The organism is Massilia horti (assembly GCF_004614195.1).
Classification (GTDB): domain Bacteria; phylum Pseudomonadota; class Gammaproteobacteria; order Burkholderiales; family Burkholderiaceae_D; genus Telluria; species Telluria horti.
This window is the reverse complement of sequence record NZ_SPUM01000114.1, coordinates 1-45,867: the sequence shown is the minus strand read 5'-3', so window position 1 is coordinate 45,867 and position 45,867 is coordinate 1. Positions and strand designations below refer to the sequence as shown.

39 protein-coding genes, 3 tRNA genes and 1 riboswitch are annotated in these 45,867 nt (G+C 65.0%); of the genes, 17 read left to right on the top strand and 25 right to left on the bottom strand.

Annotated elements, in window-relative coordinates:
- The 4 genes from E4O92_RS17545 to E4O92_RS17530 all read right to left on the bottom strand — a co-directional run.
- A partial coding sequence (locus E4O92_RS17545; protein WP_229483465.1) for a GTP-binding protein occupies positions 1-346 on the bottom strand: 346 nt, incomplete at its 3' end.
- A gap of 87 nt (positions 347-433) precedes the next feature.
- Positions 434-508 (bottom strand) — tRNA-Thr (locus E4O92_RS17540).
- 37 nt (positions 509-545) lie between these two features.
- Positions 546-619 (bottom strand) — tRNA-Gly (locus E4O92_RS17535).
- 37 nt (positions 620-656) lie between these two features.
- Positions 657-741 (bottom strand) — tRNA-Tyr (locus E4O92_RS17530).
- Positions 742-996: 255 nt separating this feature from the next.
- Between E4O92_RS17530 and E4O92_RS17525 the strand changes: the two genes are divergently transcribed.
- Positions 997-4,203, top strand: coding sequence for an EAL domain-containing protein (locus E4O92_RS17525; RefSeq protein WP_229483467.1), 3,207 nt, complete (start codon positions 997-999; stop codon positions 4,201-4,203).
- A gap of 110 nt (positions 4,204-4,313) precedes the next feature.
- Here the strand turns inward: E4O92_RS17525 and E4O92_RS17520 are convergent, their stop codons facing one another.
- The 4 genes from E4O92_RS17520 to E4O92_RS17505 form a co-directional block, all read right to left on the bottom strand.
- Positions 4,314-5,852, bottom strand: a complete 1,539-nt coding sequence (locus tag E4O92_RS17520) for an HDOD domain-containing protein (protein WP_135190947.1) — start codon at positions 5,850-5,852, stop codon at positions 4,314-4,316.
- 3 nt (positions 5,853-5,855) lie between these two features.
- Entirely contained in the window at positions 5,856-7,490 is a 1,635-nt protein-coding gene (locus E4O92_RS17515; RefSeq protein ID WP_135190946.1) for a tetratricopeptide repeat-containing response regulator, read from the bottom strand.
- 191 nt (positions 7,491-7,681) lie between these two features.
- Complete coding sequence (locus E4O92_RS17510; RefSeq protein WP_135190945.1) at positions 7,682-8,644, bottom strand: J domain-containing protein; 963 nt, start codon at positions 8,642-8,644, stop codon at positions 7,682-7,684.
- Positions 8,645-8,783: 139 nt separating this feature from the next.
- Positions 8,784-9,932 (bottom strand): class I SAM-dependent methyltransferase, encoded by a 1,149-nt coding sequence (locus E4O92_RS17505; protein WP_135190944.1) that lies wholly within the window; start codon positions 9,930-9,932, stop codon positions 8,784-8,786.
- A 35-nt stretch (positions 9,933-9,967) separates the two neighbouring features.
- On the opposite strand from E4O92_RS17505, the gene E4O92_RS17500 reads away from it, so the two are divergent.
- The 7 genes from E4O92_RS17500 to E4O92_RS17470 all read left to right on the top strand — a co-directional run bounded on the left by E4O92_RS17500 (position 9,968) and on the right by E4O92_RS17470 (position 15,347).
- Positions 9,968-10,747: an SDR family oxidoreductase gene (locus E4O92_RS17500; RefSeq protein WP_135190943.1), complete on the top strand. Its 780-nt coding sequence runs from the start codon at positions 9,968-9,970 to the stop codon at positions 10,745-10,747.
- A 31-nt stretch (positions 10,748-10,778) separates the two neighbouring features.
- Complete coding sequence (locus E4O92_RS17495; protein WP_135190942.1) at positions 10,779-11,177, top strand: dihydroneopterin aldolase; 399 nt, start codon at positions 10,779-10,781, stop codon at positions 11,175-11,177.
- Positions 11,174-12,106: a tRNA 2-thiocytidine(32) synthetase TtcA gene (gene ttcA / locus E4O92_RS17490; RefSeq protein ID WP_135190941.1), complete on the top strand. Its 933-nt coding sequence runs from the start codon at positions 11,174-11,176 to the stop codon at positions 12,104-12,106. The genes E4O92_RS17495 and ttcA overlap by 4 nt, the downstream gene beginning before the upstream one ends.
- 178 nt (positions 12,107-12,284) lie before the next feature.
- The gene (locus tag E4O92_RS17485) at positions 12,285-12,854 is read left to right on the top strand and encodes a PAAR domain-containing protein (RefSeq protein WP_135190940.1); all 570 of its coding nucleotides are present in this window, start codon (positions 12,285-12,287) and stop codon (positions 12,852-12,854) included.
- A gap of 68 nt (positions 12,855-12,922) precedes the next feature.
- Complete coding sequence (locus E4O92_RS25055) at positions 12,923-13,993, top strand: DUF2515 family protein (RefSeq protein WP_206076898.1); 1,071 nt, start codon at positions 12,923-12,925, stop codon at positions 13,991-13,993.
- Positions 13,990-14,658, top strand: a complete 669-nt coding sequence (locus E4O92_RS17475; RefSeq protein WP_135190939.1) for a hypothetical protein — start codon at positions 13,990-13,992, stop codon at positions 14,656-14,658. Before E4O92_RS25055 ends, E4O92_RS17475 begins: the two co-directional genes overlap by 4 nt.
- Positions 14,659-14,780: 122 nt before the next feature.
- Positions 14,781-15,347 carry a hypothetical protein gene (locus tag E4O92_RS17470; protein ID WP_167759819.1) on the top strand — a complete coding sequence of 189 codons (567 nt, stop codon included), beginning with the start codon at positions 14,781-14,783 and terminating at the stop codon, positions 15,345-15,347.
- A 94-nt stretch (positions 15,348-15,441) separates the two neighbouring features.
- Here E4O92_RS17470 and E4O92_RS17465 read toward each other — a convergent pair whose 3' ends face one another.
- Entirely contained in the window at positions 15,442-16,038 is a 597-nt protein-coding gene (locus E4O92_RS17465; RefSeq protein ID WP_135190937.1) for a PEP-CTERM sorting domain-containing protein, read from the bottom strand.
- Between the two features lie 230 nt (positions 16,039-16,268).
- Between E4O92_RS17465 and E4O92_RS17460 the strand changes: the two genes are divergently transcribed.
- Both E4O92_RS17460 and E4O92_RS17455 read left to right on the top strand, forming a co-directional pair.
- Positions 16,269-16,784 (top strand): phosphoglycerate mutase family protein, encoded by a 516-nt coding sequence (locus E4O92_RS17460; RefSeq protein ID WP_135190949.1) that lies wholly within the window; start codon positions 16,269-16,271, stop codon positions 16,782-16,784.
- A 116-nt stretch (positions 16,785-16,900) separates the two neighbouring features.
- Positions 16,901-17,650: a carbonic anhydrase gene (locus E4O92_RS17455; protein WP_135190936.1), complete on the top strand. Its 750-nt coding sequence runs from the start codon at positions 16,901-16,903 to the stop codon at positions 17,648-17,650.
- 19 nt (positions 17,651-17,669) lie between these two features.
- Here the strand turns inward: E4O92_RS17455 and E4O92_RS17450 are convergent, their stop codons facing one another.
- Complete coding sequence (locus E4O92_RS17450) at positions 17,670-18,374, bottom strand: YoaK family protein (protein WP_206076897.1); 705 nt, start codon at positions 18,372-18,374, stop codon at positions 17,670-17,672.
- A 242-nt stretch (positions 18,375-18,616) separates the two neighbouring features.
- On the opposite strand from E4O92_RS17450, the gene E4O92_RS17445 reads away from it, so the two are divergent.
- Complete coding sequence (locus tag E4O92_RS17445) at positions 18,617-19,045, top strand: TOBE domain-containing protein (protein ID WP_135190934.1); 429 nt, start codon at positions 18,617-18,619, stop codon at positions 19,043-19,045.
- Between the two features lie 12 nt (positions 19,046-19,057).
- Here the strand turns inward: E4O92_RS17445 and E4O92_RS17440 are convergent, their stop codons facing one another.
- Positions 19,058-20,818 carry a M14 family metallopeptidase gene (locus E4O92_RS17440; RefSeq protein ID WP_135190933.1) on the bottom strand — a complete coding sequence of 587 codons (1,761 nt, stop codon included), beginning with the start codon at positions 20,816-20,818 and terminating at the stop codon, positions 19,058-19,060.
- A gap of 247 nt (positions 20,819-21,065) precedes the next feature.
- Positions 21,066-22,640 carry a S41 family peptidase gene (locus E4O92_RS17435; protein WP_135190932.1) on the bottom strand — a complete coding sequence of 525 codons (1,575 nt, stop codon included), beginning with the start codon at positions 22,638-22,640 and terminating at the stop codon, positions 21,066-21,068.
- Between the two features lie 160 nt (positions 22,641-22,800).
- Between E4O92_RS17435 and E4O92_RS17430 the strand changes: the two genes are divergently transcribed.
- Positions 22,801-23,556, top strand: coding sequence for a tetratricopeptide repeat protein (locus tag E4O92_RS17430; protein WP_135190931.1), 756 nt, complete (start codon positions 22,801-22,803; stop codon positions 23,554-23,556).
- Positions 23,557-23,899: 343 nt separating this feature from the next.
- Here the strand turns inward: E4O92_RS17430 and E4O92_RS17425 are convergent, their stop codons facing one another.
- A complete protein-coding gene (locus tag E4O92_RS17425; protein ID WP_135190930.1) occupies positions 23,900-27,451 on the bottom strand; it encodes an indolepyruvate ferredoxin oxidoreductase family protein in 3,552 nt (1,183 codons plus the stop codon).
- A 181-nt stretch (positions 27,452-27,632) separates the two neighbouring features.
- Positions 27,633-28,739 (bottom strand): 4-hydroxyphenylpyruvate dioxygenase, encoded by a 1,107-nt coding sequence (hppD, locus tag E4O92_RS17420; protein ID WP_135190929.1) that lies wholly within the window; start codon positions 28,737-28,739, stop codon positions 27,633-27,635.
- Between the two features lie 128 nt (positions 28,740-28,867).
- Here hppD and E4O92_RS17415 point away from each other — a divergent pair, with 128 nt between their 5' ends.
- Positions 28,868-29,368 carry an Lrp/AsnC family transcriptional regulator gene (locus tag E4O92_RS17415; protein ID WP_135190928.1) on the top strand — a complete coding sequence of 167 codons (501 nt, stop codon included), beginning with the start codon at positions 28,868-28,870 and terminating at the stop codon, positions 29,366-29,368.
- A 124-nt stretch (positions 29,369-29,492) separates the two neighbouring features.
- On the opposite strand, the gene E4O92_RS17410 is transcribed toward E4O92_RS17415, so the two are convergent.
- The 6 genes from E4O92_RS17410 to E4O92_RS17385 form a co-directional block, all read right to left on the bottom strand.
- A complete protein-coding gene (locus E4O92_RS17410; protein WP_135190927.1) occupies positions 29,493-30,152 on the bottom strand; it encodes a GNAT family N-acetyltransferase in 660 nt (219 codons plus the stop codon).
- A gap of 48 nt (positions 30,153-30,200) precedes the next feature.
- The gene (locus tag E4O92_RS17405; protein WP_135190926.1) at positions 30,201-31,739 is read right to left on the bottom strand and encodes a diguanylate cyclase domain-containing protein; all 1,539 of its coding nucleotides are present in this window, start codon (positions 31,737-31,739) and stop codon (positions 30,201-30,203) included.
- A gap of 101 nt (positions 31,740-31,840) precedes the next feature.
- The gene (locus E4O92_RS17400) at positions 31,841-33,079 is read right to left on the bottom strand and encodes a multifunctional CCA addition/repair protein (RefSeq protein WP_135190925.1); all 1,239 of its coding nucleotides are present in this window, start codon (positions 33,077-33,079) and stop codon (positions 31,841-31,843) included.
- 1 nt (position 33,080) lies between these two features.
- Positions 33,081-33,797 carry a glutathione S-transferase family protein gene (locus E4O92_RS17395; protein ID WP_135190924.1) on the bottom strand — a complete coding sequence of 239 codons (717 nt, stop codon included), beginning with the start codon at positions 33,795-33,797 and terminating at the stop codon, positions 33,081-33,083.
- 20 nt (positions 33,798-33,817) lie between these two features.
- On the bottom strand, positions 33,818-34,780 hold the full coding sequence (locus E4O92_RS17390) for a complex I NDUFA9 subunit family protein (protein ID WP_135190923.1): 963 nt from the start codon (positions 34,778-34,780) through the stop codon (positions 33,818-33,820).
- 15 nt (positions 34,781-34,795) lie between these two features.
- Positions 34,796-36,799: a lytic transglycosylase domain-containing protein gene (locus tag E4O92_RS17385; protein ID WP_135190922.1), complete on the bottom strand. Its 2,004-nt coding sequence runs from the start codon at positions 36,797-36,799 to the stop codon at positions 34,796-34,798.
- A gap of 34 nt (positions 36,800-36,833) precedes the next feature.
- On the opposite strand from E4O92_RS17385, the gene E4O92_RS17380 reads away from it, so the two are divergent.
- Positions 36,834-37,472, top strand: coding sequence for a 5-formyltetrahydrofolate cyclo-ligase (locus tag E4O92_RS17380; RefSeq protein ID WP_135190921.1), 639 nt, complete (start codon positions 36,834-36,836; stop codon positions 37,470-37,472).
- Positions 37,473-37,490: 18 nt separating this feature from the next.
- Here the strand turns inward: E4O92_RS17380 and metF are convergent, their stop codons facing one another.
- The 4 genes from metF to metK form a co-directional block, all read right to left on the bottom strand.
- Complete coding sequence (gene metF / locus E4O92_RS17375; RefSeq protein ID WP_135190920.1) at positions 37,491-38,324, bottom strand: methylenetetrahydrofolate reductase [NAD(P)H]; 834 nt, start codon at positions 38,322-38,324, stop codon at positions 37,491-37,493.
- Positions 38,311-38,664, bottom strand: a complete 354-nt coding sequence (locus E4O92_RS17370; RefSeq protein ID WP_135190919.1) for a phage holin family protein — start codon at positions 38,662-38,664, stop codon at positions 38,311-38,313. The genes metF and E4O92_RS17370 overlap by 14 nt, the downstream gene beginning before the upstream one ends.
- Before the next feature lie 190 nt (positions 38,665-38,854).
- Positions 38,855-40,270 (bottom strand): adenosylhomocysteinase, encoded by a 1,416-nt coding sequence (gene ahcY / locus E4O92_RS17365; RefSeq protein ID WP_135190918.1) that lies wholly within the window; start codon positions 40,268-40,270, stop codon positions 38,855-38,857.
- A 26-nt stretch (positions 40,271-40,296) separates the two neighbouring features.
- Positions 40,297-40,371, bottom strand: a riboswitch (S-adenosyl-L-homocysteine riboswitch).
- 144 nt (positions 40,372-40,515) lie between these two features.
- Positions 40,516-41,682 carry a methionine adenosyltransferase gene (metK, locus tag E4O92_RS17360; protein WP_135190917.1) on the bottom strand — a complete coding sequence of 389 codons (1,167 nt, stop codon included), beginning with the start codon at positions 41,680-41,682 and terminating at the stop codon, positions 40,516-40,518.
- Between the two features lie 187 nt (positions 41,683-41,869).
- Between metK and E4O92_RS17355 the strand changes: the two genes are divergently transcribed.
- From E4O92_RS17355 to dapF, 3 genes are read left to right on the top strand one after another with little or no spacing between them, the layout of a single operon-like run.
- Complete coding sequence (locus tag E4O92_RS17355) at positions 41,870-42,721, top strand: lysophospholipid acyltransferase family protein (protein ID WP_135190916.1); 852 nt, start codon at positions 41,870-41,872, stop codon at positions 42,719-42,721.
- Positions 42,718-43,587 carry an LpxL/LpxP family acyltransferase gene (locus E4O92_RS17350; RefSeq protein WP_135190915.1) on the top strand — a complete coding sequence of 290 codons (870 nt, stop codon included), beginning with the start codon at positions 42,718-42,720 and terminating at the stop codon, positions 43,585-43,587. The genes E4O92_RS17355 and E4O92_RS17350 overlap by 4 nt, the downstream gene beginning before the upstream one ends.
- Before the next feature lies 1 nt (position 43,588).
- The gene (gene dapF, locus E4O92_RS17345; protein ID WP_135190914.1) at positions 43,589-44,440 is read left to right on the top strand and encodes a diaminopimelate epimerase; all 852 of its coding nucleotides are present in this window, start codon (positions 43,589-43,591) and stop codon (positions 44,438-44,440) included.
- Between the two features lie 285 nt (positions 44,441-44,725).
- Here the strand turns inward: dapF and E4O92_RS17340 are convergent.
- Positions 44,726-45,867 (bottom strand): tetratricopeptide repeat protein (locus tag E4O92_RS17340; RefSeq protein ID WP_135190913.1); only part of this gene is annotated, 1,142 nt, incomplete at its 5' end.

Below are 45,867 nucleotides of genomic sequence, written 5' to 3'. Positions count from 1 at the left end.
TCTGCGGCATCGGGCCGTCAGCTGCCGAGCAAACCAGGATCGCGCCGTCCATCTGCGCTGCGCCGGTGATCATGTTCTTGATGTAGTCGGCGTGGCCCGGGCAGTCAACGTGCGCGTAGTGGCGGTTTTCGGTTTCGTACTCGACGTGCGCGGTGTTGATGGTGATGCCGCGCGCCTTCTCTTCCGGAGCCGCGTCGATCTGGTCGTAGGCTTTTGCTTCGCCGCCGAACTTCTTCGACAGAACGGTTGCGATTGCAGCCGTCAGGGTGGTTTTGCCGTGGTCAACGTGACCGATGGTGCCGACGTTCACGTGCGGCTTGGTCCGTTCGAATTTTTCCTTTGCCATTTTAGACTCCTAACGATCCTAACGATTTTTGAAAATTACCAGGCACACCTGACAGCCGGCTCAGTTGCTGCCGACGACAATAAATTCTGGTGCCCTTGACGTGGATTGAACACGTGGCCTCTCCCTTACCAAGGGAGTGCTCTACCACTGAGCTACAAGGGCTTTTTGTTGCGATGCACTTCTATGCACTGCAGTTCACTGGAGCGGGTGAAGGGAATCGAACCCTCGTCGTAAGCTTGGAAGGCTTCAGCTCTACCATTGAGCTACACCCGCGAGGTACATCTTCACCGCTACAACAATCTGCAATTATTGGTGGAGGGGGCTGGATTCGAACCAGCGTACTCATAGAGAACAGATTTACAGTCTGTCGCCTTTAACCACTCGGCCACCCCTCCGCGAGGAACCGCAGAGTATGAAGCACGCTCTAGTTGATGTCAACTATTTTCGCTGCTTCTGATCCAACTCAAAACAGCTGCGTCGCTTCGGGGCGTGATTGTAACCGCACGAACTGCAAGAGTGCAAGGGCTGTTTGCAAGCGGATCGCGTGACACGATCTGCGCGGCGTCAAACCGGTTTCCGGTGTCTAATGCGATGTCTGCACAAGGCACAGAATGACTCCTGAGTATCCGCGATGGCGGTGGCCGCAGCTGGTGTTGGCCAACCTCGCCATCATCGCTGTCTATGTGGGCACGGTCCAAATGAGCCGCGCGCTGGACCTGCCCCCCGGCTATGCCTCGCCGCTGTTTCCGGCGGCCGGCGTCGGACTGGCGCTGGCGGTAGTGGCGGGCTCGGCCGTGATGCCGGGCATTGCGCTGGGAGGGCTCCTGCTGTACCTGTACATGGGCTCGCTCGATCCGTCGGTACCGCGGCAGGCCACGCTCCTGTTTAGCATCATCGCCATGATCGGGGAGACGCTGCAGGCCTGGCTGGGCGCGGCACTGTTCCGCCGGTTCGTCCGTCCGGCACTCGATTCCCCCCGCGACGTCGGCCGCTTCCTGCTGCTGGCACCTATCATCTGCCTGATCAGCGCCGTCGTGGCGGTGCCGCCCCTGTATTGGCTGGGGATGATCGAGCCTGAGATGCGGACCTCCACATGGCTGAGCTGGTGGGCCGGCGACACCCTCGGGGTGCTGCTGGCCGCGCCCCTGACCTGGATTGTCTGCGCGCCGCCACGGCCGCTGTGGCGGTACCGCGCGCGCATCGTGGCGGCGCCGCTGCTGCTGGCCGCGGCCGCGGTGGTGCTCACCTACCAGCAGGCGGTGCACTGGGAAACCGACCAGCAGCTGGGCAAGTTCCGCCTGCAGGCGCAGCAGGCGGCCGACCTGATGCAGGCCGAATTTTCCGAACACCAGCGCTTCGTCGACACGGTCGCCCGCACCCTGGGCGACACCGGGCAGACGCTCACCGAACAAAAGCTGCAGCGCATCGCCAGCGACTACATCGACGACCGCACCGACATCCAGGGAATCGACTGGGCGGTACGGGTGGAAGACGACGACCGCGCCGCGTTCGAGGCGTGGGCACGGACCCATGTCGACCCCGGCTACGAAATCCGGGATGTGACCCCTGACGGGAAAATCGTGCGCGCGGCGGCCCGCGCGCGCTACCTGCCCCTGCTGTACACCACGTCCGTCAACAATCCGCTGTTGCACGGGCTCGATTTCTATGGCGAGTCCGGGCGCAGGAACGCGATTACCAAGATGGTGCGCACCGGCCGGCCGGCGGCGACGCGGCCGCTGCGCCTGGTCACGACCGGGCAACCCGGCATGGTGCTGTTTCGCGGTGTCGGCCCGCTCGGCGAGCTGCCCGCCGGCGCGATCATCGTCGCGATCGACGCCGACCACCTGGTGCGGCGGGCAGCCGCACGCGCCGGCCTGACCGAATTCGACTATTCGCTGGACGACGTCACCGAACCGGCCCGGGTGCTGCCGGTCACGAGCACCGCCTGGAGCGCGGAGCCGAGGGGCCAGCACGACGTCCGGCTGGCGTTCGCCGACCGCCGCTACCTGCTGCGCATGGCGCCGTCCGCGGCTTTCCTCGCGAACCCGCACGGCTGGGCCAGCTGGAGCGTGCTCACCGGCGGCCTGCTGCTCACCGGCCTGTTGGGCGCGCTGCTGCTGCTCATGAGCGGCGAACGCGCCCGCATCGAAGCGCTGGTCGGCGAGCGCACCGCGCGCCTGCGCGACCGCGAGGCACGCCTGCAGGCGATCCTGAACAACGCCGCCGATGCGATCTTCACCGTCGATGCCACCGGCGTCGTCATCTCGGCCAACGCCGCCACCGAAGCGTTGTTCGGCTACCCGGCCACGCACCTGCCGGGCCTGCCCTTCGTGGCGCTGGTGCCGGCGCCGGGCGCCGAGGAGGCGCCGCGGCTGCTGTCACGGCTGGCACACGCGCAGCCCGAAGAACGCGAGCTCAAAGGCATCAACGCGCGCGGCGACGTGTTCCCGCTGTCGATCGCGGTCTCGCGCGTGCAGCTGGGCCCCGAACACATCTTCGTCTGCATCCTGCGCGACCTGACCGAGCAGCGACGCTCGCAGGAGCGCATCTACAAGCTGGCGCACCACGACACGCTGACCGGCCTGGAAAACCGGTTCGCGCTCAACGAGCGGCTCGAGCTGCAGCTGGCGCACGCGCGCCGCACCGGCGAACCGGTGGCGGTGCTGTTCATCGACCTGGACCACTTCAAGAAGATCAACGACTCGTACGGGCACGCGGCCGGCGACCGGCTCCTGGTCAGCGCGGCGCACCGGATGCAGGACCTGCTGCGCGACGTCGACACCCTCGGCCGGCTCGGCGGCGACGAGTTCGTGATCGTGCTGGGCGGCCCGCTCACGCCCGACAGCGTGACCGCGATCGCGGTGCGCGTGGTGCAGGCGCTGACCGAGCCCTACCAGTTCGACGACATGACGGTCCACAGCGGCGCCTCGGTCGGAGTGGCGCTGTTCCCGGCCGACGGCCAGGACGCCGCCACCCTGCTGCGCCACGCCGACACCGCGATGTACTCGGCCAAGCGCGAGGGACGCGGCAACTTCCAGTTCTTCTCGCCGGCGATGAACGCCGCCACCCACGAGCACCTGCTGCTCGAAAACCGCATGTGGACCGCGCTCGAAAACAACGGCTTCGACCTGCACCTGCAGGCCCAGGTGCAGCTGGCCACCGGGCGCGTGATCGGCGCCGAGGTGCTGCTGCGCTGGTACGACGAGGAACTGGGCAGCGTCGAGCCGCAGCGGTTCATTCCGGTGGCCGAGGAATCCGGGCTGATCCTACCGCTGGGCGACTGGGTGCTGGCGCGCACGATGCAGCTGCTGGCCGAGTGGCAGGACGAAGGGCTGGGCGCGCTGCGGCTGGCGGTGAACCTGTCGGCGCGCCAGTTCTCGGGCGGCGCACTGCTGGGGCGCCTGGACCAGCTGCTGCAGCAGCACCGGATCGACCCGTCGCGGCTGGAACTGGAGATCACCGAAACGGCGGCGATGCGCGATCCGGAAAGCACGCGCCTGCTGCTGCGCCAGTTGCGGGCACGCGGGTTCCGGCTCGCGATCGACGACTTCGGCACCGGCTACTCGTCGCTCGCCTATCTCAAGCTGTTCGCGATCGACCGGATCAAGATCGACCGCGGTTTTGTGAAGGACATCGAGACCAATCCGAACGACGCCAACATCGTCGCCGCCACCATCAGCCTGGCCCACTCGCTCGGGCTGGCGGTGGTGGCCGAAGGGGTGGAGACCCATGCCCAATGGGGCTTCTTGCGCGAGAAGCGCGGCGACGAAGCGCAGGGCTTTTTGTTCGCGCGGCCGATGCCGGAGGCGCAATTCCGCGACTTTATCCGGGAGCGGGCGCAGGTGCCGGGAATGTAGGGTGCGCACCTGTGCGCACGCGGTCACCGTATGCCGGCTTGCGGCTGCTGCTTCACTACGCTGCTCTCGCGAACCGCGTGCGCACAGGTGCGCACCCTACGACGTCACGTTCACGTCGGCGCCAGCGCCGCCAGCACCTGTCCCTTGAGCGCCTTGATCAGCGAGGTTTCGTCCGGCGGCACGCCTTCCGGCGCAGGGCAGGCGCGGTCGGCATAGAACAGGCCGAGCTGCGCCTTGCCGACCACCAGCGGCAGCACGATGAAGCTCTTCGCGTCCGGCAGCAACTGCTTGTGCCACGCCGGCAGCAGGTCGCGGATCTTGGTGCTGGTCGCGTCCTCGATCATCAGGTCGGCGTCGTTCTCCATCGCCAGGTGGAAGATGTTGCGGCTGGTCGCGGCGGGGAAGGCGAAGCCGGCCTGGATGCGCGCCTCGTCCGCGCCTAACGAACTGCGCGCGCGGTACTGGCCGAGGCGCGCGTCCTTCAGGCACACCGTCGCGAAGCGAAATCCCATGCTGCGGTAGAGCGTTTCGAGCACGGCCAGGATTATTTCGTTGACCTTGCCCTGCCCCGATGCGCGCATTTGGGTGACATCCTGCACCCCGGCCAGCAGCAGCTCGCGCGCGTTCTTCGGCTTGCCGCTCGGATGAAGCCCGCGTTCCGCGTCGCCGGCGTGCAGCGTCGCCTGCAGCAGCACGTTGGGCAGGCCGTCACCTTCCGGCTCGGCCGGCCGCGCGACCGGCTCCATGTTCATGCTCTCCAACAGGCTGTGCATGCCCTGCTGGACGCTGTCGAACAGTTCGTCCAGCTGCCGCGCGTCGAGGTTGAGGGCGGCGCCGTAGCGCGCCAGCATGGCGGCGGCCTCGGGCTCGCCGGCCGGGCTGGCGGTCTTGCCGAGCAGGCGCGCCACGTCGAGGCTGAACGATGCCACCTGGCGCATCCATTCACCGCGGTTGGCAGCGGCCTTCAGCTGGCCGGGCGGCAGCGGCGCCTGGGCACGCACGATCACGTCCGGGATCTTCCATTCGGCGAGCACCGTCCCCGACAGCGCGTCGTAGCTGCAGCCGATGATCAGGTGCGAGGCCTGGGCCACGGTGTGCTTGCCGCTCGCCGCGAGCGCGGCGATTTCGCGGTAGCGTTCGTACTCGTGCGAGGCCACCAGCAGCGGCGCCAAGTTCTTGAACAGGGCCGCGATCGAGGCTTCTTCCGCGCCCTGATAAAAGCTGTGGCGCGCCATCTCGCGCCCGACCAGGCTGGCGCACAGCGCCGCTTCGAGCTCGACCCGAACGCTGGCGGCGTGCACATTGTTGGAGAGCGCGTCGACCAGCAGCATCGCCAGCGCCGTGGTCTTGACGTTGTCAAAGCCCAGCAGCGAAATGGCACGCGAGATGGTGGTGACCGCGGTGCCGGCGGCCGCGCGGTACTGGACGGTGTTGGCCAGGCGCAGGATGCGCTGGGTCAGCGCGACGTCCGACAGCACGTAATACGCCAGATCGTCGGTGCCGTGGTCGTCCGAGGAGGCCATCTGCACCACGCGCGCCACCGAGCTGCCGAGCGCGAACATGTCCTCGTCGCCGCATACCTTTTGCATCAGCGCCGCGCGCACCTGGCGCGCGCCGGCCTCGAGCGACGAGGAGGAGATGTCAATCATGGCTTACCCGGCTCTCCTGGCCCGCGGGCCTTTATCGTATTTTTTCAGTATCTGCTGGTGCAGCCCGGCCAGCGCCGGCAGCTTGGCATTGACCGGATCGAGCTGGCGTACGCTGCCGATCAGGATCTGCGCCTGCTGCCCGAGCCGGTCGTCCCAGCCGACGTTGTCCAGGCTCTTGAGCACCGCCAGTGCGGCGTTGAACGCGACCTGCGGATTTTCCGGCAGCTTGTCCACCGCTTCAAGCATCATTGCCACCGCGCCGGCGTAGTCGCCCTCCTTGGCCTTGGCGGCGCCGTTCGCCACCAGGTCGATCACCTGCTGGCGGCTTTCCTGCGCCAGCTGGCGCGCCAGTTCCGGGCGGCCAGCCTGCTCCAGCACCGCCATCGCCCTGGCCACGGCGGCGTTGTTGGTGGCGTTGCGCATCACGTCGCGCACCACCTCGGAGGCGCCCTCCTCCATGTTGTTGGAGAGGCAGGCCCGCGCCAGTTCGAGCTTGAGCGGCGCGGCCAGGTCGGGCGCATCGCGGCAGCCGGCCAACGCGGCCTGCAGCGCCTCGTTCAGGCGGGTCTCGTCGCCGGTGTACTCATGCACCAGGCTGGACGCGATTGCGCTGCACACCGGGGTGTTCTTCTGCCCGCCCATCGAGCGGTCGAGGTCGCGGATCACGGCTGCGGCCTGCACCGGATCGCCTTGCCTGACCAGGGTCTGGACCAGCCGCACATGGTCCTCCGGATCGCGAAATTCCGAATGCCTGGCCTTGGTGACGACCTGCTTGAACATCTTCTCGGCCATGTCGGTGTCGCCCGCCTCGAGCGCGGTTTCGCCCAGCTTGCGCAGGCGCCGCACCGCGTGCGGCGACACCGTGACCCCATCCATGAGCGAGCGCTGCGCCCGATCCAGATCGCCAAGCGCGGCGTGGGTGCGCGCCAGCCAGTCGTAGGCGTCGACGAAGTTGCGGTTGGTCTCGACCAGGTTTTCGAGGATCTCGCGCGCCTCTTCATATTGCGCGCGCACCACCAGGGTCTTGGCCAGCCCCAGGCGCGCCCACGCGATCGCCCTGGCGTCGAGCAGGCGGCGGTAGATGGGTTCGGCCTGTTCCGGCTCGCCGAGGAACATGTGCAGTTCGGCGCGCAGGCGCATGAAGTCGATTGCGAAGCGCGGGTGCTCGCGCTCGCCGTCCAGGCAGGCCTCGATCGCTTCGCGCTGGTTGCCCTCCTCCATCAGCTGGTACACCGGCAGGAACACGTTGCGGCGGTACAGGGCACGGGCCACGCGCTCGAGCAGGCGGTCGGCCGTGAACGGCTTGAGGATGTAGTCGGAAGGCGCCAGTTCGGCGGCGCTGACCACCTTGCTGTACTCGCCCTCGCCGGTGACCATGAAGAACATGGTCGACAGCGAGATCAGCTTGTGGTGGCGCAGGTCTTCGAGCAGTTGCTGGCCGTCCTGGCCGCCTTCGAGGTCGTACTCGCACAGCACGATGTCGAACTGCTTCATGCTCAGCTGCTTGACGGCCTGGTTGGCGCTGGGCGCGTCCTGGATCTTGGTCAGGCCGCACAGGCTGAGCATGTTGTGCAGGCTCGCCCGCATCCCGGCATGCGGCTCGATGATGAGGGCGCTCAGGCCGTCCAGTTCGTTCATTTCCAGGTCTTTCCGTTGGCCTTCATGAGGCGTGTTCCTGCGGCTGCATAGGCGCGCGATATTTGAGCAGTATATTACGGCAGAGAAATGAATTAATTAAATCGGCGTAGGTATTGCGCAGAAACAAGCGAGGAAACGACAGGAAAGGCCGGATTCGCGTTTGGGCAGGCAGCGCCGGGGCGCCGCCCCCGTCAGGCGCCGGATTGGCCAGATGCGGCCGGGCGCAAGCTCGCGCGATGGCCGTTGACGCATTCGCCGCGACCGGCAGCGACAATGATGTTTTGATAACGCACTTCGTACTTGCCGGCGGCAAGCTTGTCGATGGTCAGCGTGCCACGCGCCTCGACAAAGGCGTGGCGCACGTTCGCGCGGCGGTCCAGGTCGTAGATCTTGACGAAGATCGGGGAACTGTTGGCGCCGTTATCGACCGTAACCTGCATTTCGTCGCCGAGGTTGCCGACCGGGTAGCCGGCCAGGTAGCCGGACTGCACCGGCCACGGCTCCCCGTTTGGCGAAGCGAGCGCGGTCAGGTCGGTTTCGCAGTCGGGCGCGCGCGCCGGCACGATGAGCTGGGTCACCGCCAGCGCCTTGATCTCGGGCGCGGGGGGCTTGTCCTGCCCGGCCGGACGGGCCCAGCCGTCGGCCGCCGTGTCCGCCCCCAGTTCGTCCGGGCGGGCCGCAGCGGCCGGCTGCGGGCTGCGGCTCAAGGCCAGGGCTTGCGGCAGCACCTTGGGCGGCTCGACCAGAAAAAACACCGCCGCGGCGGCTCCGCCGACGAAGCAGCCGGTCATGCCAAGCCACCATTTGGGGTCGCGCAAGGGCCGGTAGCGGGGACGCGGCGGGGGCGGCGGCGCTTCCCAGCCCGCGTCGCCGCGCGTGCGCTCGCGGCCATCCTCGGCCTTGGTGCTCTCGAGCCACTCGACTTCCCATTCCTCGGCCGCGATCCACTCGTCGTGCTCCTTGCGGCGCACCGGGTCGGACAGGGTGTTGTAGGCGGTGTTGACGATGGCCATGATGCGCGCGGCCTTCTCGTCGCCGGGGTTCTTGTCGGGATGGTATTTCTGGCTGAGGGCCTTATACGCCGCACGAATGACCTCCTGCGGCGCCCCGCGGGCGACCTTCAGGTTGTCATAGTGGGTGTGGATCTTGGCCATGGTCTGTTGTCGTGCGCACACGCCCGGTTCGTGCGCCCCTCATCCATCAGTTTATGATAGCCGATCCGGTTTGCCGCGCTAGCGTTGCGCCGGTACAGCATAGCCGGGTTTGTATCCTGCGCGCAAGATATTGTTAATTCTACAATCGATAACTGCGATCGGCCCGCACGATTGCCGGATCGAGCTCCACGCCCTTGCCAACCACCAACACCTTGAACAGCTCGCCCATCTCGGCCGGCGACAGCAGCTTTTGCACGGCCCGGGCCTGCGGCAGGTAGCGCAGCGCGTCGGCGGGGTCGGTCCGGGTCAGGAGCTCGCCGATGCCGCAGGCGAGCAGGAACGCCGCTTGCGGCATGTAGGCCAGCACGTCCAGGCCCGCGTCCTGCGCCGCCAGCGCCATCGCGGTGAAATCGACGTGGGCGGTGACGTCCTGCAGCCCGGGCAGGAAGAACGGCTCCGGGTGGGCGTGGTGGCGGTAGTGGCACATCAGGGTGCCACCGATGCGCTGTTCAAAATAATACTCGTGCGCGGGAAAACCGTAATCGATGAGGATCGCCGCGCCCTTGCCATCCTTGTACATCGCAGCGAGCGAGGCCATGAAGCCGGCGGCGACCGGATGGATTTCGGTCACATATCCTTCCTGCAACTGGTCGGCACCCGGAATCTGGCGTTGCACCTGCGCCGCCAGCACCGGATCGAGCGCTTCCTGGGTGAAGGCGAACTCCCCGTTGTCGATGGTGACCATCTGGCGCTGCCAGCCGGAAGCAGTCTTGACGACCAGCTCGACCGGCATCGCGTCGAGCACCTCGTTGGCCAGCACCACGCCGCTGAAGGTCGCGGGCAGCGACTCGGCCCAGGCGACCATCGGGAAGTCCTTCAGCATTTCCTGCTGGCGCGCGCGCAGCTCGCCGGACAGGTCGATGATCGTGTAGCTGTCCACCTTGATGCCCATCTCAGCCAGGCTGGAGAGCACGTCGCGCGCCAGTTTGCCGGTGCCGGCGCCAAATTCGATGATGTTGGGCGAGCTTTGGGCGATAATATCGGCTGCCGCGCGCGCCAGCGCCGCGCCGAACAGCGGGCTGATTTCGGGCGCGGTGGTGAAATCGCCCTCGGCGCCCAGCTTGGCCGCGCCGCCGCTGTAGTAACCGAGGCGCGGCGTGTACAGCGCCAGCTCCATGAAACGCGAAAAGGCAATGGCGCCGCCATGCTGTGCGATGTCGGCGGCAATGTGCTGCTGCAGGGCGTGGGACGCGGCCAGCGCGTCGCTATCTGGTGCGGGTAGGGACATTCCGGCATTGTAGCCAATCAGCCTTGAACAACAAAATGACGACGACTTCAACGACACCCAGGCAACAGGTCGCGCTCGTGACGGGCGCGGGACGGCGCATTGGCCGCGCGATCGCGCTCGGCCTGGCCAGGGCCGGGTGGGACGTGGCCGTGCATTACCGCAGCTCGGAGCTCGATGCCTGCGCGCTGGCCGACGAAGTCAAAGCGCTGGGCCGGCGCGCCGCGCTGCTGCAGGCCGACCTGGCGGACGAAGCCGCGGTACGCGCCCTGCCCGCGCGCGCGGCCGGGGAACTGGGCGCGGTCAGCTGCGTGGTCAACAATGCCTCGCTGTTCGAATACGACAGCGCGACCGCATTCGAACCCAAGCTGCTGGAATCGCACATGCAGGCCAACGTGGCCGCGCCGATCCTGCTGGCGCAGGCGCTGCACGCGGCAACGCCGGCCGGCAGCCAATCTGTTGTCATCAACCTGCTGGACCAGAAACTGTACAATCTCAACCCGGATTTTCTGTCGTACACGCTCTCGAAAGCCGCGCTGCACACGGCCACGACGATGCTGGCGCAGGCGCTGGCGCCGACCGTGCGCGTGGTCGGGGTCGCCCCCGGCATCACGATGGTGTCGGGCGACCAGAGCGAGGAAGGCTTCGTAGAGGCGCACCGCAAGACGCCGCTGGGCCGCTCCTCGACACCGCAGGATATCGCGGACGCGGTGGTCTATGCCGCCGCGGCGCGCGCGCTGACCGGCACCACGCTGGTGGTCGATGGCGGCCAGCACCTGATGCCGCTGTCGCGCGACGTGATGTTCCTCACCCAATAACCCAATAACACCGGAAGCTATAAAGGTAACTATGTTGTCCGCCCTGACCCACCCGAGCCTGCGCGACTGCCGCCGTCTCTTTTTGCGCAATTACGAAGTCATGATCAACATCGGCGTGCACGACTTCGAAAAGAAGGGCGAACAGCGAGTGCTGATCAACGTCGACCTGTACATCCCGCTGGGACAATCGACGCCCAAGGCCGACCAGCTGTCCGAAGTGGTCGACTACGACTTCATGCGCGATACCATCGCCCGCCGCATGGCGCTGGGCCACGTGCAGCTGCAGGAGACGCTGTGCGACGACGTCGCGCGCCAGATGCTGCTGCACCCGCGCGTGCGCGCCGTGCGCGTGTCGACCATGAAGCCGGACGTGTATCCCGACTGCGAAGGCGTCGGCGTTGAGGTATTCCACATCAAGGATGAAGAATGAGTGAAGCTGTGACGGCCATCGTGGCCGAAAGCGCGCAAGCTGGGTCCGCGCAGAGGCTGGAAAAGATCGAGCGCGAAAACAACAAGCTGCACAAGCGCTTGTGCCGCCTGGTGGGCCAGGCGATCGGCGACTTCAACATGATCGAAGACGGCGACAAGGTGATGGTCTGCCTGTCGGGCGGCAAGGACAGCTACGCCCTGCTCGACATTTTGCTGACGCTGCGCGAGCGCGCGCCGATCCACTTCGACATCGTCGCCGTCAACCTCGACCAGAAGCAGCCGAACTTCCCGGAACATGTGCTGCCGGCCTACCTGACCGAACTGGGCGTACCGTTCCACATCGAAAACCAGGACACCTACAGCATCGTCAAGCGCCTGATCCCGGAAGGCAAGACCACCTGCTCGCTGTGCTCGCGCCTGCGCCGCGGCATCCTGTACCGCGTCGCCGACGAACTTGGCTGCAACAAGATCGCGCTGGGCCACCACCGCGACGATATCCTCGAGACCTTCTTCCTCAACATGTTCTTCGGCGGCAAGCTCAAGGGCATGCCGGCCAAGCTGGTGTCGGACGACGGCAAGCACATGGTGATCCGCCCGCTGGCGTACGTGAAGGAAGAGGACACCGAGCGCTACGCCGAGGTCAAGCAGTTCCCGATCATTCCGTGCGATCTGTGCGGCTCCCAGGAAAACCTGCAGCGCAAGCAGATCAAGGCCATGATCCGCGAGTGGGAAAAGAAATTCCCTGGGCGTGTCGAGAATATCTTTTCGTCGCTGACCACCGTGGTGCCGTCGCACCTGATGGACCGCGAGCTGTTCGGGTTTGCCGATCTCAAGGTAGATGGCGTGGCCAATCCCAACGGCGACATCGCGTTCGACGAGGAGCCGTGCTCGACGCCAGTGACCAACACGGTTTCGCTGCAGCGGCTGTAGTCAAGTGTGGCGCAGGCGCCGCAGCACTGCGGCGCCGACCAGTCCGATCTATCCTGCGGACTGTCTCTTCTAACGTGCCAACGGCGCGTACTCGTTCTTAATTTTCCTCAAGACTACCGGCCTCATCCCTAGTTAGATTGAAGTTCCAAGCGGCAAATCTAACAACGACAGGGACGCCATGATAGAGAGATTCCACATCACGGTCGGCGCGAAGACCTCGGCTGGCGGCGAGGTCATTTCTGCTGCCGACTCCTGCAGGTACATCAATGACGCATTAGTCGCTTATGCGGGTGACAAGGTGCGGTGCCCGCAGTGCAACTCGATCGGCGTCATCGAACTGGACGGGCCGCGCCTCTCCGATACCTTTAACGGCAGAGAGGTGGCGCTAAGTGATGACCTGTGCATCTGCCAGTGCCACCCGCCACCCCGCCTGATCGCCAATCAGGGCTTCTCATGTCAGACCATCGACGTTGACTGGCACGCCGAACAAGCGAGTGCTACTGCCGAGACAGCGGCGAAGCTAAACACGTCCGAGAGTGGCGGGACACACCACCCGGATGGCGTCCCGCTCATACTGCTAGACCCCGACACACAGGAACCCCTCAAGCATCGCCAATACCAGCTTCAACTCAGGGGCACGGTTATCGAGGGAACGACCGACCAGAATGGCGCGACCCGGCCGCTTACGGTCGCAGAGCGCGCGTCTTTCATCAAGTGGCACGTCATTGGCGCGAACGCCTCCGCCTGATCCGACCTAAGCGCTAGCCGCATTCCTGAGCCGGGCTGCGGCTGTCCTAAGTCTACGAGGAACGTGCCATGTCCAATACCTACGTCCCCGGCAAGCCCAATCCGTATTTCCCCAAACACAAGTACCAGGGCATCGCGGTTGGTCAGAACCTCAAGCCAATCGCGGAGTGCCGTCTGCACCACTACGTCGGACCGGCTGCGACATTGGAAAGGGGCATCGCCAGTTACCAACTGACCGCCGAACATCTGTGGCTGACCTTTCAGAAGGAGGCCGAGGACATAATCAAGGTGAACGGCGAGTTTATCAAGGACGACAAAGAGCGGAATAAGCGCATAAACGCCGCCTACGCGAAGCTGTGGCTCGCCGACAACCGTTTCCAGTGGGCCGGATTGGCGGCGTTCGCATCCAAACAGGTCGGGTGTGGTCTGCTCCATGCGAACCAGTTAGCAGAGAAGAACAAGGACGAACTCAAGTTTGTCCTGAACTGGGCGGGCAGCAACACGGAAGCAGCTACCATTAGCGCGCTCCCGACGACGATCAGAAATGGCGCGGACTACATGTACGAGCGCCTGGGGTTCGGGAACATGCACCTCTTTCTTGACATCTACCCGCTTCACCGCTTCTACATGGAGCGTGGCCCGAAGGAGTTTGATACCTACCTAGCCAAGAGGCAAGCCATCGCCGAGAAGGTCGAATGGAGGGCCAAGAAATACCTGAAGTTTGGGTTCCCCTTCAGGGAAGTCCGCGCAGGCTTCGAGTGGATCGAACAAGGAAATTTGCCGAAGAGCGTTGAGACCCTCGCTTGGCATGAGCAGGTCAACGTCCTGCAAACGATCATGTACAACGACCCGCACATGCAAGAGGCGCTCGCCAAGAATCAGTTCGCGTGGGCGATAGGTTTCCCATCCGGGGTCTTCCTAGAGATTCAGCTCACCCTCTCGGCGCAGTGCAAAGCGAAAGACAACTGGACCTCTTTTTTCCCCAGCCTGTGGAACGCGAAGCTCTGGGTGGTCGACGAGCGGATGAAGTTCGTCAAACGGGCAGCCGCAAGGTTCGATGAGTTGTTACGCAGCAGCAGGGAGCGCCCCTACGTCGAAGAATCGCTGCGCAAGATTTCCACAGGAGGGGGTGTAGAGTGAAGCGCCGCGGTCTCGTGCCTGCGCTTGCGGTCGCTGTGACCGTTCTCGGGTTGGCCGCTTGGCTAAATTCGCGCCCGCCTGCCCCAGCGGCCACGACCGTCCTGTCGTTCAGGATTGGACAGACCTTCCAAGAGGTAGTCAAGGACTCCACCTACCCGGTCATGGCTCGGTCAAACGCTCCCGCCCATGACGACCCCATCCAGTCGGGGGAAACATTCGTCACGGAACCGGCGGTTATTCTCCATTTTAATGATCCACAACACGGGTTCACACTGCCGCCCACGAAGTTCGCGATGTTAGGCTACATGGACAACAAGGTCGAGACTGTTGCCACCTCGCCGATGCTGGATAAGCTGCCCTTCGACCAGGCAGTGGCCATTCTGGAAGACCTTCAGAACCAGTTCAAGGCTGGCGGTTGGGAGCCGTGGGCTAAGGACGGCAGCGAGTGGTTCGACCTTACGCCGGAAGGCAAGAAGCGGCTGTACAAGCGGATGTTTGAGCCAGGCTACAGCCAGTCGGCAGAGTTACGCATCCCGAAGAAATACGCTATGACGTTCCGACTCAAGTGCACCGATGGATGCTGGCCCGGCGAGCAACGGCCTTACCTGTTCCTTATCGACGTTGGCGTTAGTCACGATACTTACGCTAGATGGGACGAGAAATAGAGCAAACGGCGGCTACGCGGAGCAGCTGGCCGCTTTAGTGCCTTCCAGCAGGTTGGTCAATCAACCAAAACCTTAAGTAGAGGCAATGTTCCCGATCAGCTAGGCGCTCATCAACGAGCGGCATGGCATCGGTGGCAACATCTGCTTCACTCACATTTTGGGAACAGACCATGAAGCGCCTATTCATCGCTATTGCATCGCTTGTGGTGACGCTGACGGCGAACGCGGAGCCGACCAAGGCCGAAGAAAAACGGATCAAGACGATTGCGGCGAAGGCCCAAGCCCTGAGCGTCGACAACTGCGAACTCAATGACGGCAAAAAGGGATGGATCCAGCCCAACAAAGCGTCGATTGGAAACCTTCCCGTCTATCGCTGCACGGCGGACAGCGAATTTGACGGAACGATGGCCATCTTCACGCAAATCCCAGATGGCTCGGTGCAAAAGGAGGTGGTCGAGTTCTGCACCCTTTCCGACTACTACGTCAAATGCGAAGCGGTTCCCGCCGATCGCCCTGCCCGCCGTGCCGCTGATCTAGCAAGGTATGGGATAAAGGAGCGGCAATTCGAACCAATTGTGTGCGAGACAACCTCAATCGGAACCATACCGCTCACCACATGCAGCCAACCACGCGTGAAAATCACTGCCCACCCGCCGGCGGCTGGAAACGTGCCTCAAGCAGCAAGATAATCTCCTCGCTCATCGTTTTGTCCTCAATGGCACAGGTCGACTTGATCGCCGTGCACGCAAACAAGGACAGTACGCCCTCCTGCAACGGTGGCAATCATGAGCGGCGCAGCCGCCGCAAAGCTGCGGCGGCCACCAGGCCGGCGGCCAGCATCAGGCCACCCGCCGGTTCGGGTACCGGCGATACCTGCGTAATACGCAGCGTGGTCTGGTCATTCCAGGCATAGCCGACGCTGCGATTTTTGTAGATCGAGTACTCGTAGCGCTCGCCAGTCACGATTTCCATCCTGTTCCACACGAGGTGCATCTCGTCGGTTTCACTCCATTTCCCAGTAATTTCCAGCGCGGGACCCGAGGATGCATTGGGAGCAAACATGAAGCGATCCAGGGTGCAGTAATGCTCGGAACTGCCCCACCCGGTATCGCAACTCGCGAAATTGCCGCTGAAACCATCATTTCCGATTTTCAGCGAAACCAGTTCCGATTTGTCGATCACGCCGTCGTGGTTACGATCCTCACCTTGGATAAGGCCCGTGAGTGTGGCCGTGTAGTAATAAGTGTCTTGGTCGAGATAACTGGACGTGTGCCCGTTCAACCCCGAGTACTCGAACTGCCAGGTGACCGGATCCGCACGCGAAAAGGCGCTCGCGGCCAGCAGCACGGTGCCGGCCAGAATGCGTTTCTTGTTTTTCATGAAGAATTCCTCCAACAGAGAAGACACAAACCCAACCGGCCGCCCGTCGCCGTACGGGCAAGCGGCCTCAAGCGCAAATTAGCGCCAGACTGTCTTTTCTGTCGCCACCTTGACCTTTAGAAATCAGCCGCCGGTCCCGGCTGCTCTTGAGGAAAACTTGCAGAACAAGCAAATGAAGGCCATGATGCGTGCGTGGAAAAACCTTCTTGTTCAACAAATTGTTAACCATCATGCATTTTTATTCGCGATTCCTGGGCGCCGCTTCGCTGGCGCTGACACTGCTGGCGCCGTGCGCCGCACTGGCCGAGCCGACCGCCATTTATCTTGTTCGCCATGGCGAGAAAGCGACCATTGGCAAAGACCCGGAGCTGACCGCCCAGGGACAAGTGCGTGCGCAGAATATCGCCACCATCTTGCAGAATGCCGGGATCGCGCATATTTTCAGCACCCCGACCACGCGCACCCAGCAGACCGCGCAGCCGCTGGCGCAACGGAGCAGCCTGGAAGTGCAAACCTATGATCCCAAAGCGCCCAAGGCCCTGGTCGAGAAAGTGAAATCGCTCAATGGCGCCGTGCTCGTGGTGGGCCACTCGAACACGCTGCCTGAATTGGTGCGCCTGTTCGGCGGCAACCCGGGTGACGAAATCGCCGACAGCGAATTCGATCGCCTGTACCAACTGATCACCGGCCCCGGCGGCGCTGTGACCACCATTCGGCTCACCTCGCCGCCGGCGACGGGCGGCTAGCAATTCCTTTCCGACGCCTCGCGTCCAACGTGAGACCATCGCCCAATTGACCGCACGCTCGTCCCGGCAGACCCTCCTCCCAAAACGTTGCGGCGAGCAGGGGGAGAGGGCAGGTCATGGGAAGGCGTTTTCGGATTGCGACCTCGTGCGTTGCACTTGTTTGTGGGCCGCTGGTACTTGCGCAGGACCATGCGCACTGGACCTACCAAGGCCCCACTGGCGCGACGCATTGGGCCGAGCTGGACAAGAGTTTCAGCGCCTGCAAGCTAGGCACGCACCAGTCGCCTATCAACATCGATACGCAGCGGGTTGAGCATGCAGCACTGGTGCCGATCAGGTTCGCGTACAAGACGGAACCGGGCGAAGTGGTCAATAACGGCCACACCATCCAGATCAATCTGCCGAAGGGAAGCGTGGCAACGATTGACGGCGTCGAATACAGGCTCGTGCAATTCCATTTCCATACGCCCAGCGAAGAAAAGATCGACGGCAAAAATTACGCGATGGTCGCGCATCTCGTGCACCAAAATGCGAAAGGCCAACTGGCTGTAATCGCTGTCCTCTTCAATGAGGGCAAGGAGAATCAGGCTTTAAAACCGATATTCGATAACCTGCCGCCCAAGGAAGGGGAATCGAAAAATTTGCACGCCGTCGAGCCTGCCGGTTTGCTGCCTGCGAACCGAGCCTACTACACCTACGTCGGTTCCTTGACCACTCCGCCCTGCAAGGAGGAAGTGCGGTGGCTTGTGCTGAAAACACCGAATGAACTTTCCGCGTCCCAGCTTAACGCGTTCAGAAAGCTCTACAAAATGGATGCCCGTCCAGTACAAGCGCTGAACAATCGCGTGGTGCAAGACAGCCAATGAAGCGCGGAACGCTCTTTGGTCAGCGCGCCTGGCGACCTGCGGCCATCGAGGCCGGATGCAGCGCGTAAGCGAACATGGCAGCGAGCACCAGCACACCGGCCAGCGCGAGCGGCACCGCCAGCCCGATGGCATAAATCAGCGCTGCTCCCAGAGTGGCGCCCAGGAACATACACACCACGGCTGCTGCACGGCGTGTCCAGCGCGGATTGTCCTTGCCCGCAAGGAACGAGTCCGCGGCCAAACCGGTCAGCGTCTGGGCCAGCACCGTGGTGGTCAGGTCGGGGACGGCGAGCTGGCGCGTGGTCGCGTTTCGCACGCCCATCGCCAGCGAGGTGGTCAGGATCAGCCCGTATAGCTGGGTGACTGGCACCAACTTGTCCAGGTCGTAGCCGATGGCGAACAGTGCGGCGGCAAGGAGCAGCGCCGCTTCCAGGCAGCCAATGATCATCAGCCAACGGCGGCGCGGTACCTTCGCCAATGTCTTGCACAGGCGTGCGCCAATGGCGGCGCCAAGCAGGAACCCGCCGACCGCGGTGAGACAGCGCGGGACCGAAAACCCGGGCGCACCACCGATCGCAAAACCGAGAAAGGCCACATTGCCGGTCATGTTAGCGATGAACACCCGTCCCAGGCCGAGCACGCTGACGGCATCGATCAGCCCGGTCGTCACGGTCAGCACCAGGAGCACAAGCGGAAGCGGATCGCGCAGTGCAGTGTCATCCATCATCGACTCCTTGCCGGCCCGAAAAACGCGCCCCTGCTGCGGCCGTTTCATGGGAAGCGGATCGGTTGCCTGCCCATCTTAAGCCTTCACGCCAGCCGTGCCGCAAAATTCGGCCCCGTGGCCAGGCACTGGCGCGGCGAACTTACCCAAGTCAAGCTGTCGAAAGCCTGAGCGTCTCGTTTTCCCATCATGTGATTTTTCGGCGGGGACGCTCTCCCGCCGCTTTTTATTGGAGAAAGAGCATGAAGACCAGCGCACGCAACCAGTTTCCGGGAAAGGTCGCGTCGATCAATCCAGGCGCGGTGAACGACGAGATTGAACTCGAGACGGCTGGCGGTCAGAAGATCGTCGCCATGATCACGCACGCCAGCGCCGAGCACCTTGGCATGTTTCCCGGCTGCGATGTGGTGGCGCTCGTGCCACCGTCATCCGTGGTGGTGGTGACCGCTGACGAAAAGGCCAGCTTCTCGGCGCGCAACCGGTTGGCCGGCACGGTCTCCAGGATTCAGCGCGGCTCGGTGAACAGTGAGGTCACGATCGCGCTCGCTGGCGGACTGTCCGTGTCGGCGGTGGTGACGAACGACGGCGCGGCCAGCCTGGACCTGGCGCCAGGCCAGCCGGCGACGGCAATCTTCAAGGCATCCAGCGTGATCCTGGCCGTAACCGTGTGAGAGCAGCAGCGATCACGGGGCGACGTTGGCGCGCATCACCGGGTAGAGGTTCAAGCGCTCGTCCCACGATGCGTGGCGGCGCGCGAAAAACTCGAGGCGCGCGCGGGGATTGTTGGCCAAGGCAGGGTCGCTCTCGACCTTCTGTTTGAATTCGGCCGCCAGCACCGGATTTTTGGCCATCTGCTCGCGCGCCACCTCCTCGGCCACGTATTCTTCCATGTATTCCTTGCGCTCGAACGCATTGTTGAACAAGCCCCAGGCGAGCAGCGAGTCCGGCGCCTTCGGTTCGAGCAGCGCCATCACCAGACGCGCCTTGGCCTGAGCGATCGGCACGAACAGCGAACCCTTCGCGACCGGCCGCGGCTCCGGCTTCCAGCTGCCTTCCACTGCTAGCCGCTGATGCGACTCGAACGAGGTCGCGGAGAACACCGCCTTATCGGCGCGGAAGGTCTCGACCGGGGCGCTGCCCTGCGCCTGGTTCAGCACGCGGTAGGTGATGCCGTGCTGGTCCAGCTTGGCCGCCACCAGCCGCGCCTGCGCCGCCGGCACAATGTAGCCGGCGCCCGGCGCAGTCAACTCAAGGTCGGGCACCACTTCGTCGCGCAGCGGCACGTGCCAGACCTGCGGTTTGGTTTCGTCGTACCGCGTCATCAAGATGCCGGAAACGTCGGACGGGGTGCGGGTGTAGGCATAGCCCTGGAAGTCGACCATCCGCGTCTTGTCGGTGGTCTTGTACGACATCGGCACCGGCGAACCGGCCAGCCTGGTGGCGCGGCCGTCAGCCTGGAACGCGAGATGCTGCCATTCCTGGCCATGCGCGGCCACCTGTTCGAGCACGGAGATCACCGTGTTGTAGGTGATGCGCACGCGGGTCGGATAGTCCTTCCACGAGTGGGTCTCGACCAGCACCCCGATGCGGTTACGCAGCTGGAAGTAGCCGGTCGAATAGCGCGGATCGTAGACGCCGTCCGCAAAGCCGGAGGACGGGTCGTCGGTCTTTGTGAAGGACATGTAGTACGACTGCGGCATCGAGCCTTGCTTGCTGATGTCGGCGATGACGTTGGTGCGCAGCGCCAGGCCCGCCTTGCGCAGTTCGGGGTCGCCCGAGACCACCGGCTCGACCTGGATCGACACGTCGTGCTGGAACTTGGCGCCATCGGTGACGTGCAGGTCGACGTAGGTGAGCGGGTCCCACGCGTTCACCAGCGCCAGCATGGCCTGCATCTCGGGCGCGTCGACCTTCATGTAGTCGCGGTTGAGATTGAAGTTCTGCGCCGTGGTGCGCCAGCCCATCTCGACCGGGCCGCGCTGGTTCGGGCGGTTCCATTTGGCGAAGCGTTCGTGGCCGTCGACGTTGAAGACCGGGACGAACAACAGCACCTGCTTGTCGAGCGCCCCCTTGGCCGCACGGTTCGCCAGCATCTCGCGCAGCGCCAGGAAGCCGGCGTCCTTGCCGTCGATTTCGCCAGCGTGGATGCCGCCCTGGATCAACGTGACCGGCAGGCCCTTCTTGCGTGCGGCCTGCGGGGTCAAGGCGCCGGTGCGGGTGGCGACCAGCGCCAGCATCGGGCGATCCTCCGGCGTGCGGCCGAACTCGATGCACTTGACCTCTTTGGGGTAAGCCTTCTGGAAGTCGGCACACAGCTTGGGCACTTCGTCGAAGCGGCCCGTCTTTTCGAAGCCCGAGCGCTCGGAGACCGTGGTCAGGTCGGGCGCGGCATGCGACAAGGGGACGGCGGCGAGCAGGGCAAGCGTCAAGGCGGGACGAATCATCGAGGAGGCTCCGGCAGTTGAGGAAGTATTAAGCCGGAAATTATAGCTGTGCGCTTGGGTGGTAGGGGCGCTTGTGGTTACGCGTAGGGGGCGCGGGGCCGCCGAGGACCTGTGCGCACGCGGTCACCGTGTGCAGACTTGCGGCTGCCGCACCACTACGCCATGTTCGCGAACCGCGTGCGCACAGGTGCGCACCCTACGACGCTCCATCCATCAGGCCGTAGGGTTTACATCCATGCCCGATACGTCAACGCGGCCGCGTGTAGATCGAAATTTCCTTCGCCTCGGGCCGCACCAGCGTCATCGGCGTCGGCGCCGGCGTGGACGACGATGACGATGACGACATTGCCCGCGCCATCAACACTGGCGGACAGGCGTTGGTGACGCGGTAGTTGAGCGCCGCCGCGAGCAGCCCCTCGGCCGGGTCGCCGACTTCGTGCGACAGGTCGTCCGCCACATTGCAGGTCGGCGCCATGCCGTCCGCGTAATCGCCAAAGCCCTTCTGGTTGACGCCCCCGAACTCAACCGAGAAATACGTCGTGCCGCAGTTCGGCGTAGGCGTGAATCCGTAGGGTTTGCCGCAGGTCTGCCCGCCAATCAGGTTCACCTCCACGTCCACGCCGCGCAGGCCGTTGATCACCGCTTCGCTGGCCGAGCAGGTGCCCGCCGTGGTCAGCACCGTCACCCGATCGAGACCGAGGTAAGGCAACGCCTGGCCGGGCGTGGCCGGATTGGCCGTCTCAAACCCGTATGCCGTCGAGCGGAACGGGATCGGGGCCTGGGGAGGAGTCTTGTCGTTGTACTGCAGGCGCTCGAAGGTCATGTTTTTGGTGCGCGCCGGACCGGCGATCATGTACGCCAGTTCGCTCGCCAGGTACAACAGGCCTCCGCCGTTGTAGCGCATGTCGATAACCAGGTCGGTCGCGCCGGCGGCCTTGAGCTGGTTGAAGGCGTCGATCAGCTGTTTTTCGGAGACGGCATTGTGGCTGCTGAAGGTCAGGTAGCCAACCTTGCCAGTTGGTGTGTCGATCACCTTGACGTTTTGCACAGGGTCCGACACCACGTTGGCGGCAGCCAGCGTCATGGCGATATCCACATTGGCGCGACGGACCGTGAATGTGTGGCGCTCGCCCTCTCTCTCGGGGAACAGGCCGGCGTTGATCCTGTCGACCGATGCCTTGTCGTTGGCGTTGACGAAATCCACCCCGTCGACCCGGACCAGCAGGTCGCCGCGGCGCATGCCGGCAACGGCGGCAGGGGAACCCGGCACGACGATCGCGGCCTGCCAGGTGCGCGGCGCCGTGGCGCTGTTGCGCGTCCAGGTGACGCCGTAACCGAAGTCGATGCCGGAGGTGTTCATGGCGTCCCACTCGTCGCTGGGATAGGTGAAGTGGTACTTGTCCTTCGGCTTTCCGGACGCGGTCAGCGCAGGCGTCTTGAGCACGTTGAAGTAGTCGAGCGCGTTGTCGAAGTTGGCCATCCGGTAGGTGGTCGGAATCTCCCTGTACCAGAGGTAGTAGTCGTTGGCCCAGCCACGCAGGAACTTCAGTTCGTCCAGCAGCGTGCCTTGGCGGTCCGGGTAGGGCTTGCCGTCAATGTCCACGCCTTTGCGCGGCGCGGCGCAGAGGTTCCAGTAGGTGTTGAAGACGTCGGTCGGGATCGGGTCGCCCTGCGAGCTCGAGCCAGGATCGGGAAACTGGGAGGAGCCGGAAGATCCCCCTCCCCCTCCGCAGCCGGCAAGCAGCGACAGCAGCGCGAGGCTGGAAATGAGGGCAACCGGTAACCCGGCCGGGCGAACAAAAGTGACGGATGGCAGCTTCATGCGGCCCGATTATAGTCGGGGCCGCTTGCGAAGGTTGAAATAGACTGTAACCGTTGGCATTCCCCCACAGCAAGGGCATGAGGCGCAACCAAACGTCATATAAAGTCAGCTACAATTCGTTAAATAAATCAGGGCTGGAGACCTGCAAGGCGCGCTCACTTTGGCCCAGGCCGCCCTCGCGCAATACGAAACGGAACTGGAGGGCAGCAGGCGCGCGCTGGTCGCGGTGCAGGATGCAGCGGCCCACGCAAAGGACGCGCAGCGCAACAAGTCGTCAGCGAAGGAATTGAGAACGGCACGCGGACGCGTCAACGCCGACTTCGCCGATGTAACGCACATGCAGGGCTATATCAGCGAACTCCACCACGGCATGAACGACCTGGCGCAGGCCGAAGGGATGTACGTGCTGGCGCTTGCCCAGTACACCAAGATGCCTGTTCCCGATACGATCCGCGCGACCCGCATCAAAACAGACCTGGCAGTACTGTATCGGATGCGGGGCGAGCCTGCGCGCGCCCTGACGCTGCAGCAGGAGGCGCTTGCGACCATGCTGGACATGTTCGGTCCTGACCACCCGGATGTTCGTGAAACCAAGGACGAACTGGCGCTCATCTACAGGGCCTTGAAACAGTATGCGGCAGCCGAACCACTGTACGTGAACGGCTCGCCCGGGCCGAACATGGTGGTGCGACGCAGGAGATCGCTGACGACCTCGAAGCCCTGGCCGAAATCACGGCGGCGCAAGGCAATGCAGCCGGTGCCGCGGGCTATGCGGAGCGGAACGTCGCGCTGTGGGAAAAGGCGGGGCGCGGCGGCGAGGCCAAGCTGCGCGATCGGTGGAAAAGCGGATCGTGGCGCTGCAGTCCAGGGGCTAAGGCAGCTCATCAAAAAAAGCACCGTTAGCTGGGAGGCGTAGGGTGGGCAGGTTCTCCTGCCCACACGTTCAGCGATGACGGGCCAAATCCGGACAAGTTCCATGTTAGTTGAACGCGTGGGCGGGAAACCCGCCCACCCTGCGAAAACTGGTCCGTGACCGGCGGCCTGTGCGGACCGTAGGGTGTGCACGAAGTGCGCACGCGGTTCGCGAAGGTCGCGTAGTGGCGCTGCAGCCGCAAGACAGCAAACGGTGACCGCGTGCGCACAGGTGCGCACCCTACGGTCTTCATGCGACGCGCTACTGATCGGCGCGGCCTAAGAGGCCCACATTTAGCGCTGACATACCTAAAAAAATGGCCCGCTTCACGCGGGCCATTTTCATGTCAGGCCACCCGCGGTGGCGCGGCTTGCATGTGGTACGCCGCCACCAGTCGTGCCTCCTTCTCCTTGGCTGCGGTCAGGTTGCGCTCCTTGACGTGGCCAAAGCCGCGGATGTCTTCCGGGATGCTGGCAATCGCCACCGCCTGCGCCAGGTTGTCGGCGCCGAGCCTGGGCAGCAGCGCCTCCACAGTCGTGCGGTAGTTCTCGATCAGCGCACGCTCCGTCTTGCGCTCGTCCGTATAACCGAACACGTCGAACGGGGTGCCGCGCAGGCCCTTCAGCTTGGCCAGCACGCCGAACGCCTTCATCATCCACGGGCCGTATTCGCGCTTGACCAGGTGGCCTTCCTTGTCCTTCTTCGCCAGCAGCGGCGGGGCGAGGTGGAATTTGAGCGTGACGTCGCCTTCGAACATGGCGCCGATCTTTTCCTTGAACGCCGGGTCCGTGTACAGGCGCGCGATTTCGTACTCGTCCTTGTAGGCCATCAGCTTGTACAGGTAACGCGCGACCGCTTCGGTCAGGCGCGAGCCTTCGCCAAGCCGCGCTTCCTCGGCCCGTACCTTGTCGACAAACGCCTTGTACTGCCCGGCGTAGTCGGCGTTCTGGTAGGCGGTCAGCAGTTCCACGCGGCGCGCGATGATCTCGTCCAGGCCCTGCGGGCGTTTGAACTCGATTACCTTGGCCGGGGTCACGAGCTTCTGCACGCTGGCCAGGTCGTGCGCGGCGGTGCGGCCCCAGTTGAAGGCGGCCTTGTTGAACGGGATCGACACGCCGTTCAATTCAATCGCCTTCATGATCGACGCTTCGGCGAGCGGCACGCGGCCCTTCTGGAACGCGTAGCCGAGCATGAACATGTTGGTGGCAATCGCGTCGCCCATGAGCGTGGTGGCGATGTGGCCGGCATCGACAAAGTCGACGTTGGCTGCGCCGCAGGCCTGCACGATCGAGGCGCGCGAACCTTCGGCCGGGAACTGCCAGTTCGGGTCCTTGATGAAGGCGGCGGTGGTGGCGCCGGTGGCGTTGACCGCGGCGAAGGTGCGGCCTTCGCCCATGCGTGACAGCGCGTCGCGGCTGGCGGTGACGATCTGGTCGCAGCCGATCACCAGGTCGGCGCTGCCGGTGCCCACGCGCGTCGAGTGCAGGTCTTCCTGGCGGTCGGCCAGGCGCACGTGCGACATCACCGGCCCGCCTTTCTGGGCCAGGCCGCTCATGTCGAGCACCAGCGCGCCCTTGCCCTCGACGTGGGCCGCCATCGCCAGGATCTGGCCGACGGTGACCACGCCGGTGCCGCCAATGCCGGTGACGAGAATGCCGAATGGCGTGGCGGTGCCGGGCAGTTGGGGGCTGGGCAGGGCCGGCAACGCGGACGCGTCGCTGCCCGCAGCCTTCTTGGGCTTTTTCAGCGCGCCGCCTTCGACCGTGACGAAGCTGGGGCAAAAGCCGGTCACGCACGAGAAGTCCTTGTTGCAGGAGGACTGGTTGATCTGGCGCTTGCGGCCCAGTTCGGTCTCGAGCGGTTCGACCGACAGGCAGTTCGACTGCTTGGAGCAGTCGCCGCAGCCTTCGCAGACGGCTTCGTTGATCACCGCGCGCTTGGCCGGGTCGGGATAGGCGCCCTTCTTGCGGCGGCGGCGCTTCTCCGATGCGCAGGTCTGGTCGTAGATCATGGCCGACACGCCAGGCATCTCGCGCAGTTCGCGCTGCACGTCCATCAGCTCGGAACGGTGGCGCACCGTGACGCCCTCGGCCCACTGGTAGTCGTCCGGGTACTTGGCCGGTTCGTCGGTGACGACCACGATCGGCTTGACGCCTTCGGCCGCGAGCTGGCGGCTGATCCTGCCCGGGTCGAGCGGGCCGTCGACGTTCTGGCCGCCGGTCATGGCGACGGCGTCGTTGTACAGGATCTTGTAGGTGATGTTGACCTTGGCCGCGACCGCGGCGCGGATCGCCAGCACGCCGGAGTGGAAGTAGGTGCCGTCGCCCAGGTTGGCGAACACGTGCTTTTCACCGGTGAACGGCGCCTGGCCGATCCAGGTCGCCCCTTCCGCGCCCATGTGGGTGAAGGTCGAGGTTTCGCGGTCCATCCACAGCACCATGTAGTGGCAGCCGATGCCGGCCATGGCGCGCGAGCCTTCCGGTACCTTGGTGGAGCTGTTGTGCGGGCAGCCGGAGCAGAAGTACGGGATGCGGTCGGTCGCCGGGTCGGCCTTGGCCGGCATGTTCTTGAGGACCAGCTCCTTCGCTTCCAGGAAGGCGATGCGTTCCTTGACGCGCTGCTCAACGGGGTGCCCCGCGCAGTAGTGCGAGATGCGCGAAGCGATCGCGCGGGCGATCTGCGCCGGGTTCAGTTCGTAGGTCGCCGGCAGCAGCCAGTCGCCGTGGCCCATGCGGTTCTTGTTATGCCATTCGCCGGTATCGTCGAACTTGCCGACCACGCGCGGGCGCTCGCCGTCCGGCAGGTTGTACAGCTCTTCCTTGAGCGCGTACTCGAGCACCTGGCGCTTTTCTTCGACCACCAGGATCTCGTCCAGGCCGCGCGCGAACTCGTGTACGCCTTCCGCTTCAAGCGGCCAGGTCATGCCGATCTTGAACAGGCGCAGGCCGATGTCGCGCGCCGCCTGCTCGTCGATGCCCAGGTCGGCCAGCGCCTGGCGGGTGTCGAGGTAGGATTTGCCGGCCGTGATGATGCCGATTTTGGGTTTCGGGCTGTCCCAGATGATCCGGTTGAGCTTGTTGGCGCGGGCGTAGGCCAGGGCGGCGTACCACTTGTGGTTGGTCATCCGCACTTCCTGGTCGAGCACGGCGTCCGGCCAACGGATGTTCAGGCCGCCAGCAGGCAGCTCGAAATCGGTCGGGGTGACGATCTGCACCCGGTCCGGGTCAAGGTCGACAACCGCGCCCGATTCGATGATGTCGGTCACGCACTTCATCGACACCCACAGGCCCGTGTAGCGGCTCATCGCCCAGGCGTGCAGGCCGTAGTCGATGTATTCCTGCACGGTCGCCGGATACAGCACGGGAATGCCGCAATGGTGCAGGATGTGGTCCGACTGGTGCGCGGTGGATGAGGATTTGGCGGCATGGTCGTCGCCGGCCAGCACCAGCACGCCGCCGTGTTGGGCCGAGCCGGCATTGTTGCCGTGCTTGAAGACGTCGCCGCAACGGTCGACGCCGGGACCCTTGCCGTACCACATGGCGAATACGCCGTCGTACTTTGCGTCCTTGAACAGGTTGGTCTGCTGGGTACCCCAGACCGCGGTCGCCGCCAGGTCCTCGTTCATGCCCGGGTGGAAGTGGACGTGGTGCGCTTCCAGGTGCTTTTTGGCTTTCCATGCGGTCTGGTCGACCTGCGTGACGGGCGAGCCGCGGTAGCCGGTGATGTAGCCGGCGGTGTTCAGGCCGCCTTTCAGGTCGCGCTCGCGCTGCAGCATCGGCAGGCGGATCAGCGCCTGCGTGCCGGTCATGAAGGCGCGGCCGCGCTCGAGCGTCCACTTGTCGTCGAGTGTGATCTCGGGCTTGGACGCGAGGTGCGAGCGGTCCAGGGGTGCGTTCATTGGTGTCTCCGATATTCTTTTGTTGCAGTACTGCTGATGCCCGTACCGCGTGCGCACAGGTCCTCGCCGGCCGCGCGCCCCCTACGGGAGACGCAGCGTGTCCTGTAGGGTGGGCGCTCGTAATGTTGGCCACTGGCCAACATTACCCCACGCGTTCAAGCGGCGAGTGCAGGCACGATTCTTAGGCGGCCGTGTCCTGCAGCACGCCGCGACGGATCTGGTCGAGCTCGATAGACTCGAACAGCGCGCGGAAGTTGCCCTCGCCGAAGCCCTGGTCGCCCTTGCGCTGGATGATCTCGAAGAAGATCGGCCCGATCACGTTCTGCGTAAAAATCTGCAGCAGCAGTTCCTTGCTGCCGTTTTCCGGCGTGCTGCCGTCGATCAGGATGCGCAGGCGGCGCAGCTCGTCGAGCTTTTCGCCGTGCCCCGGCAGGCGCCGGTCGACCAGCTCGTAGTACGTTTCGATCGTGTCCTGGAACGGGATGGCAGCGTCCTTCATCGCCTGGATCGAGTGGTAGATGTCGTCCGTGCCCAGCGCGATGTGCTGGATGCCCTCGCCACGATACTCGTCGAGATATTCCGCGATTTGCGATTTGTCATCGGCCGATTCGTTGATGGGAATCCGGATCTTGCCGCACGGCGAAGTCATCGCCTTCGAGGTCAGGCCGGTCAACTTGCCCTTGATGTCGAAGTAGCGGATTTCACGGAAATTGAACAGGCGCTCGTAGAACTCGGCCCATTCCTTCATGCGGCCGCGGTGCACGTTGTGCGTCAGGTGGTCGATGTAGGTCAGGCCGTTGCCCACCGGATTGGCCTCGGCGCCCGGGATGGCGACAAAGTCCACGTCGTAGATGCTGATGTCACCGATCGCGCCCGGCGTGCTCTTGCCGCGCCAACGGTCGACCAGGTACAGCAGCGAGTCGCCCACGCCCTTGATCGCCGGGATGTTCAGCTCCATCGGGCCGTTCTTGTTGTCGAAACCCCATGCCCCCAGTTCAAGTGCGCGGCGATAGGCAGCGGCAGCGTCATTGACGCGGATCGCGATCGCGCACACCGACGGGCCGTGCTGACGCGCGAAACGCTGGGCGAACGAGTCCTTCTCGGCATTGATGATGAAGTTGATCTCGCCCTGGCGGTACAGGGTCACGTCCTTGTGGCGGTGGCGGGCGATGGCGGTAAAGCCCATCTGTTCGAACAGCGCGCCCATTGCCTTCGGGTCCGGCGCGGCGAATTCGACGAATTCGAAGCCGTCGGTGCCCATCGGGTTTTCCCAAGGGGTAAATTGCATGAATGGTCTCCTCACTTTTATAGCGACGAGTATATGCCTGGCACCCCGGCATTAAATTTCAAACGGCTGCCCCGTTCGGGCAAAATGCGCAATAATATTGCGGGTGACGCCAAGCACAAGGGGGATTTATGTCAAAGATCGAGCTTGATAAAACAGATCGCAAAATCTTGGAGATCCTGCAGCGGGATGGCAGGCTGTCCAACCAGGACATTGCAGAACAGGTAAACCTGTCGCCATCGCCATGTCTTCGGCGAATTAAGCGCCTGGAGGACGCGGGCGTGATCCGCCAGTACGTGGCGCTGGTGGATCCGGACAAGATCGGGCTCGGACTGTTGGCGTACGTAAACGTGCGGCTGGAAAAGCATAGCGAAGGCGCGGCCAGTTCGCGCCTGCCGGCGCATTCGCCGCGCACCGACTTTGCGCAGGCGGTGGCCACGTGGCCGGAAGTGGTGGCGTGCTATGCGATGACCGGGGAAATGGATTTCCTGCTGCGCGTGCATGTGGAAGATATGGAACACTTTTCGCGCTTCATGATGGCCACGCTGCTGCGGCATCCGGCGGTGCTGGATGTGAAGTCGAGCTTTGCGTTGCAGAGGATTAAAGAGACTACCGCGCTACCGATCGTCTAGGTCGATGTGCGTAGGGTGCGCACCTGTGCGCACGCGGTTCGCGAACGATGCATTGTGGTGGTGGCGCCGCGAGCCGGCAAACGGTGACCGCGTGCGCACAGGTGCGCACCCTACGTGGGTCGACTTACTTCTTCGGTCCAAACCACTTAATCGACTTGAGCGCGGCGCGCGTGTTGGCCTTGACCGCGTAGTCGATCAGCGCAACCTGTTCTTCCAGCGCTTCGGCCAGCACGCTCGACGGGCTGGGTGGCGGCAGGTGCAAATGCGCGTCGGCCTCGCCGTATTCGCGCTTGATCTGCATGCCGGCCTTTTTGGCAATGTGCATCATCGTCTTGTTGGACGACAGGCATTGCATGTACAGCGTGTCGATGTCGGAATTGCGGCAGTTGATGGCGGCCCGTTCGAACAAACGCGTGCCGACGCCCTGCCCGCGCGCCGATTGCGAAACCGATACGCCAAACTCGGCCACCCGCGCCTTGGTCGTCGCCCCTTTGTCTTCGGCGGGCGCGAACGCCAGGTGGCCGACGCCGACCACTTGGAACAGCTTGTTATACACGCCAAACACGATGTCGCGCGAGAAGTCGATCTTGGCGACATAGGCGCGCACCGCGTCGTCCGTCAGCCGGGCGCCGAAGCGCAGCAGGCGGTCGCTGTCGTCGAGCGCGAGGAAATGCCGCAGCACGCGGCGGCGGTCGCGCTCGCCCAGCTCCTTGACCAGCACCGCGGACCGGCCATTCTTGCCCCGCAGGCCAGCGAGCCAGCGGCTCAGTGGTTTGTCGCGCATGTTGTTCGGTCCCGCCGTGAAAACAGGCCATTCTAGCGGAATTGATCGTCAACCGGCGTCTGGTCCAGCCCACTGTGCTTGCGGGCTGATTACGAACACGCCCTTGCCGGCCTGCTTGGCCTGGTACATGGCGTGGTCGGCGTCGGCCAGCAGCGCCTGCGCGCCGCGCGCGACCCCGGCGCGGCCGCGCGCGCTCGCGATGCCGATGCTGGCCGAGATCTTGACCGGATGTCCGCCGGCCTCGGTGATGCCGTTGATCTGGTCGAGCGCCAGCTGGGCCACGCGCAGCGCGCCTTCGCGCGAGCCGACTTCCTCGAGCAGGATCACGAACTCGTCGCCGCCCAGCCGCGCCAGCGCATCTTCGGCGCGCAGCTTGTCCTGCACGCGCCGCGCCACGGACTGCAGCACCAGGTCGCCGGTCGCATGGCCATAGGTGTCGTTGACGGCCTTGAAACCGTCAAGGTCGATGAACATGACAACCACCACAGTGTTGCGACGGCCGGCGCGCACCAGCGCGTGTTCAAGCAGGTCGGTCAGGCGCCGCACGTTGACCAGGCCCGTCAGGCTGTCGTGCTGGGCCAGCATCTCGAGCTGTTGGCTCTGCGCCTGCAGCTCGGCGGTGCGCTCGGCCACGCGCAGTTCGAGCGTTTCGTTGGCGGCCTGCAGGCGCTGGTTGACTTCGCCGATGATGCGGTAGCTGCGCAGCAGGCGCAGGCCAAGGTAGACCAAAAGCGCCAGCAGCACGAGCGAATAGGCGATCAGCCAGCCGCGGAATTGCTGGCGCCTGGCCAGCTCTTGCGCGAACGAGCGGTCGAACGCGCGTCCCAGCCGATCGAGCGCTTCCTCGGCGCCGGTATTGGCGATGGCCCTCTCCAGCGCGTTGGTGGCCGGCCGGTTGACGAGGATGACGCGCGCGCTCCTGGACAGCGCGTCAATCATCTCGACCATCGCCGGCGAAAACGCGATCTCGCGCGCCTCGATGTCGCCGAGCGTTTCATCGATCTTGGAGGCGAGCGCCGGCGTGGGCGAGAGATTGAAGCGCAGGATGTAGCTGAGCAGGTCGTTGAGCAGCGTGTCGAGCCGGATCACGATGCGCGCCGGCGCCAGCACGCCTTCGATGCCGTCCAGTTCCGTTTTCATCCTGGCCACGGCCGGCGGCAGGTACAGCAGCGCGGCGTTCAGCGGCGGGGTGCGGGCCTGGTACTGCTCGACCAGCCGTTCCTTGTCGCGCATCGCCCGCAGCATCTGTTCGTAGGCGTCGCGCGCCTCGCGCCCGCGCGTGAGCGGGAGTGCCGCGCGAAGGCGTTCCTGCAGTTCGTGCATGCGCGATAACTGCGGCGTGATGTTCTCATCGAGCCCTCCCCGGCCGATGCGGGCGCGCAGGATGTTGGCGTTCCACTCGGCGTCGAGCTTTTCCAGCTCGCGCAGGTTGAGCATGACCTCGTTCTGGGCTTGCAAGTCGATGCCGGCGGTGCGGATGAACAGGAAAACCAGCAGCAGGGTCAGCACGGCCACGGCTGCAAACGCAAGTTGCAAAGGACGGCGCCGCCCCATTCCGGCTACGCGCCGTGCCAAACCGGCAAACATCAAACCCCTCCGTTGCAACAATGCCTATAAGCGCCAGCGGCCTGGCATCGGATATTCCATCGCGCAAGGCGCGCGCAGAGAGGATAGCAAAACTGTCGAGGTTAGTCGCGCACGTTGTGCTGGGCGTCCTTGACCGCGCGCACCCGCGCGGCGTGGATCGCCTCCGGAATCTTTTCCTTGTTCTCGACGTAGCGCGCGGCCACCTCGCCGGCGTTGACGGCGCGCGCCGCCGCCAAAGCATGCAGCAGCAGCGGGCCCTGGAGATAGGGACGGGTGCGAAATGCCGGCTCGCCGCCGGCGCGGCCGCGCGCATCGCATTCGCAGGCGAGCAGCATCTGCGCGAAGCGTTCGGGCTTGCGGAACGCGTCGCAGCGTTCGAACAGGGTGACGATGGTGTTGGGGCGCAGCTCCTGGGCGCGGCTGACGTTGCCGTGCTCGCGCGCCGTCATCACGGCCAGCTCACGGCAGTCGTTGGGCACGCGCAGGCGCTTGGACAGCTCGGTCACCAGCCTGACGCCGACGCCTTCGTGGCCGTGGTGGGCAGGCCAGGCGTCGCTCGGGGTCGCGCCCTTGCCCAGGTCGTGCATCAGCGCGGCAAAGCGCACCGGCAGCTCGAAGCCGCGCTCGGCGGCGTAGTCGATCACCAGCATCATGTGCGCGCCGGTGTCCACTTCCGGGTGGTGCAGCGCCGGCTGCGGCACGCCCCACAGCGCGTCCAGTTCGGGCATGATGCGCGCCAGCGCGCCGCACTCGCGCAGCACGGCGAGCATGCGGGAGGGCTGGCGTTCCATCAGGCCGCGCGCGATCTCCTGCCATACGCGCTCCGGCACCAGGGCATCGACTTCGCCGTGCTCGACCATCTTGCGCATCAGCGCGAGGGTCTCATCGGCCACGCGAAATTCCGGGAAGCGCGCGGCAAAGCGCGCCAGGCGCAAAATCCGCACCGGGTCTTCGGCGAAGGCCGGCGACACGTGCCGGAACACGCGATTTTGCAGGTCGGCCAGCCCGCCGTAGGGGTCGACGATGGTGCCGTCCTCGGCGCGCGCCATGGCGTTGATGGTCAGGTCGCGCCGCACCAGATCGTCCTCCAGCTTGACGTCGGGCGCGGTATGGAACACGAAGCCGTGGTAGCCGGGCGCGGTCTTGCGCTCGGTGCGCGCGAGCGCGTACTCCTCCTGCGTCGCGGGATGCAGGAACACCGGAAAGTCCTTGCCCACGGGGCGAAAACCGCGTTCGATCATTTCGTCGGGCGTGGCGCCGACCACGACCCAGTCATGGTCCTGCACCGGCAGCCCGAGCAGCTCGTCGCGCACGGCGCCGCCAACTACGTAAGCCTTCATCTCAATCCTTCGGCAGCTCGGCGTCGTGCAGTGGGGTCGGCTCGGTTTCCGCCAGCGCGCCTTCGATCCACTGCGCCACCGCAGGGTGAGCGAGCACGCGCTCGCAGTAGGCCTGCAGTGCCGGCGCCAGCACCACGCCGTAGGTCTGGAAGCGCGTGACCACCGGCGCGAAGAACGCGTCGGCGATCGAGAAGTCGCCGAACAGGAAGCGGTGGTGGTTCGAGCGCGCCAGGCATTCTTCCCAGATTTCACAGATGCGGCCGATGTCGGCCTGGCTGTCGGCGGTGCGCCCGCGTCCCGGCAGGCGCGCCTTGATGTTCATTGACATGGCGGTGCGCAGGCCGGTAAAGCCGGAATGCATCTCGGCCACCACGGACCGTGCCATGGCGCGCGCGGCCACGTCGCGCGGCCACATGTGCTTGTCGGGGAACTGCTCGGCCAGGTATTCGCAGATGGCCAGGCTGTCCCACACTGTGATCTCGCCAGCCAGCAGCACCGGCACCCGGCCGGCCTGCGAATAGCGCGCGATGTTGGTGGCGGTGTCCGGCCGGTCGAGCAGCACCCGCACTTCGGTGAACGGAATGCCAAACGCCCTGGCCGCGACCCAGGGGCGCATCGACCAGGACGAGATGTTCTTGTTGCCGATGACGAGCGTGAGCCCCGGCTGGCGTGCCTGTTCCAGGGTCTGCGACAGGGTCGGATCGAGTTCGGTTTGCATGGCTTTTCTCTTTCGGTGGATTAGCGTCCGGGATGGCTGCGGAACAGGCTTAGCCGTTCGGTTGGGTGCAGGTAGTTCGGCGCGACCGCTTCGAGCGCCGTCAGCTTGATTCCGAGCGCGTCCGCCGTCAAGGCCCCGATCGCCGGATCGAGCACGTTGTCGACCTTCATCGACTCAAGGTTATCACGGCTTATCAGGGGTTCGCCCGGCAGCAGCTCTAACAGCCAGGCCTGCTGCACGGCGAGGAAATACGGCAGTTCGATGATCGGGCGCTCGTGGCCGGAATAATGGCCGGCCAGGCGAACCAGTTCGGACAGGGTGTAGATGTTCGGACCACCGAGCTGGTACACCTGGTGGCGCGTCTTGGGATCGGCCAGCGCGTGCACGAAAGCGGCCGCCACGTCGCCCACGAAGACCGGCTGGAACGCCGCGTTGGGACAGGCCAGCGGCACCACCGGCGTCAATCGCTGCAGGCGCGCGAACATGTTCATGAAGTGGTCCTCGGGGCCGAACACGACCGAGGGACGGAAGATCGTCGCCGCGACCTCCGGATGGCTGCGCGCGGCCAGTTCGCCGGCGGCCTTGGAGCGCTGGTACATCGAAGGACCGTTCACGTCCGCACCGAGCGCGCTCATGTGCAGGTAGCGCGGCACCTTCTCGAGCGCGCAGGCGTCGACGATCTTCTGGGGCAGTTCCACGTGGGCCCGTGCGAAGTCCGGTCCGTACGGCGTGCCGGGACGCGAGTGCAGGATGCCCACCAGGTTGATCGCCGCGTCGCGGCCGGCCACCAGTTCGCGCAGCGTGCCCTCATGGTGGATGTCCACTTCCACCACTTCCACCGTGGCCAGCTCCAAGAGGTGCTTGGCCTTCTCGAAGCGGCGGGTGGGAACCGTCACGCGTATTTCCTCGGCGGCCAACTGGGCAACTAGATGGCTGCCGATGAAGCCGGAACCGCCGAATACCACCACGTTCATCTCTCGCATGGGACCTCGCTTTGGTTAGGGAAGGATGGCTGCTCCTGTGCCGGAAGGCGCAACCGAACCGATGCGCGCCTTCAGCGATTGCGGCTGGCTGGTGAACAGGGCCGCGTAATTGGTTGCGTTGGCCATCACGTTGCGCACGTAGATGCGGGTTTCGCTGAACGGGATGGTCTCGATGAATACCGCGCTCTCCATCGGTGCGCGCAGCGTACCGCGCCAGCTGCGCGCGCGCGACGGGCCGGCGTTGTAGGCGGCGGTGGCCAGCACCTGCGAGTTATCCTGCCCGGTCAAGACCATGTTCAGGTAGTTGGTGCCCAGCGTGATGTTGGTGTGCAGGTCGTGCAGCATCGTGTGCACGAAGTCGGACAGGCCGATCTTCCCGGCGACCCACTTGCCGGTCGAGGGCATCACCTGCATCAGGCCGGAAGCGCCGGCGCCGGAGCGGGCGTCCGGGATGAAGCGCGACTCCTGCCGGATCAGGCCATAGATCCACGCCCGGTCCAGGCCCAGGCCTTTCGCGGCCGGGCCCATGATGTCGTCGTGCGGGTCCGGGAAGCGCTGCGCGTAGTTGAACTCCTTGCGGGTGCGGCCCGAGGTGTCGATCATGCGGTCGAGGATGTTGTTCTGGCGCGCGTACTCGGCGGCGGCCAGCAGCTGGCGCTCCGAAAAATCGCGCAGCGTCCAGTTCCATTCGCGCGTGCCTTCGAAACGCAGGCCCAGGCTGAAGAACTTGAGCGCGCGTTTGAAGCCCGGGTTGGCCGAGACCAGCGCCATTTCGGCCGGGGTCGGCGCCGCGGCCATCGGCGGGATCGTCACCAGATCGCCCAGTTCCTCCATCGCCAGCTGGCCGTAGAAGGTGTTCTGCTCGGCGATGCGGCGGTACAGGGCCTCGGCCTGTTCGTGGTCGCCCTGGCTCGCCAGCGCGCGGCCGCGCCAGTAGATCCAGACAGGATCATCACGCAGCGCGCGCGGCATCGCCTCGATGGTCGCCCTGACCTGCTTCCAGTCGCCGTGGCGCAGGGCGATGCGCGTCTTCCACTGCAGCTGATCGAGCGACAGCGGGGCGCCGTGTGCCTTTTTCCAGTAGTCCGCCGCCTCCGGCGCCAGCGCCAGCGATGCGGCCAGGGCCACGTTCGACCAGCCGATCGCGCGCTCCTCGGCCGAGAGCTTGGACGCATTCTTGTCCAGGGCGACGGTAGCGAGTTTGAGGCTGGTGCGCGCCATGCGACCGATGGCGATCAGGTAGATCTCGTGTTCGGCGCGGGTCTTGCCGATCCCGCGCGCCATCGCCAGCGCCGGAAAGTCGACTGCCTGCGCGGCGCGCGTGTCGGAGGCGCCAAGCAGCAAGGCCGTGCGGCGCGCCGGGCCGGTGGCATGCATCTCGCCTGCCAGGCGCAGTTGCGCCAGCAGGTCGTTGGTGGTGAACTGGCCGGTCTGCGCCAGGTGCGCCACCAGCGCCGCGCCGGCGTCGCCGTAACCAGGCGGATTGGTGAGCTGGGCGCGCGCCTCGTCGGCGACCTTTTCGCCCTTGAGCGCGCGTGCGAGCAGCGCGTACAGCCTGACCTGGTAGTCGTCGTTCCTGACGAACAGCGGCAGTTCGCGCTCGAAGTTGGCCCAGTCGCGCATGCGTCCCAGCTCGAGCAGCCAGTCGTTGCGCAGGCGGTCGGCGATTGCGCTGCCATCGTACTTGCGCAAGAAGGCGCGGATTTCGTCGGCCGGCGCGTCCTTCAACCTTGGTTTGAGACGATAATAGTCGACGTAGGACGGGATCGCGTAGTTCGGCAGGCGGCTGGCAAAGGCGTTGGCCTTGTCGGCATCGTTCTGGCGCACGGCTTCGCGCAGTTGCAGGAAGATGTCGTCGTCGGCCCGGGCGTCGCCCTGCATTGCGCTGGCTGCGGGCACGGGCGGGACAGCCGCCGGCGCGGGGGCGGGCGTGCTTTCCTCCTGCGGGAGCTGGACGGCAGCGGACAGGGTGCAGGCAGCGGCGAGCATCGCGCCGGCTAACAATCTCAACGGAAACATCAATCCATCTTTCAACATACGCTTCATTCAAACGATGACCGGCCATTCAAGAATACCATGCGCACCAAGCCTCCTGCCAGCCTCCGCCACGGGCATTGCAGGCAGTGACGCAGTAAGTGAACACCAGGCGGCAAAGGCGGCATTGCGCGCAGCGCTGCGATCGCGGCGGCGCTCGATCGAGCCGGCCGCCAAACAGCAATGGGATGAGCGCATCGGAGAGCAGGTGCTGGCATGGTGCCGCGCCGGACAGGTGCCGTCGCTGGGGGTGTATTGGCCGATCCATGGTGAGCCGGACCTGCGCGCGGCCTACGAGGAACTGGTGCAGGCCGGCGTGCGGCTGGCGCTGCCGGTGGTGGTGACGCGCGACGCGCCGCTCGCGTTCGCGGCCTGGACCCCGGGCGACCCGCTGGTGACGGACGGGATGGGCGTGATGGTGCCGGGCGACCTGCATTTCGTGGAGAGGCCGCCGGCCCTGCTGCTGCCTTGCCTGGGGTTTAACGCGCAAGGCTATCGGCTGGGATATGGCGGCGGATACTACGACCGCACGCTGGAGGCCACGCCACGGCCATACACGCTGGGCATTGCCTATGCGTGCCTGCAGGCCCAGTTCGGCCATGCGGCGCATGACGTGCCGCTCGATGTGGTGGTGACGGAAGAGACGAACGTGGCTTAAGCGCCACGTTCGCCATTCTCACCGGCTGACCAGCCGCTGCCAGATCGCGGTCGTGGCCACCGCCTGGTTCATGCTGTAGAAATGCAACCCCGGCGCGCCGCCAGCCAGCAGGCGTTCGCACAAGGCGGTCACCACGTCCAGCCCGAACGCCTTGATCGACGCGGTATCGTCGCCAAAGCTCGCCAGTTTCAGCCGCACCCAGCGCGGGATCTCGGCGCCGCACATCTCGGAAAAGCGCATCAGCTGGGTGTAATTGGTGATCGGCATGATGCCGGCCACGATCGGCACGTCCACGCCCAGCTTGCGCACGCCGTCGACGAACTGGAAGTACGAGTCCGCGTTGTAGAAATACTGGGTGATGGCGGCATTCGCGCCGGCCTTGACCTTGCGGGCGAAGTTCTGCAGGTCGTCCTGCGGCGACCGGGCCTGCGGGTGCATCTCGGGATAGGCCGCGACCTCGATGTGGAACCAGTCGCCCGTTTCGGCGCGGATGAATTCGACCAGCTCGTTGGCGTAGCGGAACTCACCGGCGCCGCCGTAGCCGCTAGGCAAGTCACCGCGCAGGGCCACCAGGCGGCGGATGCCGTGCGCCTGGAACTGCTGGAGGATGGCGCGCACCGATTCGCGGCTGCCGCCCACGCACGACAGGTGCGGCGCGGCGGGATGGCCTTCGGACTGGATCTCGAGCACGGTGTCGAGCGTGCCCTGCTGGGTGCTGCCGCCGGCGCCGAACGTCACCGAAAAATACTTCGGACGCAGCTCGGCCAGTTGCCGGCGCGTCGCGCGCAGCTTCTCCGCGCCCTCGGGCGTTTTGGGCGGGAAAAACTCGATACTGAAATTATGGGTTTCCATGTTTGTCCAGGAGCAGAGTGGAAAGCGCCCACGAAATGATGCTGTACAGGATGGCGGCAAGGAACGCCGACCAGAATCCGGCAACATAAAAGCCTGCGACCACCTGCGCGACCAGCCAGAACAGGAAGGCGTTGATGATCAGGATGAACAGGCCAAGCGACACCAGCGTGACCGGCAGAGTCAGCAGGACAAGCACGGGACGGATCAGGGTGTTGACCAGTCCCAGCAGCAGCGCGGCGATCAGCGCGGTGCCGATGCTGGTAACGGTGACGGAGTGCATCAGGTACGGGAGCGCCATCAGGGCGATGGCGTTGATCAACCAGGTCAAAAGCAGGCGCATGACTTCGATCTTTCGTGTGACGCGGGCAAGGTGTGCCCGGGCGTAGGGTGCGCACCTGTGCGCACGCGGTCAGGCCCCTGATCAGCCGGACCGGCTGGCATTTGCGACGCGGCAGATCAGCCGTACCGCGTGCGCACGGGTGCGCACCCTACGTGTTACAGCTGGCGGTGGCGCCAGCCTTCTTTACAGATCAGTAACGGTAGTGGTCGGCCTTGTACGGGCCTTCCTGGTTCACGTTGATGTACGCGGCCTGCTCGTCGGTCAGCTTGGTCAGCTGCGCGTTGAGCTTCTTGAGCTGCAGGCGTGCGACCTTCTCGTCCAGCTTCTTGGGCAGCGTGTACACGCCAACCGGGTAGGCGGCGGTGTTGGTGAACAGTTCGATCTGGGCGATGGTCTGGTTCGCGAACGACGAGCTCATCACGTAGGACGGGTGGCCGGTGGCGCAGCCCAGGTTCACCAGGCGGCCTTCGGCCAGCAGGATGATGCGGTGGCCGTCCGGGAAGATCACGTGGTCGACCTGCGGCTTGATGTTCTCCCACTGGTACTTGCGCAGCGCGGCGACTTCGATTTCGTTGTCGAAGTGGCCGATGTTGCAGACGATCGCCTGGTCCTTCATGCGCAGCATGTGCTGCTCGGTGATGACGTGGTAGTTGCCGGTGCAGGTGACGAAGATGTCGCCGTGTTCGGCGGCATAGTCCATCGTGACCACGCGGTAGCCTTCCATCGCGGCCTGCAGTGCGCAGATCGGGTCGATCTCGGTGACCCACACCTGGGCCGACAGCGCGCGCATGGCCTGGGCCGAGCCCTTGCCGACGTCGCCGTAGCCGCAGATGACGGCGATCTTGCCGGCGACCATGACGTCGGTCGCGCGCTTGATGCCGTCCACCAGCGATTCGCGGCAGCCGTACAGGTTGTCGAACTTGGACTTGGTGACCGAGTCGTTGACGTTGATGGCCGGGAAGGACAGCTTGCCGTCCTTGTGCATCTGGTACAGGCGGTGCACGCCGGTGGTGGTCTCTTCGGTCACGCCGCGGATAGCCGGCAGGCGCTTGGAGTACCACTGCGGGTCGCGCGCGAGGCGGCCGCGGATGGCGTTGAACAGGCAAATCTCTTCTTCGGAGCCGGGCTTGGCCAGCACCGAAATGTCCTGTTCGGCGCGCGCGCCCAGGTGCAGCAGCAGGGTGGCGTCGCCGCCGTCGTCGAGGATCATATTGGCATGGTCATCGCCCGGCCATTCGAAAATGCGGTGGGTGTATTCCCAATATTCGTCCAGCGTCTCGCCTTTGACCGCGAACACCGGGGTGCCAACCGCGGCGATGGCGGCAGCGGCGTGGTCCTGGGTCGAGTAGATGTTGCACGATGCCCAACGCACCGTGGCGCCGAGCGCTTCCAGCGTGCGGATCAGCACGGCGGTCTGGATCGTCATGTGCAGCGAGCCGGCAATGCGCGCGCCCTTGAGCGGCTGGCTGGCGGCGTATTCCTCGCGGATCGCCATCAGGCCCGGCATTTCGGTTTCCGCGATGCGGATTTCCTTCTCGCCCCAAGCGGCGAGGGAGATGTCGGCAACGTGGAAGTCTTGGTTGTGTTCTTTGAGTACGGCGCTCATCACGCCCTCCTTTCAGTTAGAAAAAAGTAACGTGAGCGCGGTTGTGTGGATATCCGAGCCTGGCGAAAACGGGAGTTTTCGTCGCAACGCTCCTCGGAATGGCGAAGTTTAGCACGACCACGTCGTCCCCGCGAAGGCGGGGACCCATGCTGAGCGTCCTGGCCCGTGCAAACCTTTCGGCCGTGGAAGCGGTCTATGGGTCCCCGCCAAGGGGGGCGCCGAGCCCGGGGACGACGTTCTATCGGTTAGCTCAGCCCGGCTTCGGCGCGCAGCAGCGCCGCCTTGTCGGTGCGCTCCCAGGTGAATTCCGGCTCCTCACGGCCGAAGTGGCCGTAGGCGGCCGACTTGGCGTAGATCGGGCGCAGCAGGTCGAGCATCTGCACGATGCCCTTCGGACGCAGGTCGAAGTGCTCCATCACCAGCTGGGCGATCTTTTCGTCCGGGATCACGCCGGTGCCTTCGGTGTAGACCGTGATGTTGATCGGCTTGGCCACGCCGATCGCGTAGCTCACCTGCACCTGGCACTGGCGCGCCAGGCCAGCGGCCACGATGTTCTTGGCCACGTAGCGCGCAGCGTAGGCCGCCGAACGGTCGACCTTGGACGGGTCCTTGCCCGAGAACGCGCCGCCGCCGTGCGGGGCCGCGCCGCCGTAGGTGTCGACGATGATCTTGCGGCCGGTCAGGCCGCAGTCGCCCTGCGGGCCGCCGATGACGAAGCGGCCGGTCGGGTTGACCAGGAAGCGGGTGCCGGACAGCCATTCCTTGGGCAGCACCGGCTTGATGATTTCCTCGATCACCGCTTCCTCGATCTGCGAGTGGCTGATCTCCGGCGCGTGCTGGGTCGACAGCACCACGGTATCGACCGCGACCGGGCGGCCGTCGACGTAGCGCAGCGTGACCTGCGACTTGGCGTCCGGGCGCAGCCACGGCAGGCGGCCATCCTTGCGCAGCTGCGACTGGCGCTCGACCAGGCGGTGCGCGTAGTGGATCGCGGCCGGCATCAGTTCAGCGGTCTCGTCGCAGGCGTAGCCGAACATCAGGCCCTGGTCGCCGGCGCCCTGGTCAAGGTCGATGCCGGCGCCCTCGTCGACACCCTGGGCGATGTCGGGCGACTGACGGTCGTAGCAGACCATCACCGCGCAGCCCTTGTAGTCGATGCCGAAATCGGTGTTGTCGTAGCCGATGCGCTTGATGGTGTTGCGCGCGACCTGAATATAATCGACGTTGGCGTGGGTCGTGATTTCACCCGCCAGCACCACCAGGCCGGTGTTGCACAGGGTTTCGGCGGCCACGCGGGCACGCGGATCCTGTTCGAGGATCGCGTCGAGGATGGCGTCGGAAATCTGGTCAGCGACCTTGTCGGGGTGGCCTTCCGAGACGGACTCGGAAGTGAAAAGGTAGTCGTTGGACATTGGAGCTCCTTGTTACTGTTCAAGTAATTGCCGCAGCAACAAGTTGCGTGCGACGCTTTAGCGACATTTATATTCCGCTTCGCAAGTTGTCTATTAACTCGGCGGATCCTGCGTAAAGTGGTATTTTACGCGTCTTAAGAAATTTTGGCATGGCAAGTCGCCACGTCCTTATATCCCCCTCAATCGAATGCTAGTTTTACTTTTCCGTTTTCTATCAGTCTTTCCCCTGCCCATGCTGCATGCGCTCGGGGCCGCGCTGGGCTGGCTGGTCTACCTGTCCTCCCCGTCTTACCGCCGGCGGCTCGCCGCCAACCTTGAACTGGCCGGCTACGGCCGCTACCGCCGCCAGGCCATTGCCGAAGCCGGCAAGGCGATCATCGAACTGGCGTTCGTCTGGTGCGCCAACCCGGCACGCGTTGCGCGCCATGCCAGCGTCGAGAACTGGGACCTGGTGCAGGCCAGGCTCGACGCCGGCAAGGGCATTGTATTCCTGACGCCGCATCTGGGCTGTTTTGAAATGACAGCCCAGCAGATCGCGCTGCGCACGGCGCTCACCGTCATGTACCGTCCGCCGCGCAAGAGCGCGCTCAAACCGCTGGTCGAGGGCGCACGCGCGCGCCACAACCTGCATCTGGCGCCGGCCAACCTGGCCGGGGTGCGCATCCTGGCCAAGACGCTCAAAGGCGGCCAGCCGATCGGCTTGTTACCGGACCAGGTGCCGCAGGAAGGCGAAGGCGTGTGGGCGGCGTTCTTCGGGCGCGCTGCCTACACCATGACGCTGCCGGCCAAGCTGGCACAGCTGGGCAAGGCCGACATCCTGCTGGTCTACGCCGAGCGCCGGCCGCGCGGCCAAGGCTACGTGGTGCGCTTCGTGCCGTTCGAGGGCGACCTGTCCGGCACGCCGGCCGAGCAGGCGGAGGCAATCAACCGCGCGATGGAACAGCTGATCGCGCGCTGCCCGGCCCAATATTTCTGGAGCTATAACCGCTACAAGCGACCGCCGGGCGTGCCCCTGCCTTCGAGCGAGGCGGTAGCATGAGGTTGCTGATCGGATTTTTGTGGCTGCTGCATTGGCTGCCACTGCCCGTTCTCGGGCGTTTTGGCGAGGCTGTCGGCAGCCTCATGTTTTATTTCATCCCCAAGCGGCGCAAGATTGCTCTGACTAATCTGCGGCTGTGCATGCCGGAGCTGTCGGAACGGGAACGCGTGGCGCTGGCCAAGCGCCATTTCCAGGCCTATTCGCGCAGCATTTTCGAGCGTGCCGTGCTGTGGTGGGCGCCGATTCCGCGTATCCGCAGCCTGATCCACGCCGAGCCGCGGGTACCGAAGGAGGAGATGGAAAGCGGCCCGGTGATCCTGTTCTGCCCGCATTTCGTGTGCCTGGACGTGGCCGCGCTGGCCGCGCGCGCGGTGCCCGGCGCGACCATCTATGCGCCGCAGAAGAACAAGCTGTTCGATGAAATGCTCAGCCGCGGACGCAACCGCTTCGGCCCGGTGCGCCTTATCCCGCGCAAGGACGGGGTCAAGCCGATCCTGCGCGCACTGCGCGAGGGCCTGCCCTACTTCATGCTGCCCGACATGGACTTCGGCGAAAAGGATTCCGAGTTCGTGCCCTTCTTCGGCGTGCCGGCCGCGACCCTGACGGCGATGGGCCGCATCGCCGCCGCCGCCCGCGCCAAGGTGATCCCGGTGATCGCCACCTACGAGCCGAACTACCAGGGCTGGCGCGTCAAGTTCTACCCGGCATGGGAGAATTATCCGGGGGACGACATGATCGAGGCGACGCGCCGCATGAACGCCTTCATCGAGGACCGGGTGCGCGAGGCACCGGCCGAATATTTCTGGACCCACAAGCGCTTCAAGACGCGTCCGGCGGGCGAGCCGTCGGTGTACGATGACAATTAATATGAAACTGAAATTTACCAAGATGCACGGCGCCGGCAACGACTTCGTCGTGATCGACGCGATCAACCAGCAGGTCGATCTCACCAGCGAGCAATGGAAACGGCTGGGCGACCGCCGCTTCGGCGTGGGCGCCGACCAGATCCTGGTGGTCGAGCGCCCGACCGTGCCCGGGGCCGACTTCCGCTACCGGATCTACAACGCCGACGGCGGCGAGGTCGAGCAGTGCGGCAACGGTTCGCGCGCGTTCGTGCGCTTCGTGGTCGACAAGGGCCTGACGCAGGCGCGCAGCATCCGGGTCCAGACCATGGGCGGCATCATCGAGCCGCGCCTGGAAGAGGACGGCAACGTCACGGTCGACATGGGCGCGCCCCGGCTCGAGCCGGCGCAGGTGCCGTTCGACAACAGCAACCTGCCTGGTGAGGCCCAGGGGCGCGACATGCTGTGGCCGCTTACGATCGGGCAGCAGACCGTCCTGGTCTCGGTGGTTTCGATGGGCAATCCACATGCGGTGCAGGTGGTCGAGGACGTCGAGACCGCCCCCGTTCTGGAGACCGGGCCGCTGATCGAGCACCACCCGCGCTTTCCCAAGCGGGTGAACGCCGGCTTTTTGCAGGTGCAGGGTCGCCACCACGTGAAGCTGCGGGTGTACGAGCGCGGCGCCGGCGAAACGCTGGCCTGCGGCACCGGCGCCTGCGCCGCGGTGGTCGCCGGCATCCGGCGCGGCCTGCTCGATTCGCCCGTGCACGTGCGTGCGCGCGGCGGCGAGCTCACCATTTCGTGGGCCGGCGAAGGGCAACCGGTCTACATGCGCGGGCCGGCGGTCACGGTGTTCGAAGGCGAGATCGAGCTTTAAGAAGGTTGTTTCAAAAAGCTATGTCACCGTGAGCTGGGGGCGTAAGGTGGCCAGCCGAACGCCCACGCGTTCAGCGATGAGCGGGCATATTCTTATCAGGTTCCGTGTTCGTTGAACGCGTGGGCGTTCGTAAAGTCGGCCACTGGCCAACTTTACCCCGCCCACCCTCCGGCGCCATTCCCCCATAGGCCGCGCGAATGTCGGCTCAGTATGGGTTCCGGCCTCCGCGGGAACGACGTGCAGGGGGCCCGACGTCCCCCTCCTGAGCGCTCATGCTGGCAAACCTCAAGCCGCCAGGCTGTAGTCCAGCCCTTCGCCGCTGCGCGCGCTGTCGAGCAAGGTGCGCAGACGGTACAGGCGCTGGCGGTAATTCCCTTCCGGGCCGGTGGGGCCGCAATCGATGTTGTCGAACAGCCGCACGATGCGGTCCAGCCCCTGCCGCTCCTGCGCGTTCTCGATCATCACCAGCCGGCGCTTGCTGCGTCCGTAGCTGGCGCGGATGTCGATCACCAGGCAGTGGCCGTGGTCGGCCGCCTTCACGTCCAGCAGCAAGGCTTCCGCCCGCGACAGGCTAAACAGCGCCGCCAGCTCGAGCCGCGCAGCCAGCAATGGATGGGTGGCGGCGATGTCGCGCGCGCAGCCGGACAAGGCCCCGGTCTCGGTGTAGGCCGGCGCGCTGCTGCGCGGGGCGATCTTGCGCAGCGCGGCGGCGGCCTCCTCGCTGCCCTGGGCGGCCGCCTTCTGCAGCCAGTACACCGCCCGCACATCGTTGTTCTCGTTCTCGCGGCGCGCGCGCCACGCATTGTTGCCACATTCGAGCTGGGCATCGCGGTAGCCCATTTCGGCGGCGCGCTCCAGGTATTTCTGCGCGTCCGCGATATTACGCTGCGAAAACTCCGGCTTGATATAAATGCGCGACAGCGCATACCAGGCCTCGGCCAGGCCCTGCTCCCCCGCCAGCGTCAGCCAGCGGATCGCCTTCTTGAAATTGGCCGAGCCGGCGCCGCCGGCGACGCGCTTGCCATCGACCTGCATGCGCGCGTACCACAGCCCCAGCGCCAGCTGGGCATGGCGGTCGTGCTCGGCCGCGGCCAGCTCCCAGAAGCGGTGCAGCTCGGCCGGCTCGACCGCATGTCCGCCCCCCTTTTCGGCCACATCGGGCGCCAGCAGCCGCGCGCAGCGCGACAGCAGGGTGACCTCGTCCGGCGACAGGCGCTGGGTGCCCTTGCCGTTGCCGGCCGCCACGGCCAGCGTGCGCGCCAGCGGCAGGGCGCGCTCGAGGTAGGCCTGGTGGCGATCGCCTTCCCAGGCCTGTTCGAGCAGCGCGTACTGCGCTTCGGTCACGCCATTGTCGGCCGCGCGCCGCAGCCAGCGCTGGCCGCTGGGATGCGCCCCGGCGGGCATGGTGCTGGGCGCCGCCGGCGCCG

What these genes read in the sequence shown, in the direction of transcription:
- ttcA (WP_135190941.1), top strand. Translation starts at nt 11,174, where the DNA reads ATGAGTGAAGCTGTGACGGCCATCGTGGCCGAAAGCGCGCAAGCTGGG.
- E4O92_RS25055 (WP_206076898.1), top strand. Translation starts at nt 12,923, where the DNA reads ATGTCCAATACCTACGTCCCCGGCAAGCCCAATCCGTATTTCCCCAAA.
- E4O92_RS17425 (WP_135190930.1), bottom strand. Translation starts at nt 27,451, where the DNA reads ATGAACGCACCCCTGGACCGCTCGCACCTCGCGTCCAAGCCCGAGATC.
- metK (WP_135190917.1), bottom strand. Translation starts at nt 41,682, where the DNA reads ATGTCCAACGACTACCTTTTCACTTCCGAGTCCGTCTCGGAAGGCCAC.
- E4O92_RS17515 (WP_135190946.1), bottom strand. Translation starts at nt 7,490, where the DNA reads ATGAACGAACTGGACGGCCTGAGCGCCCTCATCATCGAGCCGCATGCC.
- hppD (WP_135190929.1), bottom strand. Translation starts at nt 28,739, where the DNA reads ATGCAATTTACCCCTTGGGAAAACCCGATGGGCACCGACGGCTTCGAA.
- E4O92_RS17350 (WP_135190915.1), top strand. Translation starts at nt 42,718, where the DNA reads ATGAGGTTGCTGATCGGATTTTTGTGGCTGCTGCATTGGCTGCCACTG.
- E4O92_RS17470 (WP_167759819.1), top strand. Translation starts at nt 14,781, where the DNA reads ATGGCATCGGTGGCAACATCTGCTTCACTCACATTTTGGGAACAGACC.
- E4O92_RS17370 (WP_135190919.1), bottom strand. Translation starts at nt 38,664, where the DNA reads ATGCGCCTGCTTTTGACCTGGTTGATCAACGCCATCGCCCTGATGGCG.
- E4O92_RS17390 (WP_135190923.1), bottom strand. Translation starts at nt 34,780, where the DNA reads ATGCGAGAGATGAACGTGGTGGTATTCGGCGGTTCCGGCTTCATCGGC.
- E4O92_RS17410 (WP_135190927.1), bottom strand. Translation starts at nt 30,152, where the DNA reads ATGCGCGACAAACCACTGAGCCGCTGGCTCGCTGGCCTGCGGGGCAAG.
- E4O92_RS17485 (WP_135190940.1), top strand. Translation starts at nt 12,285, where the DNA reads ATGATAGAGAGATTCCACATCACGGTCGGCGCGAAGACCTCGGCTGGC.
- E4O92_RS17445 (WP_135190934.1), top strand. Translation starts at nt 18,617, where the DNA reads ATGAAGACCAGCGCACGCAACCAGTTTCCGGGAAAGGTCGCGTCGATC.
- E4O92_RS17400 (WP_135190925.1), bottom strand. Translation starts at nt 33,079, where the DNA reads ATGAAGGCTTACGTAGTTGGCGGCGCCGTGCGCGACGAGCTGCTCGGG.
- E4O92_RS17505 (WP_135190944.1), bottom strand. Translation starts at nt 9,932, where the DNA reads ATGTCCCTACCCGCACCAGATAGCGACGCGCTGGCCGCGTCCCACGCC.
- E4O92_RS17395 (WP_135190924.1), bottom strand. Translation starts at nt 33,797, where the DNA reads ATGCAAACCGAACTCGATCCGACCCTGTCGCAGACCCTGGAACAGGCA.
- E4O92_RS17455 (WP_135190936.1), top strand. Translation starts at nt 16,901, where the DNA reads ATGGGAAGGCGTTTTCGGATTGCGACCTCGTGCGTTGCACTTGTTTGT.
- E4O92_RS17385 (WP_135190922.1), bottom strand. Translation starts at nt 36,799, where the DNA reads ATGTTTCCGTTGAGATTGTTAGCCGGCGCGATGCTCGCCGCTGCCTGC.
- dapF (WP_135190914.1), top strand. Translation starts at nt 43,589, where the DNA reads ATGAAACTGAAATTTACCAAGATGCACGGCGCCGGCAACGACTTCGTC.
- E4O92_RS17465 (WP_135190937.1), bottom strand. Translation starts at nt 16,038, where the DNA reads ATGAAAAACAAGAAACGCATTCTGGCCGGCACCGTGCTGCTGGCCGCG.
- E4O92_RS17435 (WP_135190932.1), bottom strand. Translation starts at nt 22,640, where the DNA reads ATGAAGCTGCCATCCGTCACTTTTGTTCGCCCGGCCGGGTTACCGGTT.
- E4O92_RS17450 (WP_206076897.1), bottom strand. Translation starts at nt 18,374, where the DNA reads ATGGATGACACTGCACTGCGCGATCCGCTTCCGCTTGTGCTCCTGGTG.
- ahcY (WP_135190918.1), bottom strand. Translation starts at nt 40,270, where the DNA reads ATGAGCGCCGTACTCAAAGAACACAACCAAGACTTCCACGTTGCCGAC.
- E4O92_RS17415 (WP_135190928.1), top strand. Translation starts at nt 28,868, where the DNA reads ATGTCAAAGATCGAGCTTGATAAAACAGATCGCAAAATCTTGGAGATC.
- E4O92_RS17500 (WP_135190943.1), top strand. Translation starts at nt 9,968, where the DNA reads ATGACGACGACTTCAACGACACCCAGGCAACAGGTCGCGCTCGTGACG.
- E4O92_RS17355 (WP_135190916.1), top strand. Translation starts at nt 41,870, where the DNA reads ATGCTAGTTTTACTTTTCCGTTTTCTATCAGTCTTTCCCCTGCCCATG.
- E4O92_RS17495 (WP_135190942.1), top strand. Translation starts at nt 10,779, where the DNA reads ATGTTGTCCGCCCTGACCCACCCGAGCCTGCGCGACTGCCGCCGTCTC.
- E4O92_RS17380 (WP_135190921.1), top strand. Translation starts at nt 36,834, where the DNA reads ATGACCGGCCATTCAAGAATACCATGCGCACCAAGCCTCCTGCCAGCC.
- E4O92_RS17405 (WP_135190926.1), bottom strand. Translation starts at nt 31,739, where the DNA reads ATGTTTGCCGGTTTGGCACGGCGCGTAGCCGGAATGGGGCGGCGCCGT.
- E4O92_RS17520 (WP_135190947.1), bottom strand. Translation starts at nt 5,852, where the DNA reads ATGATTGACATCTCCTCCTCGTCGCTCGAGGCCGGCGCGCGCCAGGTG.
- E4O92_RS17460 (WP_135190949.1), top strand. Translation starts at nt 16,269, where the DNA reads ATGCATTTTTATTCGCGATTCCTGGGCGCCGCTTCGCTGGCGCTGACA.
- metF (WP_135190920.1), bottom strand. Translation starts at nt 38,324, where the DNA reads ATGGAAACCCATAATTTCAGTATCGAGTTTTTCCCGCCCAAAACGCCC.
- E4O92_RS17440 (WP_135190933.1), bottom strand. Translation starts at nt 20,818, where the DNA reads ATGATTCGTCCCGCCTTGACGCTTGCCCTGCTCGCCGCCGTCCCCTTG.
- E4O92_RS17510 (WP_135190945.1), bottom strand. Translation starts at nt 8,644, where the DNA reads ATGGCCAAGATCCACACCCACTATGACAACCTGAAGGTCGCCCGCGGG.